This window comes from Lysinibacillus sp. NPDC059133, from assembly GCF_042755925.1.
Lineage (GTDB): Bacteria > Bacillota > Bacilli > Bacillales_A > Planococcaceae > Lysinibacillus.
The window spans coordinates 1-48609 of record NZ_JBHZDH010000042.1 but is presented as its reverse complement, the minus strand read 5'-3'; the positions used below and the strand labels follow the sequence as shown (position 1 = coordinate 48609).

The window sequence follows — 48609 nt, the reverse complement described above, 5'->3', positions numbered from 1 at the left end:
GCAAAAGGGTTTCATTCTGTGCGAAAGCGTAGTGCAACGAAGCGACAGCAACAGCACCGATGTTGGTCACGAAGGCGTTATCACAGGACGTGATGCTTTTAGCCTTCGTTCCTCTACCGCTGATCCCCAAGGAGTCGCCCAGTCTCCACTACAATCAACTTATAAAAAGGGCGTACATTTTAACAAATTTCACCCCGAAACTTTTAGTGATGAGCTATGTAACACTAAAATAATGTATGCGTTCGTATTACGTAAAAAAGCAGACAGAAGTTTCGGAAAAAATAAAATTTTAGTGTTGACAGAGAAAAAGTCTATGTTTATACTTTGTAACAACGATGGAAATTGAATCTCATACTCTTATCAAGAGCGGCGGAGGGATAGGCCCTATGATGCCCAGCAACCAGTAAGTGACGAACTTGCTAAGGTGCTAATTCCTACAGATTCTTACTTGGATCTGGCAGATAAGGGGAGGAAAACTTGCAACCGCAACCCTCTTCTTAGCTGAAGAGGGTTTTTGTTTTCTACTGAAAAAATCCTCCTCATCTCCGGTACCATCGTAAAAAAAATAACCATTTGGAGGTATACAATGACAAATTTTAAACCAGAAACATTGCTGTTACACGGTGGCCAAGAGCCAGACCCGGTAACAGGATCTCGTACAGTACCCGTATATCGCTCAACGGCATTCGTTTTTAAAGACACTGCTCATGCGCAACGTCTTTTTGCCTTAGAGGAAGCCGGCAATATTTACACAAGAATTACAAATCCAACTGTAGATGTTTTTGAAAAACGCGTCGCTTTATTAGAAGGCGGTACAGCAGCGGTAGCACTTTCATCTGGTGCAGCAGCTATTGCATTTTCAATTTTAAATCTTGCTGGGGCAGGGGATGAAATTGTTGCAGGTAGCTCTTTATACGGAGGTACTTATAATTTATTGGCCAACACACTACCAAACTACGGTATTAAAACAATTTTTGTAGACGAAACAAATCCGGAAAATTTCCGATCAGCTATTACGGATAAAACAAAAGCGGTGTTCGCTGAAATTTACGGTAACCCAAGTTTAAAAGTGCTAGACATTGAAGCAGTAGCGAATATAGCACATGAAAACGGCTTGCCATTAATTATTGATAGCACATTTGCTTCACCGTATGGCTCTACACCAATTGACTTCGGTGCAGATATCGTAGTTCATTCCGCAACAAAATGGATTGGCGGCCACGGTACAACTTTAGGTGGCGTTGTAGTAGATGCAGGGAAGTTTGATTGGACTCGTGGACGTTTCCCAGGCTTTACTGAGCCAGATGCTTCTTATCACGGTTTGCGTTATGGTATAGACACAGCATCGGCTGCATTTGCCACAAAACTGCGAGTGCAATTACTACGCGACTTTGGACCAACATTAAGTGCAGACGCAGCATTTAATTTATTACAAGGTTTAGAAACGCTTCATTTGCGTATTCCTAAACATAATGAAAATGCATTAGCGGTAGCTGAATATTTACGAAACCACCCATCTGTGGAATATGTAAATTACAATGGCTTAGAAGATTTCCCTACCCATGAGTTAGCTAAAAAATATTTGAGAAATGGCTTTGGTTCAGTGCTTACATTTGGTATTAAAGGTGGACGTGAAGCAGGGCGTAAATTAATCGATAGTGTGAAATTATTCTCGCACGTAGCAAATGTAGGGGATGCTAAATCATTAATTATCCATCCAGCATCTACTACACATCAACAACTTTCAGCTGAGGAGCTAATCCAAACTGGCGTAACCGAGTCGCTCATTCGCTTATCCATCGGTTTAGAGGCAGTAGAGGACATTATTGCAGATTTAGAACAAGCTATTGAACAAGTAACAGCTTCACAACAACAAGTAGAAGCTTAATAAATAAAAGACATTGGCTAATGTTGTAGCGTTTACGTATTTTCTCATTCGATAGGCCTCATTTGGTAATGCGTAAAACGTTGCTGCATCATCCGCTTGCCTCATTTGGTAAGGGTAAATGAAACTCTTTAAAAATAATACCTAGTAATTTTATAAGTATTATTGACTTACTTAATTCCTTGCTTTATACTAGGAAATAAGAAAAGCGTTCGACATTTAGTTTTCATAAGTGCTCCCCCACTTTTGAATATATGAAGGGGAGTAGTTGCTCAGCCAGTAGCTACTCCTATCTACCAAAACTGATGATAAAGGAGTGTTTTAAATGGGAAATGTGTATAGTGCGCAAAACATTGCATCTTATCTTATTTATGAGTTAAATGAAGGTCATGTGTTTGTGAACAACATGTCCATTCAAAACATACTTGCATCAGTTGAGAGTACATGGCAAGAGATCTTTGGACATTCAGCTTTTAAGGAAATTGTTTATGTCAAAGAGGAAGGCTATACAGTAAAAGAAGTTTTTGAAGCTTATGAAGGCTATGGAGCAAGTCATATTCCTCTACCTGCGACAGAGTATTACTTAAAATACGGCACGTTCCAATTAGTTGAACGTACGTATGCAATACCAAATTTTACACTAGAGGAAATAGGACTGGTGCAACAAGCTCTAACACAATATCGTTATAAATGGCTAGCCAAAGCTAGTTAATTATCCCTCATAAATTTGAGCTCATTCTCTGCTGCTACAGGGAATGAGCTTTTTAATTAGATGTTGGAAGATATACTGGCATAATTGAAAAAAATTTTATTAATATATTTCAAAAGAACAATTTTTATGAATGTATTTACATACATATATATAATAGAAGAAAGGTTTTTATTTCTTCAATAAGAATCGTCGTCAATATTTGTTCAATTATTATAGATCAAGTGAAAAATCATATAATAAAGGAATGAAAACGATTTCCTTTGCACTTCTAGAGGAAACAAATGTCCATCCTAGAAAGATTTTTCTTGTGCAATGTATGTATTTGCGTTACAATTTTCTTTAAGTTGAATTTCGAATTATTTGAATTTGTGTGTTTCACAAACTTTGTATCTTCAGGCAGAATTTTTTTGTAGGGAACGTGAAACACCATGACTAAATATCTGTCTGAAAACGAAGTGTTAAACAAGGCAAACTGACCTGCTTTGTAAAGTCGGCGAACAATTCAAAATCTGTACGAATTAAGCTGAGACGAAATATAATGAAACTGCGGAATGTAAGTTGGAGGGAATAACAGAAATGGCAACTATAAAGGCAGCTATATTAGGATTTGGAACGGTAGGTCAAGGAATTTACCATATATTAAACGAAAAGCGTGAAGAGCTTAAAAATAAATTAGGAATCGAGCTAGAAGTAGCAAAAATTTTAGTTACAGACGCCAGCCGTGAACGTGTACCAGGGACAGCACATTTAATGACAACTAGTATGGATGAAGTCTTAGCGGAACCAGGTATGCAGGTTGTTTTTGAGGCGATCGTCAACGAGGAGCCAGCATTTACTTATTTAAAGCGCGCTGTTGAACATAAATGTCATGTCATCACAGCTAACAAAGTAATGTTTGCAAAACGAGGCTTGGAGCTACAGGATCTTGCAAAAGCAAACGGTGTTTTTGTAGGCTTTGAGGCAACGACTGCTGGCGGTGTACCAGTTATTAAAACGATGAAAAACATCTTGCTTGTCAATGATGTTAGTCGTATTCAGGGTGTTTTAAATGGGACATCCAACTATATTTTAACGAAAATGCGTTCACAGGGCTGGTCGTTCGACACTGCATTAAAAGAGGCGCAAAATTTAGGTTATGCGGAGGCAGATCCATATAATGATATATCCGGACAGGACGCCTTCAAAAAATTAATGATTTTAAGTGCTTTGGCATTTGGTGAACAACCAGACTGGTCTGAGGTCGAAGTAGTCGGAATTGATAGCATTTCGGCAGAGCAAGTAAAAGAAGCGTGTGAAAAAGGCTTGCGTTATCGCCATGTAGCTGAGGTTGAGAAACTAGCAGATGGTAAAGTGGTCGCGAAGGTTGGGCCGCAATTAGTTGATAAAGAACACCCGCTTTATCCAGTTGATGACGTCAATAATGCTGTGGCATTGGATACTAATTATATTGGCACATTAACGCTAATTGGACCTGGGGCAGGTATGTATCCGACAGCTAGTGTTATGGTTGAGGATTATGCGGAAATTATCGGTAAGCGGGCTGGATTTGTCGTAACAATATAATAGATGCCTATCATTCAACAATGTTCAACTTGTTTGAATGATAGGCATTTTTTTTAATCCTCATCTTTAACATCAATATCCTCTGGAATAGGTGTATTCCGCCAAATTTCAATTTCCTCTTTAATACGATCTAATTGCTCAAAATAAGTGCTGAACTGCCCGCTATTAATCAGTATTTGATCCCCGTCGTATACTGAACGAATACGGCCCTCGTAAACTAGGCGAAGTATTTGATCCTCTGGCATACCAAGTTCGATGGCTGTTTCTTCAATTGTTTTATACATAAATTTCGCTCCTTTTATTGTTTTTATTATAACCTCCCTTTAATAGAAAGCCTACTATGGGTTAATAAATGAAAGAAAAAGGGAAATGGTAATTGTTTACTTTTTGATAAATCTGTATTATTAATGTTAATGGGTTGTGGGGGACTATTATTAGCACTGCCCATTTTTCTACTTCGAGCATTGCTTTAGTCCGATGTCTTTTTTTCTAATTAATTCGTCTAACAGGTACAACTATTTGAACGATTGATAGCATCCCTGTCTTTTTTTTGTTTAGAAGGGATACTATGTTATTGACATTAGAAGGATGTAAAACGCTTTGAGGACAAGTCATACAATACAATTTTTAGATTAGGAACATGTAAGATTAATTTATTATATTTATTGCTGTTTTGCTAATTGCTAATTTACATATGCCCTGTATATAAGTTGATCTTCGTTACGACTGGGCGACTCCTCGGGGATCAGCAATAGAGGAACGAAGACTAAAACCATCACATCCAGTGATAACGCCTTCGTGACCAATATCGGTGCCGTTGCTGACGCTGCGCTTTCGCACATATGAAAACCTTTTGCTGACGCTGCGCTTTCGCGCAAAAAACATCTGTTGGCCCGAGAACCTGCAGCGAAGCGGATGTTTCTGTGCGAAAGCGTAGTGCTAACGCAGCGTCAGCAGCACGATGTTGGTCACTCAGTCATTGCCACAGGACGTGGCGTTCTTAGACTGAGCACCTTTATGTCAGCGGATGTTTGGACACCCGCTGACAGAAGTTAAAACCTTAAGAAATTCTTCATTTTTATAATAACTGGTTTTTAAGATTTAAAAGGTACACTATTAATTGAGAGCGAGGTGTATATCATGACGAAACTAACAGTTCTTGTAACAGACGATGATCAAGATATTCGTGATGGTATTGAAATCTATTTAAAGAATGAAGGCTACAATGTCATAAAAGCTGCTGACGGCTTAGAGGCACTCGAAAAATTAGAAACCAATGAAGTACATTTAATTATTTTAGATATTATGATGCCAAATATGGATGGAATAACAGCGACGTTTAAAATTAGAGAAGAGCTCAATATTCCAATTATTATGCTTAGTGCAAAGGCGGAGGATGGCGACAAAATTCATGGTCTATCTGTAGGTGCAGATGATTACGTTACAAAGCCTTTTCATCCGTTAGAGCTATTGGCTCGGGTGAAATCGCAGCTGCGACGTTATGTACAACTTGGGACGTACAATGAAGGCGCAGCGAAGGTGGAAATCGACGGACTTGTCTTAGATGAAGATGCAAAGGAAGTCATCTTAGAAGGCGAGTCTGTTCGATTAACACCAATCGAATATAAAATTACGGAATTATTGATGAAAAATGCAGGGCGTGTATTTTCGATAGGAGAGATTTATGAGCGTGTATGGAATGAGGAAGCTTACAATGCAGAAAATATTGTGGCTGTACACATTCGAAAAATACGTGAAAAAATCGAGGCAGATCCGAAAAATCCACGTTATTTAAAGGTGGTGTGGGGCGTTGGCTATAAAATGGAAAAATAAAATAGAGAACTATGTTACAATCGCAGGTTTTATAGCAGGGGTTATTGGACTAATTTATTTTGGTGTGTATGCCTATCAGTTAGTAACTGCCCGCTCTTCGGGGATGTTACAATTGCTCGAGAAAATTTTTTAGAGAGGAGTTAAAAGTATGGTGAAAAATTGGAAACCTCTTCTCGCTCTTTTATGTTTAATCTGGGTGATATTTGGTATTTTTACGTTCTCAAAAGTCGGGCATCGATATATTGGAAAGTCTTATTTTCAATCTGAAAATTTACAACCCCAACTTGATGATTTCCAGTCGGAATTAGGACCATTAGTGTTAAATGTACCGAAGGCCGAAGATTTTAAAAGTAAAATTGTGGTGACACAAAGTGAAATTGAGGAACATCGTAATCACTATGGAACATTAGGAGAACAGATAGGGAATATTAAGGCCCAATATGCAGAGCGCATTCAAGAAGCTACTAATTTAAATGCAACGGAGTTAAAAACAAAGCTTGAGAAAGAGCGAGATGCCAAAATTAAAGATATTACGACTAATTTTGGGGATGATGAGCATGTCCGCAAAAAAATTCTTACTCAAAAAGAAGAGATTGTTGATAAATATATAAAGGCAGTACAAGAAGAAGCAAAGAATTTCGTGAAAATTAATAATCAATGGTCTTATGAATTAACGAACACTGAAACAGGTGAAACATTTAGTTCGGGTAATGTTTCAGATAGTAGTGCTTTCAAAATAAAGTTTACGGAGCAACATCCATTAACGACTTCAAATATCAGTGATTATTTAAAAAATATTTTTTATCAAACTGGTATCGGCTTCGGTATGGAGGATCTTAGGGAAACTTTTGATTACACTGGCATAATAACTATCTCAAAAAAATCAGCACAAGCAGAAAGCATCATGGTGGGATATAACAATTTTAAAACCCGTCAATATACCTTCTCCTTTATATGGTTAATGAGTATTGTCGCAGCTGTTTTTTCATGGAAAGGGCGTAAAGAAGTACTGCAGATGGTACAAGGTTTAAAGGGAAAAGAAGCCTTTGCAAAGATGAAAATTGATTACACAATCGTATTATTATTAATAAGTGCATTCGCATATTTGATAACATCTGATACTGCTTTTTATTCGATATTAAATGATTTTTATGACTATAATCATGTACGGCATTTAATGGATATATTGTTTAAAATAGGTGCCTTAATCATTATTGCTATGCTGTTCTTTGTACAGCTAATTTGGTTGTATGATCGAGTGAATACAGCGCAGAAATTAGAGGAGAACTTAAAAGGTAGCGTTTTATGGTCACTAGGTGAATCAATCACAGATTTATTTATAAACCGTTCCATTGCATTACATTCCATTGTCATGATTGGGGCAGCATTTTTTGGTGGCGGAAGTCTTGTTGCCACACTGATAGGAGGTGGCGGATTCCCCTTCCTAGTATTGGGCTTCTGTGCGATGATCGGTATTCCAGCTATGCTTCTTTTCCTTTCTAGAATGGGTTACTTAAATCGAATTATGAAGGATACAAGAGACATGGCAGACGGGCGTTTAAATCGTAACGTCAAAGTAATGGGCAAATCACCACTCGCAGAGCATGCCGAAAATCTTAATCATTTAAGAGAAGGCGTCAGCACGTCTATGCATGAGCAGGCAAAAAGTGAACGCTTAAAAACAGAACTTATTACGAATGTTAGTCACGACTTACGCACGCCATTAACATCTATTATTACGTATACAGATTTACTGAAAAATCCTACTATTACAGAGGAAGAGCGCCAGCAATACATTCATATCCTTGATAAAAAATCAGAACGTCTAAAATTACTAATTGAGGATCTTTTTGAAGTATCTAAAATGGCGAGTGGTAACATGGAGCTTCATCGCAGTCGAGTGGATTTAACCCAACTTGTACAGCAGGCAGTAGGGGAGCATGAGGAAGATTTAGCACAGGCTCATTTAGATTTACGCATGACAAAACCACATGAACCAATCTACGCGTATGTGGATGGACAAAAATGGTGGAGATTGATCGATAATCTAATCGTTAATGTATTGAAATATGCATTAGAAGGCACACGAGTTTATGTAACATTGAAACGTACAGCAGAAGGTGATGCTGAATTCACAGTGAAAAATGTTGCAAAATATGAAATTAGCGAGAATGCTGATGAGCTATTTGAACGCTTTAAGCGAGCAGATGCTTCACGCCATACAGAGGGCTCAGGGCTAGGCTTAGCCATCGCACAATCTATTGTAGATTTACATGGTGCTCGTATGAGTATAGAGGTAGATGGAGATTTATTTAAAGTCATCGTTCGAATTCCAGCAGCATAAACAAGAAACAGCGGCAATCGTTTTGCCGCTGTTTTTGTTATGGCGGTATTCTAACCACGATTTTGACGGTTCTATCCGTCACTCCGGCTCTTTATATCGTCGCTTGGGCACAATCATCCGTCGTTCCGGCCTAACAATCCGTCGCCTTTGGTTACTATCCGTCATTCTGGCTCTTTATACAGTCGCTTGGACTCATTCATCCGTCGTTCCGGCCCATCAATCCGTCGCTTTGGTTACTATCCGTCATTCTGGCTCTTTATACAGTCGCTTGGACTCATTTATCCGTCGCTTAGGCACAATCATCCGTCGTTCCGGCCTAACAATCCGTCGCTTTGTTTACTATCCGTCATTCTGGCTCTTTATACCGTCGCTTAGGCACAATCATCCGTCGTTTCGGCCTAACAATCCGTCGCTTTGGTTACTATCCGTCACTCCGGCTCTTTATCCCGTCGCTTGGGCACAATCATCCGTCGTTCCGGCCTAACAATCCGTCGCTTTGACGGTCCATCCGCAGCTTTGGCGGTCCTATCCACGATTTTGGCGTTTCTATCCACGGCTTTGGCAGTTCAATCCGTCGCCTCGGATCGTCGCTTTAATTCGCTGCCATTTCGCTAGCACTACACTTTCACACCTACACATCATTTGTGCTGGAGTTTTTTTTATCACAGTAAAGTGAAGCGAAGCGGCTCATCGGACGCCCGCAGGAACGGAGGAAATCGGCTCTTCGTTTTGCCGAAGAGCCATAGATTTCACTTTCAAAGTTATAACCCTAAATTCTTAGCAATAATCACTTTCATGACTTCGTTGGTACCTGCATAAATGGACATGACAGGAATGTCTCGATATCTTCTAGCGATCTTGTATTCCTCCATATAACCGTAGCCACCATGTAACTGCATACACTGGACAGCAAGCTCGCGTGCATTTTCCGTTATCCAGTATTTTGCCATTGAAACTTTTGTCACAACATCATTTCCTGCGATATGTTCCTCTATTAAAGATTCTAAAAATGATTTGCCAAGTTCGATTTTCGTTGCCATTTCGGCTATTTTAAATTGCGTATTTTGGAAGTCGCTAATGGATTTTCCGAAAGCTTCACGTGATTTTACATAATCAATTGTTAAAGCAAGCATGTCCTCAGCAGCCGTTTGTGCGGCGATGGCAACCGCTAAGCGCTCTTGCTGCAGTTTTTCCATCATATAGATAAAGCCATTACCTTCTTCACCAAGAAGATTTTCTACAGGTACGCGACAATCCTCGAAATATAGCTCGGCTGTGTCCTGCGCGTGCATGCCAACTTTTTCGAGCTTGCGACCTTTTGTGAAGCCTGGTGTCCCGTCCTCAATGACAAGGAGGCTAATGCCACGATGTTTTTTTTCGGCCTGAGGATTTGTCTTTACAGCAACGACTGCTAAATTTGTATGAATACCATTAGTAATAAATGTTTTTTGTCCGTTAACGATATAATGATCGCCATCACGAATGGCAGTTGTTTGGATGTTTGCCAAATCTGAACCTGTACCTGGCTCTGTCATAGCAATAGCTGTAATATTTTCGCCTGTAACGCATTTTGGTAGCCAGCGTGATTTTTGCTCATTTGAGCAGTATGCCTCGATATAGGGCACGACGATATCGTTATGCAAACCAACGCCAATAAGGCTTGAACCTACACGCTCTAGCTCTTCTTGAATAATAACGCCAAAACTAAAATCAAGCCCGAGACCGCCATATTGCTCTTCTACTTGAGGGCATAGATAGCCCATTTCCCCAAGCTTACGCCAAAATTCAAGTGGAATAAGATGATCTTTTTCCCATTGTGGATAGTGTGGCTCGGCTTCCTCTGCTAAAAACTTACGTAAGGTTTTACGGAATAACTCATGCTCTGTTGATTCGAATTTATATTTTGTCATATGAACAACACCCCTTTTTCTGCTCGTGCATGCATAAATTTCCTCTTCCAACTATAATGTTACTGAAATATTCAGAAAAATTAAAGTGTATTATTTATAGTTTTTTTATGTAACCGTATAATCAGGCTGAATTGAAAGAGGGGATATTACTATAATATAGGTTTTATTCCCAGACACCCCGGGGTCTCATCTAGATTGTCATGTAAATCATACGATTAAATTATAGAGAAGATTTAATGAACTGATTGGTTGCCCTTTTGCCCTTCCTTTCTAGAAGAGAATGCTATAATCAACTAAGACTATATGAAAGTAGGTAACTGAAATATGTCTAAAGTAATTGGTGGAATTCTTTTAATAAGTATATATAGTGCATCAACTTTTTACTTAGGGTGGGGATTAAAACAGTGGCTTGTGGCGATGGGGTGGTTCCGCTATCCAATTTTATATTGGCTAGTGCTGTATATCATTGCGTTCAGTATTATTATTAGTAGATTGCATGAGTCTTTACGAATGTTTTCAATCATCAATAATTACTGGATGTTTATTTTTGAATACGGATTATTGCTTTGCTTAGTAGCACACTTGATTATTTGGTTAAGTCCCTTTAACAATGTACAGATAGTTGGCAGTATAGCGATGGCTATGTTGTTTGTACTTGGTATTGTGGGAACCTATTTAGCGTATTCACCTGTAGTCCGTCATTTAGAAATAACGATGGATAAAAAGAGTAGTGAACTAGAATCGATGAGAGTTGTAGTTGCATCAGATTTTCATTTAGGTGTTCTATCAAATAAAAGACATTTACAGCGCTTCGTTACTTTATCGAATGAAGCAAAGCCGGATATCGTCTTTTTAGCTGGAGATATTGTGGATGATGATCCTAAATGGTTTGTTAAAGAGGGAATGGCGGATGTGATGAAGCAATTATCATCTACATACGGGGTGTATGGTGTACTTGGCAATCACGAGTATTATGGCAAGAAAATCCCTGAGTTTATTGCAGAGATGGAAAAAGCAAATGTAAAAGTTTTGTGTGATGAAACTATTAGAATCGATAATGTGATAGTATTAACGGGTCAAGAAGATATTACAAACAAGGATAGAAAGCAACTAGATGGATTGAAGACAACTGATGACTTGCCTTGGTTTGTTATGAATCATACCCCGAATGATTTAAGTACGCCTGCAAAATTGGGCGTGGACTTTCATATGTCGGGTCATACGCATAAGGGTCAACTATGGCCTAATCAGTATATTACAGCTCGTGTATTTGAGCTCGATTATGGTTATAAGATGAAGGAGAAAATGCATACACTTGTTTCATCAGGTTTTGGCTTTTGGGGTCCTCCAATGCGACTAGGCAGCCGCTCCGAACTATGGGTTGTGGATATAAACTTTCGTTAGTTGGTAAATTGGGCGGCTCTTGCGGCTCATCGGACGCCCCCAAGAAAGCGCCCGAAAAAGTGTATTTTATAATATGTTTGTATTTAATTAACAAAAGGTTAGGTGACAATGTGGATATCATTGAATTATTAAAGGCGCTTATTTTAGGCTTTGTCGAGGGGATGACAGAGTTTGCACCAGTGTCGTCGACAGGACATATGATTATTGTGGACGATATGTGGCTAAAGACAGAGGAGTTTTTAGGGAAGTATCCTGCCAATACATTTAAAATCGTTGTACAGCTAGGCTCCATTTTAGCGGTAGTCGTTGTTATGTGGAAACGAATGTTAAATTTAGTAGGACTCTATAAAATTGATGGCCAATCGAAATCAGTGAAAGGTCACTTCAATTTAATGCATGTTATTGTGGGCATGTTGCCAGCAGTTGTATTAGGTTTTACGTTCAAAGATTTTATCGATGATCATTTATTTAAAGTAGAGCATGTTATGTATGCTTTAGTAGCTGGGGCAATTTTAATGATTATTGCAGATAAATTTGCAACAAAAAAACCAAAAGTGGATTCTCTAGATAAAATTTCTTATGGTTTAGCATTTAAAGTAGGGTTAGTACAATGTTTATCACTTTGGCCAGGGTTCTCCCGTTCAGGTGCAACAATATCTGGTGGTGTTCTATTTGGAATGAGTCACCGCGTGGCGGCAGATTTTACCTTCATTATGGCAGTACCGATTATGGCGGGTGCTAGTCTAGTATCTGTACTGAAAAACTGGGATACGCTATCTATGGATTATTTTGGATTCTATGCAGTAGGCTTCATTAGTTCATTTATCTTTGCATTACTATCAATTAAATTCTTCTTAGCACTTATTTCAAAAGTGAAATTAATGCCATTTGCTATTTATCGTTTAGTATTAGCTGCTGTGCTAGCTGTTATTATCTTTATGTAATGAATAAAGTCACTCTTCTATTAAAGAAGGAGTGGCTTTTTTTAGCCATTTTATCCTTTTCTAAGAAGGATGGAATGGTTAATAAGTATTGTTTGTAAGTATGATGGATTAATGCTTATTGTGAAAATAGATATTTTTTACCTATTTATTGTCATTCCAATTGTCTAGACAGTATAATTGATTATAGAATTATTTGTTTTTAGTAGAATATACATAGGTACTGTGGGGTGTAGAAGTTGTTTCGTATTGGAAATAAGCCTAAGAAAAATACAATTGAGATCAGTGATGAATCAAGTATAGGAGTTATTATTCAAGATCAGGAACGTTTGCAACAGTTAAATCTAGTAAATCTAACGAAAGGAGATTTGCAATTAATTAGAAGTTTAAAACCGTATATTGAACGAAATGTCGCAGAGGTGGTAGACGCATTTTATCAGGCAATTGAAAGTGTGCCAGACTTACGTGAAGTTATTGAAAAGTACAGCTCTAGTGAACGTTTACGGCAAACATTACGCCTTCATATTATAGAAATGTTCGAAGGGCGTATAGACGATGCATTTTTGGAGAAGAGAAGGCGGGTCGCGAAAATGCATGTAAAGATTAACTTGTATCCTAAGTGGTATTTAGCAGCCTTTCAAAACCTTGAAAAATTATTAAGAAAGATTGTATATACGCTTCAACTAACGAGGGACGAAGAAGAAAAGTTTTGTGAGGCGATTAGTAAAATATGTAACTTTGAACAACAGATTGTCCTAGAGGAATATGATCATTATGCTAAGATGTTAATTGAACAGCAACAGGATAGTGTTCGAGTACATGTGAAGGAAGTTATAGGTGGAATATCTACGCAACTAGATACTCAATCCCATAGCACGAATGAAACAGTGACTGAACTTGTTGATAACGCTAAGGAAGTAAATGAATACTTGAAGGAAAGTATCGATGAGGCAAAAACAATGCAACAAGTATCGTCTGAAGGCTATTCTAAAATAGTCCTAATTAATGAACAAACAGGGGGAATTCATCATAAAACAGTTGAAATGTCGGGTATGGTGGAGCGATTAAATCACTCTTCCTCTAAAATTAATGCTGTTATTGAAATAGTGAAAAGAATTTCTAATCAAACAAATTTACTTGCGTTAAATTCAGCTATTGAGGCTGCACGTGCAGGAGAGCACGGAAAAGGCTTTGCTGTCGTGGCGAGTGAAGTTCGTAAGCTTGCAGACCAGACGAAAAGTTCGGTTGAACAAATCGGGGACCTTATCACGATGTCTAATGGCATTACAAAACAAGTTGTTCAAGCCATTCATGAGATCCAAGAGCTGGTGAACGATAGTATTGAGCAAAACTCGGCATCTTTAAAAGCATTTGATGCTATATCTGGCTCAGTAAACGGCTCTATCTCAAACTTCCAAAACGTCGGACTGAAAATAACAGAATTGGCGGAATTTATAGAAACAATTGGAGAATCTTCCGAGGAATTAAAACAAGTTGCCAATCGTTTAGACACAACAATTAGAGAATTTTAACGACTATGCATAATTCTGTGCATAGTTTTTTAATTATCGAAAATTGAGGATAACAAAACGTATACTATGAGATTAAGTTGATTGGAGTGGAGACTGAGCGACTCCTTGGGGATTAGCGATAGAGGAACGAAGGCTAAGACCATCACATCCTGTGATAACGCCTTCGTGACCAACATCGGTGCTGCTGACGCTGCGTTAGCACTACGCTTTCGCGCAAAAAACATCTGTTGGCCCGAGACCCTGGAGCGAAGCGGCTCATCGGACGCCCCCAGGAAGCTTTGCTCTGTGCGAAAGCGTAGCGACAGCAACAATTGTTTTATCTGTGCGAAAGCGTAGCGACAGCAACAACAAAGCGCTCAGTCGGAACGGAAATCAACCTTACAATATGATGATGGGTCAGTTTTTACTAAATAGGACAAAATCGCATATTAGAAGGATAAAACAACAAATAGACGGATGAAGTTTGGAAAGTGATAAAAAAGGAATAGTGTCATAAATGCAAAAATAAGAAACCCCTAGAAAATGAGCGTTCTAAGTGTTACGCTATAGGCGAATTGAGTAGAGAGGTGTTCGGAATATGAAAAAGAAATTATTTATTACACGTAAGTTTCCGCCACATATAGTTGAACCGTTGAAAGAGTTTTATGATATCAAACAATGGGAGGAGGAGGAAATTGTTATACCGCGGGAAAAACTATTGGCAGCTGTCGCAGATTGTGAAGTACTGTGGGTAACGCTTGCTGATCAAGTCGATGAAGAGTTATTATTGCACGCACCCAATTTAAAGCTTGTAACAAATTTAGCAGTTGGATTTAATAACATTGATATTAAAGCTTTGCGTAAGCGCGGAATAATGGCGACAAATACGCCGGGAGTTTTAACAAATACGACTGCTGATTTTGTAATGGGATTATTGCTTGCGACGGCTCGTAGAATTCCAGAAAGTGATCGATATTTGCGTGAGGGTAAATGGAAAAGCTGGTATCCAATGCAATTAGTAGGTAAAGATGTTTCAGGATCCACTATAGGGATTATTGGTATGGGACGTATTGGTCAAGCTGTTGCAAGACGAGCAAAAGGTTTTGATATGAAAATTTTATACAACAATCGTAGACGTCGCCATGAGGCAGAGGAAATGTATGGCTTTCAATATGTATCGTTAGAGGATCTTCTAAAACAATCGGATTTCGTTGTTATTATGACACCTTTTAACAATGATACAGTAGGACTTATAGGGGCAGAGGAACTTGCTATAATGAAGGATGATGCGGTATTGATTAACGCATCACGCGGTGGCATTATCGATGAGAATGCACTTTATGACACTTTAAAAAGTGGTAAGCTGTGGGCTGCAGGGCTAGATGTCTTTGAACAAGAGCCTATTGCGTTGGATCATCCATTGTTGACGCTTCCTAATGTTGTAGCACTTCCGCATATCGGTAGTGCCTCGCTTCAAACTAGAACTGCTATGCTGATGCTGAACGTTAAAGCACTTACTGCTTACGGTCAGGGCCAAACACCATCGAATCGAATAGATTAATGACACTGAAGATAGGAGCACATCTAATTGCGATGTGCTCCTTTCATGTTGATTAAGTATGGCTCTTTGCAAAACGAGGGGTTGATTCCGTTCCAACTGAGCGCTTTGCCGCTGACGCTTCGCTTTCGCGCAGAGCAGAGCTTCCTGGGGGCGTCCGATGAGCCGCTTGTGCCAACACGATGTTGGTCACGAAGGCGTTATCACAGGACGTGATGATTTTAGCCTCCGTTCCTCTATTGCTATGCGAAAGCGTAGTGTTAACGTAGCAACAGCATCAAAGCGTCCGTACCAACAGACGTACAATTGCGTCACAGTTATAAGTCTATTCTGTTCAATTAAGGTGAGTAGCCATAGCCTTCACTAAAATTTATAAAAATTCTACTCGAACGCTGATTGGTTCCTTTAATGTTCCTTCTTCTGTATTTTTAAATAGCGTCCATTATTTATTAAACATATCAAATAAACCGCCAATGCCACCTTCGCCTTTAGATTGACCACCACCGCCTTGAGAAATTGGTGCTGCAGCGAAGACGCGGCTTGCTAATCGGCTAAATGGTAAGGATTGAATCCATACTTTACCCGGACCCTTTAAAGTAGCGAAGAAGATACCTTCACCACCAAACAATGCAGTTTTTACGCCCCCAACCATCTCGATATCGTAATGTACATCAGATGTCATAGCAACTAAGCATCCTGTATCAACACGTAATACTTCACCAGGTTCTAGAGTCTTTTCGTGAATAGCGCCGCCTGCATGTACAAAAGCCATGCCGTCTCCCTCAAGCTTTTGCATAATAAAGCCTTCACCACCGAAGAAGCCAACGCCGATTTTTTTCTGGAATTCAACGCCAACTGAGACTCCTTTTGCAGCAGCTAAAAAAGCATCTTTTTGACAAATAATCTTTCCGTCTAATTGACTTAAATCCATTGGAATAATCTTTCCAGGGTATGGAGAAGCGAAATACACATGACGTTTACCTGAACCAACATTCGTAAATGTCGTCATAAATAAACTTTCACCTGTAACTAGTCGTTTACCAGCTCCAAATAATTTACCCATAAGACCACTTTCTAGGCTTCCTCTTGAACCATCGCCAAAGATCGTTTCCATATGGATAGAATCATCCATCATCATTAAAGCACCAGCTTCAGCTACTACTGTTTCTTGCGGGTCAAGCTCAACTTGCACGTATTGCATATCGTCGCCATATAATTTGTAGTCAATTTCATGATTATTCATAATAGGATTCCTCCAAAATAAGTTTATTATTATTTACGATTATAAGTTACTTAAGTTTCAATGCATAATTAATTATTTGAGAAAAAAAAGGAATAAGATAGAGAATGTCGAATATAAAAAACTAGTATGAGTATTTTTTATTTTCGCTTAGCTGAAAATTTGTGATTGTTTTTTCAATGCTCACAAAAGATTTTCATCCGTAACTTAGCTAAAAGAAAATAAAAATCTCTGGTGATTGTCACCGACGTCATTGAACCAAAAGCATGCTTTGTAGATTTCTATATATTAAAAATTCGGAATTTTGACACAGTTGATTCTGTAAGAGATTAATAGATGACATCTGTCTAAAAGCAATGCGACTGGTAACGATGATACAGAGGCAACAAAGATTCTTCAGGGGGTGTTTGTAGTGGAAATCAAAAACTATATCGGTGGTAAATGGGCAACATATCCCCATTTACAAAGTATAGCAGTGACCAACCCTGCAAATGGGGAGCAGCTAGCTACGATTCCGCGTTCTACGGTAAGTGAGGTAGATGAAGCGGTAGCGGTTGCAAAACAGGCACAAAAAAAATGGGCATTAGTACCTGCGCCTAAACGTGCTGACTATTTATATGCCATCGGTCAAAAAATGAAGGAGAAGAAAGAGCATTTAGCGACCGTTTTAACAAAAGAGATGGGAAAGGTTATTGAAGAAGCTAGAGGTGAAGTACAGGAAGGGATCGATATGGCCTATTATATGGCTGGTGAAGGGCGACGGTTATTTGGGGAGACAACACCGTCTGAGCTAGCCGATAAATTTGCCATGAGTGTACGGGCACCTATTGGCGTTGTCGGTTTAATAACTCCGTGGAATTTTCCTGTAGCGATTGCTACCTGGAAGTCATTCCCGGCCATTGTTGCTGGCAATACGTTCATTTGGAAGCCGTCTAATGAAACACCGATGATGGCGTATGAAATGGGTAAAATTTTTGAAGAGGTTGGCTTACCAGATGGAGTAGCAAACATCGTCTTCGGTACAGGGCCAACAGTTGGAACAGCATTAATTGAGCATCCAGACGTTAAGGTCATTTCATTTACCGGCTCTACAACAACAGGAAGTAAGGTAGCGGAGCTAGGTGGTAAACACCTGAAGAAAATTTCATTAGAGATGGGCGGAAAAAATGCAGTCATCGTGATGGACGATGCCGATCTACAGCTAGCCACTGAAGGAATCTTATGGAGTGCATTTGGAACTGCTGGTCAAAGATGTACAGCATGTAGTCGCGTGATTGTGCATAAAGATGTAAGAGAGGAACTAGAAAAACGTCTATTAGACGAAATGCATAAGCTAACAATTGGGGACGGTCTAGATGAAGATGTAAAAATCGGACCTGTCATCAACAAAGCTGCATTGGAAAAGATTAATCACTATGTGCAAATCGGCAAACAGGAAGGGGCAACGTTGTTAGCTGGAGGTAGAACTTTATCTGAGCCTCCTTATGACAAAGGATTTTATTATGAGCCTACACTATTTACCAATGTGAAGCCTGACATGATTATTGCACAGGAAGAAATCTTTGGTCCGGTCGTTTCTCTTATTGAAGTAGCAAGTTTGGATGAAGCAATCGAAGTAAACAATGGCGTAAAATTTGGCTTATCCAGTTCAATTTTTTCACAAGATGTGAATACGATTTTCCGCGCACAACGAGATTTAGATACAGGTATTGTTTATGTGAATGCTGGCACAACAGGTGCTGAAATCCATTTGCCATTTGGTGGGACAAAGGGTACGGGGAATGGTCACCGTGACTCAGGTGTAGCTGCCTTGGACGTCTATACAGAATGGAAAAGTATTTATGTAGACTATAGCGGGAAATTACAAAGAGCACAAATCGATACAGAATAACAGATCAATGAAAGGGGATGTTCTTGATGAAAGTTGTTGTATTAGGTGCAGGTTTAATGGGGAAAGAGGTAGCTCGTGATTTAATAAAAAATAGCAAAGTAGAGTGTGTATTTTTAGGGGATATTGACGTAAAAATAGCGCAGGACTTCGTGGACTCGTTAAATACAGATAAAATTGAGGTTGTAGAGCTTCATGCCGAGCGCGATGACTCGTTAATGGAGGTTATTTCAAAAGGCGATGTAGTCGTTAATGCATTATTCTATGCCTTTAATGAGCGTGTAGCAAGAGCAGCCATCGCGGCGGGTGTTCATTCCGTGGATTTAGGTGGTCATATTGGCGGTGTCACAGAAAAAATATTAGATCTCGACGAAGAGGCAAAAGTAAAAGGTGTAACCATTATTCCAGACTTAGGTGTTGCGCCAGGTATGGTCAATATTTTAGCAGGTTACGGTGCTTCGAAATTAGATGAGGTGGAATCTATTAAACTATTTGTAGGCGGTATTCCTACAGAACCGAAGCCACCTCTTCACTATACTCGCGTATTTTCTCTAGATGGTGTCTTTGATCATTATACAGAGCCATCAAAAGTGATTCAAAAAGGTAAACTTCAAGAAGTTCCGTCGTTATCAGGAGTTGAACCTATTTATTTCAAAGATTTTGGTGTGCTTGAGGCATTTTATACATCTGGCGGTATATCGACGTTGGATAAGTCATTCCCAAATGTCCAAACATTAGAATATAAAACAATTCGTTATAAAGGACATGCAGAGAAATTTAAGCTATTAGCCGATTTAGGATTCCTCGATGCTAGTAATAAGGTAGAGATAGAAAATCAGGAGGTTTCTGTACGTCCAGTTGTTCGGGAGGCACTTAAAAAGAAACTTGAGCTTGGTACAAAACCAGATGCAGTGCTATTGCGTGTTATTGTAGCGGGTGAAAAGGCACAGCAACAAGTGACGTATGAGTACGAAATGGTTGTGCGTAAAGATATGACGATTAATGAAACAGCTATGGCTCGTGCAACAGCCAATACAATTTCTGTCGTTGCTCAAATGATTGGAGAACATAAAATTTCAGAGTGCGGTGTATTTGCACCTGAATCAATTGTACCGGGCGACATTTATATTGAAGAAATGGCCAAACGTGGTGTAGTTATTAAGGAAACGTCTCATACATCTGCAATGATCGTGAAATGGTAGGTGCTCGGTCATGAATTTTGAATTTACCACTGAGCAGGAAATGTTACGTAAAACAGTACGGAAGTTTGTGGATGATGAGATACTTCCACATATTGCGAAGTGGGATGCTGAGGGTGGCTTCAATCCGAAGATTTGGTCAAGACTAGCTGAGCTCGGCTTAATGGGTGTTTGTGTCCCAGAACAATACGGTGGCAGTGGTATGGATTACAATGCACTCGCCATCGTTTGTGAAGAGCTTGAACGTGGAGATACAGCATTTCGTACAGCTGTTTCCGTTCATACAGGCTTGAATAGCATGACCTTAATGCAATGGGGAACAGAGGCTCAAAAACAGCAATATCTTGTTCCGCAGGCGAAAGGTGTTCGGATTGGGGCGTTCGGTTTAACAGAGCCCGGAGCAGGATCAGATGTAGCTGCAATGTCTACCACCGCTGTAAAGAATGGAGACTTTTACGTATTAAATGGGCAGAAAACATGGATTTCCTTATGTGATATAGCTGACCATTTTATCGTTTTTGCCTACACGGATAAATCGAAGAAGCATCATGGCATTAGCGCATTTATCGTGGAGCGTTCCATGGCGGGCTTTACATCGAAGGCCATTAAAGGTAAATACGGTATTCGTGCTGGTAATACTGGTGAGCTCTTTTTCGAAAATCTACGTATACCTGTAGAGAATCGTCTAGGAGAAGAAGGAGAAGGCTTTAAAATTGCAATGTCTGCGTTAGATAATGGTCGTTTCACCGTAGCTGCTGGCGCCGTCGGTCTCATTCAAGCGTGTCTCGAGGCGAGTGTGAAATACTGTCATGAACGCGAAACATTTGGAAAGCCTATTGGTGAGCACCAGCTAGTAGGGCAAATGATTGCCGAAATGGAAGCGGGCTATCAAATGAGTCGCCTACTTGTCTATCGTGTTGGAGAGTTAAAAAATAAAGGTGTACGTAATACACGAGAGACATCATTAGCAAAGTGGCAGGCTTGTGATTTTGCCAATAAAGCTGCGGATGATGCTGTACAAATTCATGGAGCATATGGTTATTCAGATGAATATCCAGTCGCCCGTTATTTACGTAACTCGAAAGCACCCGTTATCTATGAAGGTACGCGGGAGATTCATACAATTATGCAGGCTGACTATGTATTAGGAAAACGTCAAGATAAGTCATTGGCAAAAATGCTACCGAAATGGCCATTTGAAGAGTAAGCGTTTTATCAAACCTTTTATTTTAAAAAAGAATCCGAATTCCGGGTTCTTTTTTTATGTTTAAGAGAAATACCCCATTTAATTACAACGAAACCTGTTTATATGCTCTAATTGTGTCTTGATGTTCAAATTGTACAAGAAAATTTTACTAAAAATAACATTTTATATTGCTTTACTCACATAATATGGTATTTTTAAAAATGTAATATAGTTCTAAATGATCAACATATTACCGATTTATAAATGTGGTACCATAGGAGGATTTTTATGAAGAAAAAATTAAAACTCAATCAAGTGTTAATTGGAGTAAGTACAATGGCACTGTCGTTCGGAGCGTTACAAGCAGAAGCATCAGCAGCAGAAAAAACGCCTTATAATGTATTACAAATGAAGCCTGCTGGCATAGAAACGCCGAATGATGAAGTGACACATTCTACAACAGCTGATGAAACATTATCATTTGAAAAACGTTTGGAAATGGGAGATTTTTCGGAACACCCAGCTCCAACTATAAAACTTGCTGAAACAAAGCAATTGCAGGAACAGTACTCGATGGCAGAGCTTACTAGAATGAGCGATAGTGAGCTAATTGATACGCTAGGAAATATTCGCTGGTATCAAATTACAGACCTATTCCAATTCAATGAGGAAACAAAAGCTTTTTACCAAAATAAAGAACGCATGCAAGTGATCATCAATGAGTTAGGGAAAAGAGGAAGTTCTTTTACGAAAGATGATTCAAAGGGTATTGAAACATTTGTTGAGCTATTGCGTTCTGCTTTTTATGTAGGATTTTATAATAACGAACTAGGTTATTTAAACGAGAGAAGTTTCCATGATAAGTGTTTACCAGCATTAAAGGAAATGGCGAAAAATCCGAACTTTAAACTTGGTACAGATGAGCAAGATAAAGTGGTATCTGCCTATGGGAAATTAATCGGTAACGCTTCTAGTGATGCAGAAACAGTTCAGTATGCTGCGAAGATTTTAAAACAGTATAACGAAAATCTCTCTACATATGAAAGTGATTCTCTAAAAGGGCAAGCAATCTATGATTTAATACATGGGATTGATTATGACCTGCAATCGTACTTGCAGCAGACAGGTAAAGAAGCGAATACGACGATGTGGTATGGAAAGATTGACAGTTTCATCAATGAAGTGAATAACATTGCGCTTATACATAATGTAACAGATAACAATAGTTGGCTAATCAATAATGGCATTTATTATGCAGGGCGATTAGGAGGATTCTATAGTAATCCAGCTAAAGGTTTAGAAGTTGTTACACAAGCGATGCATATGTATCCATATTTAAGTGAAGCTTACTTTGTGGCAGTAGAGCAACTTACTACAAATTATGATGGAAAAGACTATAGCGGAAATGCAGTAGATTTAGAGAAAATGCGTGAAGAGGGTAAGAAGCAGTATTTACCGAAAACATATACATTTGATAATGGATCGATTGTCTTTAAGACGGGAGCTAACGTAACAGACGACAAAATTCAAAGATTATACTGGGCTGCAAAAGAAGTAAAAGCTCAATATCACCGTGTAATTGGGAATGACAAAGCATTAGAACCAGGTAATGCTGACGATGTATTAACTGTTGTCATTTATGACTCTCCAGATCAATATCGATTAAACCGTCAATTGTACGGCTATGAAACGAATAATGGTGGTATTTATATTGAAGAGAAGGGAACGTTCTTTACATATGAACGTACGCCTGAGCAAAGTATTTATAGTTTAGAAGAGTTGTTCCGCCATGAATTCACACACTATTTGCAAGGAAGGTACGAGGTTCCTGGTTTATTCGGAACAGGTGATATGTATCAAAATGAACGACTAACATGGTTCCAAGAAGGAAATGCAGAATTCTTTGCAGGATCAACGCGTACAAATGATGTTGTGCCACGTAAGAGTATTATTAGTGGATTATCAGATGACCCATCACAACGTTATACAGCTAAACAGACATTGTTTGCAAAATATGGATCATGGGATTTTTATAACTATTCATTTGCACTACAGTCCTTTATGTATACTCATCAATTTGAGACATTTGATAGAATTCAAGATTTAATTCGTGCGAACGATGTGAAAAATTATGATGCGTATCGTGACGCTTTAAGTAAAGATCCACAACTGAATGCGGAATACCAAGACTATATGCAGCAATTGATTGATAATCAAGAGAAATACGAGGTGCCACAAGTAGCAGAAGATTATTTAGCGGAACATGTACCAAAAGCGTTAAACGAAGTGGAGCAAGAAATTACCGATGTGGCGAACGTACAAGATGTAAAAATGACAAAACATAAGTCTCAATTCTTTGATACATTTACACTCGAAGGTACGTATGTGGGTAATGAAACACAAGGTGAGTCTAAAGATTGGAAAACGATGAGTAAGCAAGTGAACGAAGTACTGGAGCAGCTATCGCAAAAAGAGTGGAGCGGCTATAAAACAATGACTGCGTATTTCGTAAACTACCGTGTGAATGCAGCAAACCAGTTTGAATATGATGTTGTTTTCCACGGCGTTGCGACGGATGAAGGCGACTATCAAGCGCCTATTGTAAAGATAAATGGTCCATATGCTGGAATCGAAAATGAAGAAATCCAGTTCAAGAGCGATGGTTCAAAAGATAAGGATGGAGAAATCGTTTCTTACCTTTGGGATTTTGGTGATGGAAAAACGAGTGCAGAGGCAAACCCTACGCATGTATACGAAAAAGAAGGCACATATACTGTGACATTAACAGTGAAAAATGATAAGGGCATAGCAAGTAAAGATCATGCAATTGTATCTGTACGGAAGGGTGCACAAACAGGGAATACTCATTCAGAAGAAGCTAAGACAATTCCATTTAATATGCCCCTAAAAGGTAGTTTGATCGATGATGATGATACGGACGCATACACATTCGAAGTTACATCTCCAGAAGAAATCGATATTTCTGTCTTAAATGAAAATCAAATTGGCATGACATGGGTGCTTTATCATGAGTCTGATATGGAAAATTACGTAGCATTCGGAGAGGAAGATGGAAATAGTATAAAAGGTAAACTTCATGCGGAACCAGGAAAGTATTATTTATATATTTATAAATTTGATCATGAAAACGGGACATATACAGTAAATGTACAGAATGAAGCACAAACAGAGCTAGAACCAAATAATCGTCCAGAAGAAGCGAATATGATTCCATTTAATATGCCCCTAAAAGGTAGCTTGATGGATGATGATCATACGGATGTATACACATTCGATGTTACGTCTCCAAAAGAAATCGATATTTCTGTCTTAAATGAAAATCAAATTGGCATGACATGGGTGCTTTGTCATGAGTCTGATATGCGAAATTACGTAGCATATGGACAGGAAGATGGAAATAATATAAAAGGTAAATATAATGCGGAACCAGGCAAATATTATTTATATATTTATAAATTTGATCATGAAAACGGGGCATATACAGTAAACGTACAATAGTAGAAGCTAATTTGAAAACGAGAGGAATTCACGCCCTCTCGTTTTTTTTGAGGGAAATTTCAGAATAATGTAACTTTTTTACTCCTTGGTAGTCTAAATAATAAACAACATTATGAAAGGTAGGAAAAATGATGAAGCATAAGTGGGTAGCATTGTTAATCATCATCGTACTAGCTATTTTGCCAGGAATTTTTACGTTCATGTCGGCCCCAAAAGTGGAGGCAAATACTACAAGTGCGAGTATGACAACTCATAGCTGGCAAGTTTCCTTTACGCAGGCACTAAAGGCCAGCAAAATAACGGAAGACAATGTTTACGTAACGAATAGCAAAGATCAAAAGGTAACAGCAACTGTCGCATTGGCAGATGATAACAAGACCATTCACATTAGCGATTTAGCACCCGGTAGCTATAAATTACATGTGAATAAAGAAGCGTTTGTACTAGGTGGACCTAAAACAACATCGCAAGTACTAGCGTTCACCATCATTGAAAAGCTTGAAGCCGTAAAATCAGAAAAAGAGCTACAACAATATTTTGAAACACTTTTAGCTAATACACAAAGAGAGGTGCATGAAGAAGCAAACACAGAAATGGCGAAGAGCGAGGACAAAGCAAGTACGAGCAACTCCTCTACAACGAATAATCAAGTCGAGGGCGTAGAGGAGGGGGATATAGTTGTTGTCAAAGATGGCTATATTTACGCTGTAAAAGATCAGAACATTACGGTTGTGGATGCTAAAAACCCGAAAAATTTAAAGCTAGCGACAACGATCAAGATGAAAGAATCACAATACATTTCGAAGCTAGCAGTATACGACCATTTATTAATAGCAATTAGCGATGAATATTTAGAAAAAATAGGCACAAGCATGACAACAGCTTCTTTATTTGATATTTCAAATCCAAAAAATCCAAAGCTCATACGTGAAGTGGGGCAAGAGGGGTATTTGCAAGATATTCGAATTACAAATGACACATTATATTTAATCGGTAATATGTATCCGAATTATTGGATGCTTAGAGAGAAAAAAGCGCCAGATTTAAAACCGAAAACATATGATAGTGTAGAAGGAAAAGAATATAAAAGTTTACCTTTAGAGAAAATTTCTATTTTACCAAATACAATGGATGGAACATATAGCTTAATGACAGCGGTGGATTTAAAAAATGGTGCTCAGAAAACGGCGAATACGAAAGGATACTTAGGTGGTAGTAGTGGACTTTATATGTCGGAGAATGCACTTTATTTAACAACACCCATTTATGATGGAAACCCAGTGCCTGCTGCTGGCCTCATGATGGATAGGATCTGGATGCCAAGAACAACGAATACACAAGTTTTTAAATGGAATGTAGATGGAACAGCCATGAATTTTGTTGGTACTACGGAAGTAAAAGGATCCGTGTTAAATCAATACTCAATGGATGAATATGACGGTAATTTCCGTATCGTTACAACGGAAGGAAATACATGGGATGAACAACAAATATCACGAAATCACCTATTTATTTTAGATAAAAATTTACAACAGCTCGGTGCAGTAAAAGATTTAGCTCCTGGTGAAAAAGTGTATTCTGCACGCTTTATGGGCGAAAAAGCATATGTAGTAACATTCAAGCAAGTGGATCCACTGTTTGTGATTGATGTAGCAAACCCGAAAAAGCCAACTGTGCTAGGGGAGCTAAAGATTCCAGGCTTTAGTAACTATTTACATCCATTAGACGATACACATTTAATCGGCATTGGCTATGATACGGAGCAACGCTATGATGCCTATTCGAAGCGTAATTTTACGGTGACAACAAATATGAAAATGTCACTGTTTGATGTGTCAGATTTCAAACATCCAAAGGAACAATCAACCGTAAAAATCGGTGGAAAAGGCTCGTACTCCGATGTTCAATACAACCCTAAAGCGTTATTCCGCAACCAGGAATACCATTACTTTGGTTTCCCAGTTGTCCTGTATGATGCAGGGAAGGGCGATGAAATTGTCTACAAAGGGCAAGGCGCACAAATCTATGAAATCACTGCGGATAAAGGGATCGTACTAAAAGGAAATATTGTTCATAAAGGCACTGGCGATCAGTATGAAAGTTGGGAGCAGCGTGTACAGCGAGTAGTCTATATAGATGACGCTCTTTACACAGTAGCTCGCAATGAAGTAAAGAGTTATCAGCTAAAAGACTTCAAACCGCTTGATACATTAACAATCAAATAACGAAAAGAGTCCAATAAACTTAAGGGTTATTGGACTTTTCATGTTGTTGAAAATTATGTCGGTGAGATTAAGGTCTCATATTAAATAAAGTTAGGCTCTGTTGCAAAGCAAGGGGTTGATTTCCGTTCCGACTGGAGTCTCCAATCCAATCAACTTATCCGCATAACACGTTTTAACAAAATGACATCCAACTTTTTAGTTTGATCGGGACCTTTTCAGCAGTTATCGCCCAACTTTTAAATTTTATCTACAAACTTTCACGTTATATCTACCAACTTCTGAATTTTATCTACAAACTTTCACGTTATATCACCTAACTTTTAATTTTTATCGACATCCACCTTCAAAAGACCAAAAAGGATTCACACACAAAACTGTGCGTGAATCCTTTTACTTTATCATAGCGTTCATTCTTAATTGCACAAATTGAAAGTACTACGCTAGCATGGATTACTCGACTCCCGTGGGAAAGCGAGTAGCCTGGAACGGAAATCACCCCCTCGTTTTGCAGAAGTTCATCGATATAATAGGTTTTTTAACACAAAAAAAATCCAATAAACCTTGAGTTCATTGGACTTTTTCTTTAGTTGGTTATTTTTGACGATATGGAAGAATTTCCGACACTGTCACGAATTCATAGCCTTGACCTTGTAAATAAGCAAGTACGGCATCAAGACCGTCGGCAGTCGATTGATGAATATCATGCATTAAGACAATGGCATTATTGTGTAAATTATTTTTGACATGAGGTAGTAGCTGTTGCGCATCGCGAAACTTCCAGTCTAATGTATCAATCGACCATAAAACAACAGGAATTGGAATCTGGGCGTTAATCGTATCGTTTGTTGCTCCATATGGTGGTCTAAATACAGTTGGCTTTTGATTGATGGCCTTCTCAATTTCCGCAACTGTAGATGCGTATTGATTGCCTGCCTGCTCTAGTGACAGTTTCGTTAATACAGGATGGTTCCATGAATGATTCCCGATTTCATGTCCCCTTGCAAGTACGTCTCTTGCGATATCAGGGTAATATTGTACGCGACTACCAAGCATAAAGAAGGTAGCTTTTGCGTTATACTTATCGAGCGTATTTAAAATCTGTTCGGTAACCTTTGGATGTGGGCCATCATCAAAAGTTAAGGCAATACGTTTTTTGTTTGGATCACCTGTCGTAATTGGCTTCGCCGGTTTTTCCATAGCGATCTGGAATTCAGAGGCTAACAACGGATTGATAAGTGAAAGGGGAAGCTTCACAGTTTGTGGACCAGCTGCTCCGCTAGCAATCTCATACTCATCAAAATAGAATTGTAACGAATTATCGACGATAGCAAAGCGATGGAAGTTAGACCACTTCGGTTCAGTTGACTTGATTACATCATCCTTGAAAAGGTCTTCCTTTAACTTGAGATTTTGTTGTAAGTCATTACGTACATGAGTAGCTAATACCGATAAGTTGTTTTCGTCGTTATTCAACAATGTTTCAATGGAAATTAGTTTGCCCGTTTCATGATTGATAAAGAATGTTTTTGTTGAAACCTCGGGATTGGCTCCGCCTGTATACAACGTTTTTGTTAGCACAAAGGAATAGTAGTGCTTCTGATATGGGAAAGTTTCCAAACTAATATTAAGCTCACCCATAGCCTCTTTATCTTTATTTTCTTTCATAGATGACAGATAGTTTTCTTTTGAATCCGTTATGTACTGTAATACAGCATCGTTAAAAGCTTTGGTATCTGTTTCTGGATAGTGAATAGCAAAAGGTGTTCGATCATCATTAGAAACATCGCTTACAATACGAATACCTGGAAACGCAGAGCTTTCTGTGGATCGTTTACTCTTTATTGAATCGGAATTTGTCTCTTTTGAGGCACTGATTTTTTGAAACTTAAAGTCATCCTTTGATAGGATAATAAATAAAATAATAGTCGTTAATGAAATGATGAGGCCAATTAATAGGAAATCAATCATTGGGCCGCGTTTTTTTCTGCGTTCCGGCATTTTGATGGAGACGCTCCTTTCCTTATTTATTTTTCTATACAATCAGACGTGTTAGTCATTGAAAAAGTTATACGAATCTACGAAGTTTTGCTATTAATTTGTGGGAAACAATCCTCATGAATAAATGACTCATTAGCTTATCGTTTTCATCATATGAAAGCCTAAATACTTTTGTGTTAAAAGTTGAAATTTTTAGTTGAGTTTTTATTTGCAGTTCGATACTATTGGCAAGGAACCTTAACTTCTTTCAACGGGTACCAAACACCCGTTGAAAGAAGTTAAAGCCTCCGGCGGATGTCACGGAATCGGAAAGGAGTTCTTAGGGGATGTTAGCCTAAGATCATCGCATCCATGCGATAACGGCTAACTGACCTGCATCGTGCAGGCCTAAGCACAAAGCCGATTCCGGACGCAATTATGCCGAGGCATAATTGAGGGAGGTAGTTAACTGTAATGGTTTTACATGAAGTGGATAATGAATTTACGATTGACTGCTTATTGCTTGCGGGGCGAATTATGATTGAAAGTGGTGCGGAAACATACCGTGTGGAGGATACAATGCTACGTATGGCGCATTCTCAAAATATGCTAGATGCGCAATGTTATACCACACCCACAGGAATCATTTTTTCGTTAGGCAAGACACAGCCAACGAGAATTACATCAATTTCCAACAGGGTAACAGATTTGCAAAAAATAGCCTTGGTAAATTCAGTATCTCGGAGACTCACATCTCACATGATAACATTAGAAGATGCTTATGACGAGCTAAAGTCGATACAAAAAACAAATTATTTTTTACCAACATATATTCAAGTTATATCAGCGGCTCTTGCGAGTGGTTGTTTCCTTATAATGTTTAAGGGGGGATGGTCTGATTTCCTTTTTGCCTGTTTGGCAGGGGGGTTAGGCTTCCTAGTGCTTTTGTTAATAAATGACTTAACAAAAGTGAAATTTTTCGCAGAATTTACAGCTTCGTTAGTAGTAGGATCGATTGCTGTCTTTTCAGTGAAATATGGTCATGGTGCGGAAATAGATAAAATTGTCATTAGCTCCGTTATGCCACTGGTACCAGGTATTTTGATCACGAATGCAGTACGGGATTTAATGGCAGGTCATTTTATGTCGGGGATGGCAAAGGGCGCAGAGGCCTTTTTAACAGCTTTTGCAATCGGTGCAGCTATTGCCGTCACTCTATCGTTTTAGGAGGCAGACGACATGGACTATATCACACAGTTGATTCTTAGCTTTTTTGCAACGGCAGGTATCGCAGTTATTTTTAATGTACCTAGAAAAACCCTCATTTATTGTGGTTTTGTTGGGGTAGTAGGCTGGATGATTTACTTCGTCCTAACAGAGCATGGCATGGATGTAGTAAATGCCTCATTCTTTAGCGCTTTCGTCATTGCAATCGTTGCCCATTTGTATGCACGACGCTTCAAAATGCCGATGATTATTTTTATTGTTGGTGGGATTATCCCGTTAGTTCCGGGAGGCATGGCTTACAATGCTATGAGAAATGTTGTTGAGGATGATTATATACAAGGGCTACAGTATGGATTTAAGGCATTTTTAATTACTGGTGCCATCGTTATAGGACTTGTATTTGCAGAGGTACTGATACAGCTTATTTTCCGTTCTGTCCGTACTAGTAAGGCGACATTCAAAAAGGTCTATAAGAAATAAGGCTCTACATCAAAAGTAGGGAATATCATGCCAGTTAGAACAAATATAAAGAAGGAGGTTACGTTTAAAACGTAACCTCCTTTTTAAAATTAACTATTTTACGAGCAGTGCTTCAATTTCCTCAGCAGAAATTGGCTTACTAATATAGTAACCTTGAATCGCATCACAGCCATAAGAAATCAAAAGATCTGCTTGTTCAGAAGTTTCGACACCTTCTGCGACAACTTTAAGTTCCATAGATTTTCCGAGTTGTACCATACCGTTCATGAGCTTTTGGGTTTTCTCAGATTTTAATAGAGAACTTGTAAATGCTTTATCGATTTTCAATGTATCTATTGGTAGAATTTGCATATATCTAAATGAACCATATCCGGTACCGAAATCATCTAGTATAAAGGCGATCCCTTCATTTTCAAGCTTACGCATTTGTTGTGTAATAAAGGTAGCAACTTCTGCTTCGAGGGCAAATTTCTCGGTAATCTCGATTTGAATAAGATTCGCAGGGCAGCTAGTTTTCGCTAATGTGTCAAGAACTGATTTTGCCATGTTTTTATCACGGAATTCGCGTACAGATGAGTTAATGGATACTTTTAAATCAAGACCAGCCTTTTTCCAGGATAGTGCCTGTTCACAAGCTTTTTCTAGCATAAAGGAACCGATATTATTAATAAGACCCGTTTCTTCCGCAATTGGAATGAGCTCATCTGGTGAGACAACGCCTATTACTTCATCTTCCCAACGAACTAGTGCTTCTACAGCTGTGATTTTACCTGAAGTAACATCAATTTGCGGCTGATAAAGGACTTTTAGGTTTTTTTGGTCAAGAGCCTGAAGTAAACGTTTTTCAATTAAAGCTTTACGATTTAATGCTTTATGTGTTGCTTTTGATAGTGAGACGATTTTATCGCCACCGGCCTCACGGACAGTTGTAATAGTAGCAATAGATGCCTTCATTAGTTGGGAGAATGTAGTTTGATCCTCTGGATAACGTGTAATTCCGCCACTAATAGAAATAGGGACAGCCACATTACTGTTATAAATTGGATGTTGTTGTAAGTAAGACAAGAAGCCTTGAATGAACCATTCACTTAATGGTGTAATCACGACAAAATCATTTTCGTTAATACGTGCCATTGTGCTATCTTGGAAGTACATTTTTATACGATTTGTAAACTCTACAATAAGACTTTGATCGATTTGCTGATCATGTAACTCTTTTAACGTATAAAATTTATCGATACTTAAATAGACGAAAGAGAAGTTTCTTTCTTCCTCAATCATGTTGGAAATCACTTTTTCGAGTCGGTGTGCATTCATAAGACCTGTTTCTGTATCGATATAAGCGATTTTTTCAAGCTGATGTTGAATTGACTTGGACTTGGTGATATCTTTTTCAATTAATAAAAATTGTTGCTCATTTGTTTCAATGTTAAATGTAGGGATAGCTGTTAGTAGTACCCAATAAGATTGGCCTGCTTTTGTAACTTTTTCGACTTCACCTTGCCATGTAGAGCCATTGTTTAAATTACGCCAGATGGTGTTAGTGATCTTTTCACTTTCTTTATTTTCAGGGAATAGCTGCCAGAACGTTTTACCAATCACGCGTTTTGGTGTCCATTGACTCGTTTTTAGAAATTCAGCATTACATTCTAAAATGAACCCATCATGATCCAGTGTTACTGTCATAAATGTCGAGTCCAATCCCTGTTTTAAGTTTGCGAGAGTACCGCAACTTGAGACAGAATTGATCATTAATTCTGGTAGCATAAACATCATTAGGATGAAACGCTCTCCTTGTTCAATAAATGGTTTAGCTAGCAGCGCTGTGTTAATTTCTTCATTTGTATACGTTTGCAGTTGAATTTGTTTGATATACGTACTGACATCATTTTGTAAAATGGTTTGAAACTTTTCTAATGAAAGCTGACGTAGTAAATTTTCATGAATAAATAAAGCGGTATGTTCTTTAATAGTAGTAGCTGAAAAACCAAATAGCTGTTCAGCAAGCTTTCCCAAATGTATAGCTTGTCCATCTTGATTCATGACAATTGCAGGAAAAGGAAGTGAATTTAAATAATGTTCATCAATGGTAAATGTTTTATGCATATGACTCATGATTATTCGATCTCCTTGAGTAATCTATATATACTATTATTATAGTTAATTATCAGGAATTAGTCATTATGAATATGATTGTAAATATTTGATAATAAAAAACATAGGGACTTTTTTAACGAAAAACATGGAAAGATTTGAAGAAAAATAACATTTTTTAGTATATATATAGGAAGAGAGAAGTGTGCGTGACGTTTAAAAGGAATAGTAATTATTGTCTCGGGTGCGATGTTATAGGGAAGCAACTGACCTTTTTTATGTGAACAATTCGTTTATCGGTTGCAGGTATTATATTATTTACATATTGATTGTTAACTAGAAAAGATATTTCGGCATTTGGCAGCAATCAACGAAAATATTGCTGTATTCGACTAATTACAATTTTGGCGCCTACATTTGTTGTTGTTGCTTATGTCTCCCTTAGTTTAAAGAAATAACCACCAAAATATCAAGTGATAGGGATTATTGATACACGAATAGGTCTTTTCCTCCTACTAACGAACGCTTCATTTGCCGCTTTATTAGTTAGTAGCAAAGCCTTATTATGGGAAGGTAGCAGTTCTTTGGTAGACCCGATCAGTTTTACCTTGGAGCTGAGCAATTGTTTGGTAGACCCGATCAGTTTTACCTTGGAGCTGAGCAATTGTTTGGTAGACCCGATCAGATTTGCCTTGGACCTGAGCTATTGGTCTCACGTTTGCCTTCTACACATTGTATCCTAGACATTTGTGTGTAATATGGCCTTCTATAGATAGAGGGAAAGTATAAAAATACAGTATAGGGGTTCATTGTTATAGTTAAATTTTATGGAACTCCTTTATAAAGAACGAGGGGGAAGAATATGAAAGAAGTTTTTTCCTATGTAAAGCCTTATAAATGGACGGCATTCATTGCGTTTAGTTTAATGCTGTTGGAATTGTTTGTGGAGCTCGCGCAGCCATTAATCATGGCGAAAATTATAGATGATGGCGTGCGAGCTCAAAATCAAGGGATGATTTGGCAGTGGGGAATGGTGTTACTGGCCTTATCTTTCGTAGCTTTTATAGCAGGTGTCGTGAATTCATATTTTTCATCGCATACAGCACAGAGCTTTTCCTATGATTTACGAAATGCATTGTTTGAAAAAATACAATCCTTTACATTAGCTACTTATCAAAAATTCTCAACGGCGTCCCTTATTACAAGATTAACGAATGATGTGACGCAAGTTCAGACGGTGCTGTTTATGAGTTTGCGTATTATGCTTCGAGCTCCACTTGCCGTTGTTGGTAGCATCATTATGGCTTTTGTTGTCAATGCTCAACTAGCGCTATTTTTAGTAATTGGCGCACCGATTATTTTCATTTTTCTTATTGTTATGGTGGCAAAAGGTGTGTCTTATTTTGGACGTGTGCAAAAGCGAGTAGATCGTTTGAATCGAGTACTACAGGAAAATTTACAGGCTATTCGTTTAGTGAAAGCTTACTTACGTGGTGCCTATGAAGCCTCTCGTTTTGACGAAGTTGCCTCACGCTTAAAAATAGATACTGTAAAAGCTCTACGAACAATGGAGTATATTATGCCTGTACTGTTATTCATCATGAATATGAGTTTACTTGCTGTGCTGTGGTTTGGAACGAAGCAAATAGCTACAGGTACAACACCACTTGGAGATGTTGTGGCCATTGTCAATTATGCAATGCGTATGACAGGCTCGTTTTCGATGTTTGCCTTTATTATTATTTTTTATGCGCGCGCAAAAGCCTCAGCAGAGCGAATGGCAGAAGTCCTTTCGACTGAAAATGAGGTGGAACTAACATCATCTTCAGAGAAAATATCGAACGACTTGAATTTTGGAGAATTAGCGTTTGAGCATGTAAGCTTTACGTATCCTGGGGAAGACTCGCCTGTACTCTCCGATGTAAGCTTCCGAGTGAAATCAGGTGAAAAGCTTGCCATTCTGGGGGCAACAGGTGCAGGAAAATCAACGCTATTACAGCTCATCCCACGTTTCTACGATGTGACAGAAGGCAAAATCGTAGTAGAGGGGAAAGATGTACAGCAATGGGATTTACAAGAGCTGCGCGAAACGATCGGCTATGTACCACAACAGTCTCTATTATTTACAGGAAGTATTGCTGATAATGTTCGTTGGGGTGATGCAGAGGCTGACATGGATGCAGTGTTACACGCGACTATGCAAGCACAAATCCATGCTTCTGTAGAGGATTTCCCGAATGGGTACGAGACAAGAGTCGGTCAGAAGGGTGTCAATCTTTCAGGTGGGCAAAAGCAAAGATTATCGATTGCAAGAGCGTTATTAAGAAAAGGGCATATATTAATGCTCGATGATAGTACAAGTGCGCTTGATGTGAAAACGGAGCAGGCATTATGGGAGGCATTGAGTGAAGAACAAGCAACCATGTTAGTCGTCACTCAAAAAATTCGAACAGCGAAAGGGGCACATCGTATTTTACTCATCGATGCAGGAAAAGTGGTCGCATACGGGACACATGAAGAGCTTTTGCAAACGTCAGCGCTCTATAAAAAAATCGCAATCTCCCAACAGGAGGTGGAGGAATAATGGGATTTTTCCAAAAACCTTTTGGCTATGAGCCGATTTTGACGAAAGATGATGTGAAGCAGACGGTTAAGAAAAAGAAGGGACCTCGTGCGACAAATTGGAAAAGTACACTACTGCGTTTATGGAAAATAGTCGATGAACAACGTGCACTACTAATTATTGTACTGTTACTTGTCTTGGTGAGTTCCATGTTGGCTCTCCTTGGGCCGTATGTAATTGGTAAAATGATTGACATGTATGTAACGCATGGAGAGCTTGCAGGGCTAGAGAAGGGAATTACGCTGTTAATCGGCATTTATGCTCTATTAGCCGTATCGCTATTTTTGCAAAACTTTTGGATGATTGGTATTGCTCAACAAACCATTTATCGTTTACGAACGAGTGTATTTGCCCATTTTCAAAAACTGCCGATTGCCTTTTTTGATCGTCGCCAGCATGGAGAATTAATGAGTCGGATGACGAATGATATTGAAGCCGTTAGCTCCACATTAAATAGCTCCTTTATCCAAGTATTTTCTAGTGTAATAACACTGACGGGAACAGTGATCATCATGCTAAGTTTAAGTCCCTTACTAACGGTATTAACGATGACGATTATACCAATTATGTTTTGGGCGATGCGTTGGATCACACGGAGAACCGCACCTTTGTTTAAAGAACAGCAAGCGGCCATAGGAGCTCTAAATGGCATGATTGAAGAAACGATTTCGGGCCAGCGAATTGTGAAAGCTTTCTCACAAGAAGAACGAATGAAAGAGGAGTTTCGCGAAAAAAGTGTCCGATTAAAAAGTACTGGCTTTTGGGCACAGACATACTCTGGTTATATTCCAAAGGTCATGAACTTTTTAAACAATATGAGCTTTACCATTGTGGCTGGTATTGGCGGTGTACTTGCTCTTTATGGGCATGTGTCCATCGGCGTCATTGTTATTTTTACAGAATACGCAAGGCAATTTACACGACCATTAAATGATTTGGCCAATCAATTTAATACCGTACTATCAGCGATTGCTGGTGCAGAGCGTGTATTTGCGCTACTGGATGAAATGCCTGAAGAGGAGGCAGCTTCAGCGCAGAAGCATAAGCTATTAGGACAGGTAAGCTTTCAACATGTGTACTTTAAATATGAGCAAAAAGAGGAAGCTTACACGTTGAAGGATATTCATTTTGACGTAGAGCCCGGACAAACGGTCGCTCTTGTTGGGGCGACCGGAGCAGGAAAAACTACGATCTTGCAGCTGATTGCAAGATTTTATGAAGTATCAAAGGGTGAGGTTTTATTTGATGGTGTCAACGTTCAGCAAATAGAACGACAAGCATTGCGCTCGCAAATGGCCTTTGTGTTACAGGATCCGTTTTTGTTTGAAGCGTCTGTACGTGAAAATATTCGTTATGGTCGATTAGATGCTAGTGATGAAGAGATTGAAGAAGCAGCGAAGCGTGCAAATGCACATGACTTTATCATGTCGCTAAAGGATGGCTATGACACAGTACTTGCCGCAGATGGCAGTGGCATTTCGCAAGGCCAAAAGCAGTTATTGTCCATTGCAAGAGCATTGATTGCCGACCCGAAAGTTTTATTATTAGATGAGGCGACAAGTAGTATTGATACCGTCACGGAGCTTGCGATTCAAGAGGCTCTTGATGTGTTAATGCAGGGACGCACAAGCTTTGTGATTGCTCATCGTTTAAATACAGTGCATAATGCCGATATTGTGCTTGTGTTGCACAAAGGTGAGTTAGTCGAAGCTGGCCCTCAACAAAAATTAATGGAGTCCGGTGGCATCTATGCGCAGATGCTACAGTCTTCATCCCATCATCTAGATGAGTAGGGGGAAAAGTAGGAAATTCTGTAACATTCAAGACAAAATAAAAATGTACATTACTAAATTCGATGTTAGTAGTGTACATTTTTATTTTGTCTCAGCAGCGTCTAAATTCTAAAGTGTCTTTTATTGAAATATTCCATTAATGCATAATTTTAATGTAAATTTATTTATAAAGGTAGTATAATTATGTAAATGATGGAAGTTATAGGTGATGAATGATATATATCTTAAATCTAAGTTATGGTCGGGATTCAGTATAACTTGAGAAATAAATATTTTTAAATTGCAATTAATAGGCGTGTTAGGATGAATTTATTTCTATGATTCTAGTAACTTTCAATCATTATAACCGTCAATATTCATATGAAACCTTTTAATTTCACTATACTAGGAGTAAAATTGTTAATAATTAGAAGTGACTAGTGTGATTTGTTGCCAGCTTATTTTCTTTCTTGCTACAATAGGGCAATAGTTTGATACAAGAACGGAGTAAATGATGAATATTTCAGTGATGACAGTGTCTTTTCCGTTAGATGGGGAAACATTAAATGAAGTAAAATTATTGTGTGAGGAAGCGACCACACAGGACTATCGTGTCTATGAAACGGCTATGGGGTTGCCTATGGCGAGTTCCTTTGAATCGAAGGGCTTTATGGTACTTGCTTATGAAGATGACAAAGATGTCTTAGTGGGTGCAGCTAGTGCCATAGATTTAATGGGGCTGCATACATATGAATGGTCTTTAGTTGTAACACCTACGTACCGTCAAAAAGGAATTGGAACAGCTTTAGTAGATGTTTTACAGGCAGGCCTCGAGGAGCGCGGGGCAGAAGGTCAATTGGCGGTAGTGATAGATGGCTCACCATTTGGACACACGTTTATTGACAAGAAGGGCTTTACATATAGCTTTTCAGAAGCCACTTTAGAAACAAAAGCAGAGTCAGTAGAATTAAAGGATGCTATCGAAATTATTCCTTATACAGATGAACAGGCAGAGCTGATTACTATTTATAGTGCAGCGTTTGGAGACCTACCTGAAGAGTCTGAGGAGCTCATCGCTTTTAATACGTCAACGCCTGGAAGAAAGCTGTGGGTAGCACGTAAAGAAGGAAAAGTTGTCGGAACCGTGACGACTGCCCAAGAAAATGAAATTCAATGGGTCACAGCATTGGCAGTTCATCCAACTTGTGAGGGGCAAGGGATCGGTACTGCTATGCTTTCATTTTCCAAAGATTATGCGAGCAAAATTGGTGCGAAATTCGTCATGCTGGATGTAGAAATCGACAATAGAAAGGCGCTTTCTGTTTATGAGAAAGCAGGCTTTATGAAGGCTCAGCAAATAGACTATTTTGTAAAACAATAAGTGAAGAGTGAGGAGTGTGCTTTATGCATCGCTCCTCACTTTTTTGTGTTCAGTACGAAGTCCATTCATCGGTGATAAGGATGCGGAGAAATTTCAGATGGAGATAGGCGAACTGCATAAAAGGGTGGCTAAGTCTTTCTTTCAAAGGAAATTCCAAGGAAACATCATTCGTTCCCCCATAATATAAGGTTGAAAATAACTCCATAATGATCCAAATAAACAGTTTATCAAAATATGTTCAAAAGTGAACAAAAGTTGATTTGCATTGTTTCCCGGAAGGCTCTACTCTTAATAAGCATAATCACTAAGATAAAAGGATGTCCTTTTTATATTTTTTAAAATGGAATAATTGTCCACAAAAAGTTGAAAAATGGTCCTTGATAATCGACTGTTGCAAGTAAGGTAGGAGTGGTACCATCACTAACTCTAGGATCCTGCCAAACACAAGATCCAAATAGTACTAATAGTTTTCAACACTCGTTGGAAATCAATTAAATCAAGGGTGAATTTTAAAAACCCAGCAGTTTCAAATTCACGATTATCAGATTTTGTTAGAAGAGCAACAAAAGTTGATTTTTATTCTTTTATAAAATGCTATACAATCGGAAATTGCAAGAGACGAAAAGTAAAAAAAAGACTTAAAAGAGAAAAATATGTTTAAAGATGTTCAGTTAGAGGTATAGGTTAAGTGTAAAAAGTAAATAATCTTGTATTTGCGGTAATAGTAGTGAAGTTTCTACTAATGGTAAATCGTAATTTCAAATTCACTACTATCAAAATATGTTAGAAAAGCAACAAAAGTTGATTTTTATTCTTTTGTAAAATGCGATAGAATCAGTCATTGCAAAAGATAAAAGACTTAAAAGAGAAAAAATGTTTAAAGATGTTCGATTAGAGGTATAGGTTATAGTGTAAAAAGTAAATAATCTTGTATTTATGGTAATGGTGGTGATGTTTCTAAGTGTTTTTTATCTAATGCTGAATCGTTAAATTATCAAAGTAATAGGAAGATCGCTTTTAGGAAAGTATGTTCACCTTAATTTGGAAGGGATATCAAAGTCTTAGAAGCTGAAAATAGGAACATAAGACGCATCTTATTAAAGAATAATAATTTTAAAGAGTGCTATTTACCGTATCAGCATTTTGTCTGATACATAAATATAAATAAAAAGTAATGGAATGAGAGGATGATTTGGCCTATGGAAGGATGTCCTTTTTCGCCTAATGAATGTAATAATATTACAAATAAATAAAAAAATGGTTTTATTTAATGCGATTGTTATTTACCGTATCAGCATTTTAGTTGATACGTAAATATAAAAAAAATTATGAAAGGAGAATTCACCTACGAAGAAAAAAACAATACAAGTTGCAGCAATTGCAGCGGTACTAAGTGGGATGGCCATTTCGCCACTATTTACTTTAGCAGATGGCAAAGGTGATGTTTTTGAATCGAAGGCAGTGGTGAAATTTATTCCGGCTACAGATCCGCAAGTTCTGGTAGATCCAACTGATCCAGACCCAGGAAAACCGGTAAAACCAGTAAAACCAGTAAAACCAGTAAAACCAACTGATTCAGACCCAGGAAGACCGGTAAAACCAGTAAAACCAACTGATTCAGACCCAGGGAAACTAGTAAAGCCAGTAAAACCAACTAATCAAGACCCGGGGAATCTAGCAAATTCAGTAGATTCAGTAGATCCGACAAATCCACAAGATCCAAACCTTGGGACGGGCAGTCCCTTAAGCTTGGACCATGTGTCAAACCTTGATTTTGGTGTTAGTGAAATTGCTAATACGGAGCAAGGTGTGTCGTACTATGCCAATGCACAGGAACTGCATACTAGTGAGGGAAGTAAATATGTACCGAACTATGTTCAAATCTCAGATAATCGTGGATCAAATTCGGGGTGGACGTTGACGATTAAACAAGAGGGTCAATTTTCTAATGCTAGCGCACAGCATAAGGAATTAACAGGTTCACAAATCCAATTTGCTGACCCAACTGTTGAAGGTGTATCAGACGCGCCACCACCAATAAATGCTGAAGTAATTACATTGGATCCGAATGGAGCGGAGTCGCTTGTAATGGCCGCGAAGCCGCTTGCGGGGGCTGGACTTTGGGTGAAAAGCTGGGGAACAGTTGAGGAGATGACTGGTGATTCCGGTCAGAAAATTCAAAAAACAAAAGCGATCTCTCTTACTATTCCTGGAGAAATGCAAGCAGATACTGTTACATACAGTACAAAATTAACTTGGAAGTTATCTGATATTCCGAGTAACTAAACTAAAACTATTAAAGGTGGTCAAAATTATGAAGAAAATCGATTTGAAAATGTTAGGTATTACAGCTTTGGTAACAGGTAGCGTACTCGCAGGAAGCACAACTTCCTTTGCAGGAGGAGGAGCACAAACGGATGGAACTTATGACTCTAAAACAGTTGTTAAATTCCAAGCACCTGGTGAAGGTGGAGGGGAAGTAGATCCGGTTGAACCGGTTGACCCAACAGATCCAACAAAGCCAGTTGATCCAAAAGATCCACCAGGAGAAGGAACACCAGGTCCATTAAGTATCGACTTTGCATCTAACTTGAAATTTGGTACGCCAGAAATTTCGTCTAAAAATCAAACTTACAAAGTACAACCACAAAAATTTAACAATCGTGTACCTGAGGACGGTCCAAACTATGTTCAAGTGACAGATAACCGTGGAACATTAAAAGGTTGGAAATTAACGCTAACACAAATGGGTCAATTAAAGACCGAAGATGGTAATGAGTTAACAGGAGCTGCAATTAATTTCGAAAATGGTCATGTAGCATCAACTGTTGATGAAGAATTTCGCCCATCTGGAAACCAAGAATTTACTTTGCAACTTGGCGAAGATGGGAAAGGCGTAGCCGAAAATATAATGGTTGCTGATGCTGGAAAAGGTGCCGGTACTTTCCTTCACGTTTTTGGTGGTAACGACTCAGCTGCAGATAGTATCACACTGACTGTGCCTGGTAAAACAATAAAACATGCTGACAAAGACTATTCTACAAAATTAAAATGGACATTATCAGACGTACCATCTGGTAATGAAGGTGAAGAATCTGGTAGTGAAGGCGAAGAATAAGTAAAGAATAGGGATGAGACACTGTAGTTTTCTACAGTGTCCTACCTAAGTAATTAAGTAACGAGGAAGGTTGAATTTATGAGAAAAAATATGTTGTTGACCTTAGTTGGAATAGTAATGGTAGGCCTAGTATGGTTTGCACCATTCGCTTCTGCATCTGAATTTAATTTTGGTGTACATACTGTTATTCCGGAAAATCAAATTGATAAAGAAAAAACGTATTTTAATTTGAAAATGGAACCCAATCAAAAGCAAACATTAACGATCCGTTTAAGAAATGATACGCCAGAAGATGTCGTGATTGAGCCTAAAATTAATACAGCTACAACAAATCTCAATGGTGTTGTAGAGTATGGATCTACAACAACTGAACGTGATTCTTCACTATTGTATGAGATGGGAGATTTAATAAAAACAGATAAGGAGATTACAGTTCCGGCTAATGGGAGTAAAGATTTGCACTTAAATGTAACGATGCCTGAAGAGGAGTTCGATGGGATTTTAGCAGGCGGTATTACGTTAGAAGAGAAGGAAACGGCATCAAAAGAAGAAGAAAACAATAAAGGTTTAAGTATTGAAAATAAATATGCTTATGTAGTAGGCATTACGCTACAAGAGACAGATGCAATAGTAGAGCAGGATTTAAAATTACATGATGTGGAGGCTGGACAGCTGAATGCACGTAATGTCATAAATGCTACACTTCAAAATCCTACGGCTACTTATTTAAATCGTTTCGAAGTGGATGCGGAAGTGACGAAAAAAGGAAAAACAGAAGTACTCTATCAAGCTAAAAAACAAGACATGCAAATGGCGCCAAATTCAAGTATTGATTATCCTATTCCGTTAGATGGTGAAAAGTTCAAAACTGGAGAATATACGATACATGTAAAGGCTAAGTCTAGCAAAGAATCATGGGAATTCAAAAAGGATTTTGCCATCAAAGGAGAAGAAGCGAAGCAATTCAATGCAAAGGATGTATCAATTGAAGGTCCGAATTATTTAGCGTATATAGTAGGGTTACTAATTATGCTAGTAATAGGGCTACTAGTGTATATATTTTATAGCAAGAAGAAACAGGGGAAGCAGCAAGAAATGAATGATTAATTGATATAAAAACATGTGTTTGAACTTGGGATTGACATTTGTTTTCTTATCAATTAATTCTAGTAATCTATCTAATAATAGGATTCAAATAAAGGGAAGGTGTGAGAATGAAGAAAATAGTAGTCTGGATGTTGACCTTTATCTTAATCTTTTCAACGCTGCCTATATCTGAAGCGGAGACATCTGTTGACCCCGAAAATGCAGTAACAGAAGATGATGGACAGATCGAGTCAGAAAGTGCAGAAGAATCAGCACCTGAAAATGATGCACAGACCGAATCGGAAAATAAAGAAGAGCCACCAGCTGCAGGCGAGGAGCAGACTGAGTCAGAAAGTACAGAAGAGTCAACAACTGAAAATGAGGCAAACACCGAGTCAAACGGTGAAAAAGAGCCACCAGCTACAGGTGAGGAACAAACCGAATCAGACAAGGAAGAAAAGCCAGAAACTAACTGTGAAGAAGGGCTAGCAATTGACTGTGAGGAACAAGCCGAATCGGGCGATAAAGAAAAGCCAGAAGCTGAATGTGAAGAAGAGCTAGAGACGGACTGTGAGAAACCTGAAGAATCAGCCAGTGAAGAAAACCTAACAGTTACATTAGTTAGTGACGGAGAATATACAGATGGTGGTTACCGTATAACGGGGACACTGAGTAAAGTCAACCAACCTACCATTCTTTACTATAAAGTTGATGATAATGATGAGAAGAAAATCGCGGAATTTGAAAACACAGACACTGATGCAGCTGTTCCGTGGGCGTACACGATTCTAAATGATGAAGTGAAAAAGGGTTTAGATCACGACATTACGATATATGCAGAAAACGAGTCTGGTGCGAAGTCAAACGAAGAAACAATAAAAATCCGCCCAGCATTAACGATTACAGAACAAGTATTTGATGAAGATGACCATGAGGTAGAGGAAATTGCACCAGAAAAAACAGTCAGCTATAAAATTGTAGTAGAAACCGATTATATTGAAGAAGATACCGGCACATATGGTGAAGTCAACATTACTCAACAATATGCTACACGTTTAGAACAACCAGCAGACCTTAAAGTAATAGATGAAGAAGGAACAGAGGTTGGTACAGCCTCATATAATGAATCTGCAAATGTAATTGAAGCAACCCTTGATGCTAACCTGCCACGTTCTACGAAGGTAAACATTACGTATAACGCTAAAGTGAAAACAGATATGGAAGAGGAAGAATACATCATCAGTCAGGCGACAGCATCCGGGGAATATAGTACAGGCGATGAAGCCAATGAAACATCCGATAAAACGAAAATTTTAATTACTAAAGCACGAATTAAAATAAGTGACGTTGGTAAAATCGGCAATATTGATTTTTCACCGTTGGATAAAGATGATCCTTTAGTTGGATTTAAAGAAATGACAGAAAATAGCTTGCTTGAGTTCTCGAAAGAAGAGTCCAGTGGAAGAAAATATTTTATGCTTTTCGGAGACTACAATAATAATCGGCATAAGGGCATATTGGAAGGAGGCGCCGAAATGATCTTCGAGGATGACTCGAAGCGGCCGCTACCTAGCAAAGACACAACACTTGAAGCCTTAATGCAAAGCAAATATATACATGCACAAAATTTTGCAGTTATGACACTGTTCCCTCACCCTGAGTGGAATGGTACCGCAACATATTATTACAATAACGGAAAACCTTCGGAGAATCAGGTAGGTAATGGATTAGTCATTGCCCAAGGAAATGATCAAAATCGTAGTCCAGAGTTTCAATCAACAGAAATGCCAATTTTAAAACTATTTAAAAATGAAAAGACACATGAGTTGATTGCTTATGCAGCTGTCGTTAATGGAGACTATTTAGATGGCTATGTAAAGATTAAAATGAGTTCAGTAAGTAGTTCCAAAGGGCTTGTTAATATAAGCATGAAATTTTTAAAATTAAACGACGAATATCAATATACGAATTTTGCTTATAATGTTCGTACAGATATTGGTAACCTCTATAACTACGATTATAGGCCGCCTATAAATTCGTTAGGAAATAATAAAGGGTTCTATTTTGTTGTTGATGAGAAAGTTATGAAGGAACATCGTAACGACGAACATCCATATTATCTTTATTTCTTCCGTGATGGCTATGCGAATCATCCAGCTGAGTTGAAAGTAAATGATGAACCGGCAAACCAACCGTTCAGCAAGGACTTTTACCCTACAATGAGTTCACTTGGTAGCGAAGATCCTGGTGAGAATGCAGAATATCCGTTTACTCAGGATCCGGGCTGGTCATTAAGATGGGCAACTGACGAACAAAAATATGGCGATGTTAGAGAAGCCAATCTCGAGCTTATGGTAACTGACAGTGATCAGCATACTATTGTGCAAGAAGTTAAATTAGATAAGGATATAGAATATACAAATGATGGTTACCATATAAAAGGGACATGGAATGATGATAGAGGTAAACTTGTCACTCTTTATTATACGATTGATGGCGGTGAACCTAAGAAAATCGAAGAATATGAAAATAAAAATCCTGGTACTGATGTTCAGTGGAAGCACAAGATTCTAAAAGATGAAATGAAAAAAGGTTTAGATCACACGATTACTGTATTTATGAAAAATGAGTCTGGTTTTACGTCAGACGAAAAAACAACAAAAATCAGCCCGGAATTTATTATGACAGAACAAGTTTTTGATAAAGATGGCGAAGTGGCAGAGAGAGTTGCGCCAGAAGGAACAGTAAACTATAAAATTGCAGTAGAAACAAATTATATTGAAGAAGCTGGAGGCACATATGGCCAAGTCAGCATTACTCAAAAATATGCAACGAGTTTAGAACGGCCAACAGATCTTAAAGTAATAAATAAAGACGGAGAGGATGTTGGTACAGCCACATACAATGACTCCGCCAATGTAATTGAAATAACGCTCGATGAAAACTTGCCACGTTCTACGAAAATAAACATTACGTATAACGCTAAAGTGAAAAAAGATATGGAAAATGAATATATTATAAGTCAGACGACAGCATCCGGAAAATATAGTACGGGTGATGAAATCAATAAGACATCAGATGAAACGAAAATTTTAATTACTTCTCTACTTGATCGAACACGAAAAAAAATAAGTGAAGTAGGTAAAATCGGCAAAATTAATTTTGCACTGTTGAATGATCCTAATGAATTAGATGGATTTGAACAAATGACAGAAAATAGATTGCTTGAATTCCCGGTAGATGAACCTGAATCTATCGGAAGAAGATATTTCATGCATTTCGGAGACTACAACGGTGAGCGGAATAAGAATAATTTAGAAGGTAACTCACCTAAAGACTACGGTGATGACTCGAAGCGTCCGCTACCTAGCGATGACATAACACTTGAAGCCTTAATGCAAGGCAAGTATATAATGGCGCAAAATTTTGCAGTTATGACACTGTTACCTCACTCTAAGGATTATGGTGCCATTACATATTATAATAGACAAGGGTTATCTTCCGGGTATCACGAAAGTAATGGATTAGTGATTGCACAAGGAAATGCTGAAAATGGTAAAGCAGAGTCTCAATCTACAAAAATGCCGGTTTTAAAACTATATAAAAATGAAGCTACACATGAATTAATGGCTTATGCAGCTGTCATTAATGGAGACTATGTAGATGGCTATGTAAAGATAAAAATGCGTCCAGTAAGTTCAAAAGGGCGTGTTAATGTAAGTATAAAATATTTAAAATTAAACGCTGAATATACCTATACTAACTTTGCCTATCGTGTTAATTTGGATGTTGCTTCTCTCTATAGTAATCCTCCTGGGGTAATAACGTATATAAATTCATTAGGGAATGATAAGGGATTCTATTTTGTTATGGATAATGGTTATATGAACAACTATCGCCACGACAATAACCCTTACTATCTTTATTTCTTCCGTGATGGCTATGCGAATCATCCAACTGTATTCAAATCACATAAATCTGATTTTGAAAGCCTACCGTTCAGTGATGCTTTTTATAGTACATTGAAATCCCCGGGTACCAAGGATCCTGGTAAGGGTAAAATCTATGAGGATTTGGCTGATAAACGTAAACGAGGCTGGGCATTAAGGTGGGAACCTAAAGAACAAGAATTTGGCCAGGTTAGAGAAGCGAATCTCGAGATTATGGCGACTAGCAGTGCTAACCTACTAGAAGTTAAATTAGATAATGATGGTGAATATACAGATAATGGTTACCATATATCAGGGACATGGAACGATGATAAAGGTGAAAATGTCACTCTTTACTATACCATTGATGGCAGTGAGCCTCAGAAAATCGGAGAATATGAAAATAAAAAACCTGGTGAAAATGTTCCGTGGAATTTTACTATTCCAAATGATAAAGGTCAAGTGAAAAAAGGTTTAGATCATGATATTACTGTATATATAAAAAACAAATCTGGTATGACGTCAAATAAAGAGAAGATAAAAATCCGGCCAACATTAACCATTACAGAACAAGTATTTGACGAAGGTGGTAAAGAGGCAGAAGAAGTCGCACCAGGAGAAACGTTAAGTTATAGTATTTTAGTAGATACCGACTATATTGCGGAAGATAAAGGTAAGTATGATCAATTTAAAATTACCCAAAAATATAATACAAATTTAAATCCACCAGCAGACTTAAAAGTAATAAATGAAGACAGAAAAGATGTTGGTACAGCCAAATACAATGAATCTGCAAATATAATTGAAGTAAGTCTGAATGATAATGCTGATAGATCGCGTTCTAAGAAAATATACGTTACGTATAATGCTACAGTGAAAGAAGATGCTGTAAAAGGAGCAACGATTGTAGGTCAGGCAACAGTATCCGGGGAATATAGTACTAAAGATAAATTCAATGCGACATCAAATAAAGTGACAACTGTAATTGTTGCTGCCGTGTTGAAGTTCAATTCTGCACCTAAAGTTATCGATTTTGGAAAAGATCTAGTGATTTCGCCACGAACTAAAAAGTATTATCCAATTAAGCTCGATATGCCTTTAGCTGTAAAAGATACTCGTAATCTATCTTGGGAAACGCCAGGCTTTTGGGAGGTGACGGCTAAGCTTAGTGAGCCGTTAATTGGAAAGACAGGTGCTGAAATAGATTATTTAAGTTATCGTAAAGGTGACGATGTTTCAATTTTTACTGAAAATTTCTCAGCAAAGATCTATACAAGGGAACCAACAGACGGTCGCCGAACAATCGATATTTCAAGTACATGGAGTGAAGATGAGGACGGGCTTTATCTAGAAGTGCTAGCTGGAAAGGCAAGAGCTGATGCTTTTGAAGGAACGATCACATGGACGCTTCAGGATGTACCGCCTAATGAATAAATCTAGTGAAGTTTTGAAAGCTACTAAAGTGTATCAAACATGAATTGAACCTTAAAGTAGATAGTTTAATAAAAAGGGATTGCCGTACTATGCGGCATTTAGATGACTTCGATGCTTGGAGTCATCTTTTTTTGTCTCAGGCTCTTTTTGTTCAATTTTTTATGAAGAAATGATATTTTAGATAACAATAAAACATTAAATTAATGAGTCTAATATTAATTTATTTCTTAAACATTATAATAGGAAGTTTCTCGGTGAAATAAAAAACTATCAATTTTTTTAGAAAAAGTATTGACCATCTTAGATTAAGAGTGTAATATTATACAAGTCGCTAAGACATCTACTGAAAAACAATTAAGTTAAATAAATTAGTTGTTGACATCGAGTTTGTGACATGATATTATATAAGAGTTGCTGCTGAGAAACGGCAACGAAATGAACCTTGAAAACTGAACAAGCAAAACGTAATCAATATAGTTTTTAGTAACTAACCTTGAGTTGGTGAACGAAACAAAATTTTGGACATCAAACATGATGCCAGCAAAACAATTTGAGCTAATCAAATTTCTT

General features: G+C 38.2%; 31 protein-coding genes and 1 riboswitch. Of the genes, 26 read left to right on the top strand and 5 right to left on the bottom strand.

Annotated elements, in window-relative coordinates; all coding sequences use genetic code 11:
• The 4 genes from ACFXN8_RS19025 to ACFXN8_RS19010 form a co-directional block, all read left to right on the top strand.
• Positions 1–346 (top strand): hypothetical protein (locus tag ACFXN8_RS19025; RefSeq protein WP_386847261.1); only part of this gene is annotated, 346 nt, incomplete at its 5' end.
• An 8-nt stretch (positions 347–354) separates the two neighbouring features.
• A riboswitch (SAM riboswitch) is annotated at positions 355–468 on the top strand.
• A gap of 118 nt (positions 469–586) precedes the next feature.
• Complete coding sequence (locus ACFXN8_RS19020) at positions 587–1888, top strand: O-acetylhomoserine aminocarboxypropyltransferase/cysteine synthase family protein (RefSeq protein ID WP_386847260.1); 1302 nt, start codon at positions 587–589, stop codon at positions 1886–1888.
• A gap of 322 nt (positions 1889–2210) precedes the next feature.
• On the top strand, positions 2211–2597 hold the full coding sequence (locus ACFXN8_RS19015; RefSeq protein WP_386847259.1) for a hypothetical protein: 387 nt from the start codon (positions 2211–2213) through the stop codon (positions 2595–2597).
• 576 nt (positions 2598–3173) lie between these two features.
• Positions 3174–4160 carry a homoserine dehydrogenase gene (locus ACFXN8_RS19010; protein WP_376078476.1) on the top strand — a complete coding sequence of 329 codons (987 nt, stop codon included), beginning with the start codon at positions 3174–3176 and terminating at the stop codon, positions 4158–4160.
• A gap of 53 nt (positions 4161–4213) precedes the next feature.
• Here ACFXN8_RS19010 and ACFXN8_RS19005 read toward each other — a convergent pair whose 3' ends face one another.
• Positions 4214–4444 carry a MerR family transcriptional regulator gene (locus ACFXN8_RS19005; RefSeq protein WP_142509709.1) on the bottom strand — a complete coding sequence of 77 codons (231 nt, stop codon included), beginning with the start codon at positions 4442–4444 and terminating at the stop codon, positions 4214–4216.
• 856 nt (positions 4445–5300) lie between these two features.
• Here ACFXN8_RS19005 and ACFXN8_RS19000 point away from each other — a divergent pair.
• The 3 genes from ACFXN8_RS19000 to ACFXN8_RS18990 are packed head-to-tail and all read left to right on the top strand — an operon-like array spanning position 5301 to position 8337.
• On the top strand, positions 5301–5993 hold the full coding sequence (locus tag ACFXN8_RS19000) for a response regulator transcription factor (RefSeq protein ID WP_386847258.1): 693 nt from the start codon (positions 5301–5303) through the stop codon (positions 5991–5993).
• On the top strand, positions 5971–6126 hold the full coding sequence (locus ACFXN8_RS18995) for a hypothetical protein (RefSeq protein ID WP_376078467.1): 156 nt from the start codon (positions 5971–5973) through the stop codon (positions 6124–6126). Before ACFXN8_RS19000 ends, ACFXN8_RS18995 begins: the two co-directional genes overlap by 23 nt.
• A gap of 15 nt (positions 6127–6141) precedes the next feature.
• The gene (locus ACFXN8_RS18990; RefSeq protein ID WP_386847257.1) at positions 6142–8337 is read left to right on the top strand and encodes a sensor histidine kinase; all 2196 of its coding nucleotides are present in this window, start codon (positions 6142–6144) and stop codon (positions 8335–8337) included.
• Positions 8338–9098: 761 nt separating this feature from the next.
• Here ACFXN8_RS18990 and ACFXN8_RS18985 read toward each other — a convergent pair.
• Complete coding sequence (locus ACFXN8_RS18985) at positions 9099–10247, bottom strand: acyl-CoA dehydrogenase family protein (protein ID WP_386847256.1); 1149 nt, start codon at positions 10245–10247, stop codon at positions 9099–9101.
• Between the two features lie 324 nt (positions 10248–10571).
• Between ACFXN8_RS18985 and ACFXN8_RS18980 the strand changes: the two genes are divergently transcribed.
• The 5 genes from ACFXN8_RS18980 to ACFXN8_RS18960 all read left to right on the top strand — a co-directional run bounded on the left by ACFXN8_RS18980 (position 10572) and on the right by ACFXN8_RS18960 (position 16028).
• Complete coding sequence (locus tag ACFXN8_RS18980; RefSeq protein ID WP_386847255.1) at positions 10572–11651, top strand: metallophosphoesterase; 1080 nt, start codon at positions 10572–10574, stop codon at positions 11649–11651.
• A gap of 110 nt (positions 11652–11761) precedes the next feature.
• The gene (locus ACFXN8_RS18975) at positions 11762–12595 is read left to right on the top strand and encodes an undecaprenyl-diphosphate phosphatase (protein WP_386847254.1); all 834 of its coding nucleotides are present in this window, start codon (positions 11762–11764) and stop codon (positions 12593–12595) included.
• Between the two features lie 236 nt (positions 12596–12831).
• Positions 12832–14124, top strand: coding sequence for a protoglobin domain-containing protein (locus ACFXN8_RS18970; protein WP_386847253.1), 1293 nt, complete (start codon positions 12832–12834; stop codon positions 14122–14124).
• Between the two features lie 577 nt (positions 14125–14701).
• Complete coding sequence (locus ACFXN8_RS18965) at positions 14702–15664, top strand: 2-hydroxyacid dehydrogenase (RefSeq protein WP_376078450.1); 963 nt, start codon at positions 14702–14704, stop codon at positions 15662–15664.
• Between the two features lie 157 nt (positions 15665–15821).
• Positions 15822–16028 (top strand): hypothetical protein, encoded by a 207-nt coding sequence (locus ACFXN8_RS18960; protein WP_386847252.1) that lies wholly within the window; start codon positions 15822–15824, stop codon positions 16026–16028.
• A gap of 75 nt (positions 16029–16103) precedes the next feature.
• Here the strand turns inward: ACFXN8_RS18960 and ACFXN8_RS18955 are convergent, their stop codons facing one another.
• Complete coding sequence (locus ACFXN8_RS18955) at positions 16104–16904, bottom strand: TIGR00266 family protein (RefSeq protein WP_386847251.1); 801 nt, start codon at positions 16902–16904, stop codon at positions 16104–16106.
• A gap of 409 nt (positions 16905–17313) precedes the next feature.
• Here ACFXN8_RS18955 and ACFXN8_RS18950 point away from each other — a divergent pair, with 409 nt between their 5' ends.
• From ACFXN8_RS18950 to ACFXN8_RS18930, 5 genes are all read left to right on the top strand, one after another.
• Positions 17314–18792 (top strand): aldehyde dehydrogenase family protein, encoded by a 1479-nt coding sequence (locus ACFXN8_RS18950; RefSeq protein ID WP_386847250.1) that lies wholly within the window; start codon positions 17314–17316, stop codon positions 18790–18792.
• A gap of 26 nt (positions 18793–18818) precedes the next feature.
• Complete coding sequence (locus ACFXN8_RS18945) at positions 18819–19991, top strand: saccharopine dehydrogenase family protein (protein WP_386847249.1); 1173 nt, start codon at positions 18819–18821, stop codon at positions 19989–19991.
• A 10-nt stretch (positions 19992–20001) separates the two neighbouring features.
• Positions 20002–21195, top strand: a complete 1194-nt coding sequence (locus ACFXN8_RS18940; protein ID WP_386847248.1) for an acyl-CoA dehydrogenase family protein — start codon at positions 20002–20004, stop codon at positions 21193–21195.
• A gap of 267 nt (positions 21196–21462) precedes the next feature.
• Positions 21463–24693 (top strand): collagenase, encoded by a 3231-nt coding sequence (locus tag ACFXN8_RS18935; protein WP_386847247.1) that lies wholly within the window; start codon positions 21463–21465, stop codon positions 24691–24693.
• A gap of 128 nt (positions 24694–24821) precedes the next feature.
• Positions 24822–26918, top strand: a complete 2097-nt coding sequence (locus tag ACFXN8_RS18930; RefSeq protein WP_386847246.1) for a beta-propeller domain-containing protein — start codon at positions 24822–24824, stop codon at positions 26916–26918.
• A 591-nt stretch (positions 26919–27509) separates the two neighbouring features.
• On the opposite strand, the gene ACFXN8_RS18925 is transcribed toward ACFXN8_RS18930, so the two are convergent.
• Complete coding sequence (locus tag ACFXN8_RS18925; RefSeq protein ID WP_386847245.1) at positions 27510–28916, bottom strand: polysaccharide deacetylase family protein; 1407 nt, start codon at positions 28914–28916, stop codon at positions 27510–27512.
• 453 nt (positions 28917–29369) lie between these two features.
• On the opposite strand from ACFXN8_RS18925, the gene ACFXN8_RS18920 reads away from it, so the two are divergent.
• Complete coding sequence (locus ACFXN8_RS18920) at positions 29370–30122, top strand: threonine/serine exporter family protein (protein WP_376077501.1); 753 nt, start codon at positions 29370–29372, stop codon at positions 30120–30122.
• A gap of 12 nt (positions 30123–30134) precedes the next feature.
• The gene (locus tag ACFXN8_RS18915) at positions 30135–30602 is read left to right on the top strand and encodes a threonine/serine exporter family protein (protein ID WP_386847244.1); all 468 of its coding nucleotides are present in this window, start codon (positions 30135–30137) and stop codon (positions 30600–30602) included.
• 93 nt (positions 30603–30695) lie between these two features.
• On the opposite strand, the gene ACFXN8_RS18910 is transcribed toward ACFXN8_RS18915, so the two are convergent.
• Positions 30696–32717: an EAL domain-containing protein gene (locus ACFXN8_RS18910; RefSeq protein WP_386847243.1), complete on the bottom strand. Its 2022-nt coding sequence runs from the start codon at positions 32715–32717 to the stop codon at positions 30696–30698.
• 841 nt (positions 32718–33558) lie between these two features.
• Here ACFXN8_RS18910 and ACFXN8_RS18905 point away from each other — a divergent pair.
• The 7 genes from ACFXN8_RS18905 to ACFXN8_RS18875 all read left to right on the top strand — a co-directional run bounded on the left by ACFXN8_RS18905 (position 33559) and on the right by ACFXN8_RS18875 (position 48039).
• Positions 33559–35280: an ABC transporter ATP-binding protein gene (locus ACFXN8_RS18905; RefSeq protein ID WP_386847242.1), complete on the top strand. Its 1722-nt coding sequence runs from the start codon at positions 33559–33561 to the stop codon at positions 35278–35280.
• Complete coding sequence (locus ACFXN8_RS18900; RefSeq protein ID WP_386847241.1) at positions 35280–37112, top strand: ABC transporter ATP-binding protein; 1833 nt, start codon at positions 35280–35282, stop codon at positions 37110–37112. Before ACFXN8_RS18905 ends, ACFXN8_RS18900 begins: the two co-directional genes overlap by 1 nt.
• 490 nt (positions 37113–37602) lie before the next feature.
• Positions 37603–38472 carry a GNAT family N-acetyltransferase gene (locus tag ACFXN8_RS18895; RefSeq protein ID WP_386847240.1) on the top strand — a complete coding sequence of 290 codons (870 nt, stop codon included), beginning with the start codon at positions 37603–37605 and terminating at the stop codon, positions 38470–38472.
• Positions 38473–39870: 1398 nt separating this feature from the next.
• Positions 39871–40758, top strand: coding sequence for a WxL domain-containing protein (locus ACFXN8_RS18890; protein WP_386847239.1), 888 nt, complete (start codon positions 39871–39873; stop codon positions 40756–40758).
• A 28-nt stretch (positions 40759–40786) separates the two neighbouring features.
• The gene (locus tag ACFXN8_RS18885) at positions 40787–41590 is read left to right on the top strand and encodes a WxL domain-containing protein (RefSeq protein WP_386847238.1); all 804 of its coding nucleotides are present in this window, start codon (positions 40787–40789) and stop codon (positions 41588–41590) included.
• Between the two features lie 78 nt (positions 41591–41668).
• Positions 41669–42697 (top strand): WxLIP family cell surface protein, encoded by a 1029-nt coding sequence (locus ACFXN8_RS18880; RefSeq protein WP_386847237.1) that lies wholly within the window; start codon positions 41669–41671, stop codon positions 42695–42697.
• Positions 42698–42804: 107 nt separating this feature from the next.
• Entirely contained in the window at positions 42805–48039 is a 5235-nt protein-coding gene (locus ACFXN8_RS18875) for an isopeptide-forming domain-containing fimbrial protein (protein WP_386847235.1), read from the top strand.
• Positions 48040–48609 lie beyond the last annotated feature (570 nt).

Bases quoted from the DNA above. Each gene is read 5' to 3' on its own strand.
- ACFXN8_RS18900 (WP_386847241.1), top strand. From the start codon at position 35,280: ATGGGATTTTTCCAAAAACCTTTTGGCTATGAGCCGATTTTGACGAAA.
- ACFXN8_RS18985 (WP_386847256.1), bottom strand. From the start codon at position 10,247: ATGACAAAATATAAATTCGAATCAACAGAGCATGAGTTATTCCGTAAA.
- ACFXN8_RS18945 (WP_386847249.1), top strand. From the start codon at position 18,819: ATGAAAGTTGTTGTATTAGGTGCAGGTTTAATGGGGAAAGAGGTAGCT.
- ACFXN8_RS18910 (WP_386847243.1), bottom strand. From the start codon at position 32,717: ATGAGTCATATGCATAAAACATTTACCATTGATGAACATTATTTAAAT.
- ACFXN8_RS18920 (WP_376077501.1), top strand. From the start codon at position 29,370: ATGGTTTTACATGAAGTGGATAATGAATTTACGATTGACTGCTTATTG.
- ACFXN8_RS19015 (WP_386847259.1), top strand. From the start codon at position 2,211: ATGGGAAATGTGTATAGTGCGCAAAACATTGCATCTTATCTTATTTAT.
- ACFXN8_RS19020 (WP_386847260.1), top strand. From the start codon at position 587: ATGACAAATTTTAAACCAGAAACATTGCTGTTACACGGTGGCCAAGAG.
- ACFXN8_RS18930 (WP_386847246.1), top strand. From the start codon at position 24,822: ATGATGAAGCATAAGTGGGTAGCATTGTTAATCATCATCGTACTAGCT.
- ACFXN8_RS18965 (WP_376078450.1), top strand. From the start codon at position 14,702: ATGAAAAAGAAATTATTTATTACACGTAAGTTTCCGCCACATATAGTT.
- ACFXN8_RS18990 (WP_386847257.1), top strand. From the start codon at position 6,142: ATGGTGAAAAATTGGAAACCTCTTCTCGCTCTTTTATGTTTAATCTGG.
- ACFXN8_RS18980 (WP_386847255.1), top strand. From the start codon at position 10,572: ATGTCTAAAGTAATTGGTGGAATTCTTTTAATAAGTATATATAGTGCA.
- ACFXN8_RS19000 (WP_386847258.1), top strand. From the start codon at position 5,301: ATGACGAAACTAACAGTTCTTGTAACAGACGATGATCAAGATATTCGT.
- ACFXN8_RS18925 (WP_386847245.1), bottom strand. From the start codon at position 28,916: ATGCCGGAACGCAGAAAAAAACGCGGCCCAATGATTGATTTCCTATTA.
- ACFXN8_RS18915 (WP_386847244.1), top strand. From the start codon at position 30,135: ATGGACTATATCACACAGTTGATTCTTAGCTTTTTTGCAACGGCAGGT.
- ACFXN8_RS18895 (WP_386847240.1), top strand. From the start codon at position 37,603: ATGATGAATATTTCAGTGATGACAGTGTCTTTTCCGTTAGATGGGGAA.
- ACFXN8_RS18955 (WP_386847251.1), bottom strand. From the start codon at position 16,904: ATGAATAATCATGAAATTGACTACAAATTATATGGCGACGATATGCAA.
- ACFXN8_RS19010 (WP_376078476.1), top strand. From the start codon at position 3,174: ATGGCAACTATAAAGGCAGCTATATTAGGATTTGGAACGGTAGGTCAA.
- ACFXN8_RS18940 (WP_386847248.1), top strand. From the start codon at position 20,002: ATGAATTTTGAATTTACCACTGAGCAGGAAATGTTACGTAAAACAGTA.
- ACFXN8_RS18935 (WP_386847247.1), top strand. From the start codon at position 21,463: ATGAAGAAAAAATTAAAACTCAATCAAGTGTTAATTGGAGTAAGTACA.
- ACFXN8_RS19005 (WP_142509709.1), bottom strand. From the start codon at position 4,444: ATGTATAAAACAATTGAAGAAACAGCCATCGAACTTGGTATGCCAGAG.
- ACFXN8_RS18880 (WP_386847237.1), top strand. From the start codon at position 41,669: ATGAGAAAAAATATGTTGTTGACCTTAGTTGGAATAGTAATGGTAGGC.
- ACFXN8_RS18905 (WP_386847242.1), top strand. From the start codon at position 33,559: ATGAAAGAAGTTTTTTCCTATGTAAAGCCTTATAAATGGACGGCATTC.
- ACFXN8_RS18885 (WP_386847238.1), top strand. From the start codon at position 40,787: ATGAAGAAAATCGATTTGAAAATGTTAGGTATTACAGCTTTGGTAACA.
- ACFXN8_RS18890 (WP_386847239.1), top strand. From the start codon at position 39,871: ATGGCCATTTCGCCACTATTTACTTTAGCAGATGGCAAAGGTGATGTT.
- ACFXN8_RS18875 (WP_386847235.1), top strand. From the start codon at position 42,805: ATGAAGAAAATAGTAGTCTGGATGTTGACCTTTATCTTAATCTTTTCA.
- ACFXN8_RS18960 (WP_386847252.1), top strand. From the start codon at position 15,822: ATGAGCCGCTTGTGCCAACACGATGTTGGTCACGAAGGCGTTATCACA.